The sequence below is a fragment of the Acinetobacter sp. YH12120 genome (genome assembly GCF_013418795.1).
In the GTDB taxonomy this organism is placed as follows: Bacteria; Pseudomonadota; Gammaproteobacteria; order Pseudomonadales; family Moraxellaceae; genus Acinetobacter; species Acinetobacter towneri.
The window spans coordinates 1-48,444 of record NZ_VPBI01000017.1 but is presented as its reverse complement, the minus strand read 5'-3'; the positions used below and the strand labels follow the sequence as shown (position 1 = coordinate 48,444).

Here is a 48,444-nt window from a genome sequence, read left to right as displayed (position 1 = left end):
CAAACTCTTCAGTTAAAATCATTTTGAAGCTTTAATCTAAACTTCCAAATCTGGCTCATCAATTTTCTGACTTAAATTTCGCTCAAATAAACTTCGAGTAATTTAAACCAATCAATCAATGAAATATCTTCGATCAATCAATCAGTAAAAATCCACACAAGTTGTTCTTCATAATCTCTTAATGATTTCCTGTTATTTCGTCAATAACAGCACCAATTCAATCAACACTGCGTTGGTGTGTTGCGTATTCTATACAGTTTTTGAATAGACGCAATATATTTTTTAGTTTTTTTTCAAAAAAAGCACCATCCGCCCAAATTTTAGACGCATTTCATATTTTTATCACACTTTTCTTATAATTTGTCTTTTTTTCGCACGTTACTGGATTGGTTTTTAAATAAATCCTTTTAAGGCGATAACAAAAAACAACCAGCTCAATGGAGCTGGTTGCAAATCAACATTAATTGGCTTGTTCTGCAAGCCATGACATGAATTTTTGTCGCTCTGCTTTAGTGGCTTGTTGCCACAATTGAATCAATTGTTGCTCTTTGCCCTGTGTTTGTTTTGCTGTAGGCAATGTTACTGAAGTGGTTTTCTCAGATGGCAACACTGCTGCCGCGGTATAAACTGCTGCTGGCTGATTGACCGCAGCACTATTTTGAGTGGTATCTACAGTTTTATTAAGCCAACTACCACCTAACCAACCAGTTGAGTTTGCTTTAGCACCTGTTTGTTGTACCAGCAACTGATTCTTTTGATTATATAAACCAACGCTTGGTTGATCTTTGAATTCTTTTGCAGCATCGAAGTCTTTAGGTGGATTTACCAAAGCGAGTCGATAGTTTTCGCCATCTTGAAGAATTGGGGTTTTGAGTGTAATGACGCCTGATTTTAAAATATCGTGCGCACCATTATGATGTTCAAAATATTGTTGATAACGCAAGTTAATGACATTTTCACCCGCATTGACTTTCACTTGCTGTGCAGAACTGAATAAACCTGAACGAATTTGTTGATCATTTACAGCGAGCAACTTAATTTCTTCAGGTACTGCAATAGTTACTGCTGAAAATGCTGAACTACAAGCCATCAATGCAATACTTGCTATGCCTAATTTAAATGCCATATTTCACTCTATATCATTTATTAAAGTTTGATTGCACTATGCAATGTATAAATGACAGTTTTATGACAATTCATGGGTTTAGGCATTTGCACATGAATAAGTAAGTTGTAAGGCACATCACTACCCCCAGAAACAAAAAAGTAGGATGAATCATCATCCTACTTTTTTGTCTGTGCAGTATGTGTTGCTAGAGCTTAGTTAAAGCTTTTGAAACGTGCTGCATCATCCATAAATGTTTTTTCACCAGCAGGTGCTTCAATTGAACCAAACACTAATTGTGCACGTAGTTTCCAGTTTGCAGGAATGTCATAAGTTTGCGCAACTTCTTCATCTACGATTGGATTGTAGTGCTGTAATGATGCACCCACATTGATTTCAGATAAAGCTGTCCACGCTGCGAATTGTGCAATCCCTGTCGAATGTTCTGACCATACTGGGAAGTTGTCTGCATATAGCGGGAATTGCTCTTGTAGACCTTTTACAACATCTTGATCTTCAAAAAATAAAGCTGTACCAAAACCTGCAATAAAGCTATTAATTTTTGCTTCAGTGTTTGCAAATGCTTCTGCAGGAACCATTTTATGTAAAGTTTCTAAAACGATGTTCCAAAATTGTGTATGCGATGCACCGTATAAAGTCACAACACGTGAAGTTTGCGAGTTAAATGCAGATGGGCTTAAACGAACTGCTTGTTTGATTGTACTTTCAATAGTTGCCTGATCTACAGAAACATTTTTACCAAGTGCATAGATTGAACGGCGTTTTTCTAATTGATTTAAAAATGACATTTTTAATTCCTCTGCAGAATTTTGTATAAATTAATTGATACAGCGATATTAAGCTTTTTATTCAGCATAAACATTACAAAAAATACGACAGTGTGTTTTATGTATAGAACGATTATAGTTATATAAAGTGACAAATGTATGTGACTGCATTTAGGGTCTGTTGACATTTCATAAATGGCTTGCGCTGTAGGCTAAAACTGAGCAGATCAGGCATGAAACGCAGGGAATAGCGAGACTATTGCCAAGTTTCATAACGCAATCTGAGAAAGTTTTAGCCACAGCCTGAGCAAAAACAAGCACTGCTTTGTTTGCAGCGCAAGGCGCAGCGAAGGACGAGCATATTTTTTGCTGCTATTGCGTTATGAGTCAGTCATTTAGAATGACTAAATTTCCTGCCTCATGCCTTATATCAGCTAAAAAATATGCGTAGTCGCAAACATAGACGAATTGTCAACAGACCCTATTACCTTTTATTCTATAGATACAGTCTATTGCAATATAAATATGCTGCGGTTCGCTCTTTGTAGCACATAATAATAAGCTGATTTGACCAATCTTCATCAAATGCTGTTATTTAAGCATAGACTTTAAATTGATTTTGATAGTGTGCATGACTCCGTTCGGTTACTTCTTCTTCAATTGATCCAAAAACGAGTTGTGAACGTAACAACCATGTATCTGGAATATCAAAATGCTCTGCCACAGCACGGTCTATGTTTGGATTATAATGCTGTAAAGATGCACCCACGCCTGAATCTGCCAATGCTGTCCACACTGCAAATTGCGCCATGCCTGAAGTTTGCTCCGACCAAATTGGAAATTCTGCAGCATTAAATGGAATTTTCTTTTGCAATTGACGAATCACTTGTTGATCTTCATAGAACAATACCGTGCCAAAAGCTGCTGCACATTGTTCGATTTTCATTTTAGTACCTGCAAAAACCTGCTCTGGTACAAACTGACGTTGTACTTCCTGTACTAAATTCCAAAATTTTTTATGTGATTCAGAAAATAAAATAACCACGCGCGTACTTTGTGAATGATGTGCCGATGGACAGCTACGCACAGCTTCCTGAATCAGCTCGGTCATATAAGTTTGGCTAAAATGAACGCGTTTTCCTAAAGCATAAATACTACGGCGCTTTTTTAATTGATCGATGAAAGTCAGTTCATTTGCGTCATAGTTCGGCTTTTTCTTAAGCTTAAAGTCTTTCGTGATATCTGCTGTAAGCACATGACCAATTTTATTTAACAGTGTCATTTTGACTTCCCCAAAAAACCAATCAAAATCAATCTAATATTTTTTCTTATTCTATATAGACGAAAGTGCTTTTATTCACATTCGTATTTTTAGCTGCTGCTTTTTACAACACTCAAACCCGCTAAAAACAACAAACTCCGCATTTTGCGAAGTTTGTGTGAAACTTACAGCATTTTACATTTTAGCTTTAAAACTTAATTCAAAACTTATTTTTCAGTTTCAAACAGTGCTGCAACAAATGCTTTGGCTGAGAATGGACGTAAATCATCAATTTTTTCACCCACACCAATAAAGCGAATTGGCACATGGCTACGGCTTGCAATGTTAAATAACACGCCGCCTTTTGCAGTGCCGTCCAGTTTAGTGATGGTGATGCCTGTTAAGCCAACAGCCTCATCAAACATTTCAACTTGGTTAATGGCATTTTGACCCGTGCCTGCATCCACAACCAACATCACTTCATGCGGTGCAGTCGCATCAATTTTTTGCATCACACGCTTAACTTTAGTCAATTCTTGCATCAGGTTGCTTTTGTTATGCAAACGTCCAGCAGTATCTGCAATTAACACATCAATGCCTTTGGCACGCGCACTTTCAAACGCATCGAAAATAACAGAAGCACTGTCTGCACCGTGACCTTGTGCAACAACGGCAACATCGTTACGCTCACCCCAAATCTGCAATTGTTCTGTCGCTGCAGCACGGAAAGTATCCCCTGCGGCCAACATGACTTTTTTACCTTCGCCTTGTAAGCGTTTCGCTAACTTGCCAATGGTTGTGGTTTTACCTACACCATTCACACCCACGACTAAAATCACATAAGGGGTTTTATTGGCATCAATATGTAAAGGTTTTACCCGTGGCGCAAGCAAAGCCACTAATTCTTCTTGCAAAGCCTTATATAAAGAATGTGAATAAATTAAGTCGCCACGCGCAGTACGCTCGGTCAAATTGGCAATAATGGTTTTCGTTGCATCTACACCAATATCTGCAACCAACAGTTGTTCTTCGACTTCTTCTAATAATTCATCATCAATTTCTTTACCGCCAATCAGAATATTCACCATGCCATCGGCAAAGTTTTTACGGGTTTTGGTTAACCCTTCTTTCATGCGACTAAAGAAACCACCTTTCGCAGGCGCATCCGTGTCTGATGATGTTTCTGCAGCATGTTCAGAGGTTTCTGCTTGTTGTAGAGGTGTTGTTTCAACAATCGGAATATTTACCGCTGGTAAATTCGGTAATGTGACATCATCATCTCCGATATCAGCATCAATCAAAAATTTATTTTGCCCATTAGATTGCTGTTGCATGCCGAATCCTTGAAAAGCATTGCGTTAAAAAATCGGATTCTAACATAAACCAATTGCTTTTACCTCGTATTCCAACCACATAGCCGCATACAAAAAAATACCTACAGCAATCCTTGCCTTTCCGCTTTAATTTCTGAAAGATAAGCCGATAACGATTGATCTCCACTTGCTTATGTTCCAATTTTCGATGAAGTCTGTTTGTGCGTTGCTTTGGGGTTTAACAGCTTCGATTAGCCATGCTGAAGTTTTAGCTGCGAATAACACTTTTGAAACCACACTCAACAATGGTTTAAAAGTCATTATCCGTGAAGACCATCGTTCTCCCATGGTGATGACTCAAATTTGGTACAAAGTGGGCAGTAGCGATGAGTCCGGAAATACACTTGGGATTTCGCACGTACTTGAACACATGATGTTTAAAGGTACAGCCAAGGTGCCGAATGATGAATTTACCCGTTTAAGTCGTATTTATGGTGGCAGTGTCAATGCAGCAACCTTTACCAATTACACGAATTATTATCAGCTCTATCCCAAAACTTATTTCCCACTGGCTTTAGAGTTGGAAGCCGACAGAATGAGTAATTTGTTACTTCGCCAACAAGACTTTGAGCCTGAAATTAAGGTGGTAATGGAAGAACGGCGGCAACGTACCGATGATAATCCACGGGCTTTGGCTTTTGAACGCTTTAAATGGATTGCCTACCCAACCAGTCATTATCGCCAACCCATTATTGGGCACATGAAAAACTTGCAAAGCATTCAGCTGCAAGATGTACAGGCGTGGTACAAAAAATGGTATCGCCCCAATAATGCTATTCTAGTGATTGTGGGCGATGTAGATCATCAAGCCGCATTGTTGCAAGTCCAAAAGTATTTTGGAGATATTCCGAAAGCACCTACGCCACCGCGCAATGATGTGTTGGAGTTTGAACAATTAGGTTATCGGCACATGGAATTGTCTGCGACTGTGCAAGTTCCTAATTTATATATGGCTTGGAATGTCGGTTCATTGGCAACAGCTAAAAATCCTCAAAATGCCTTCGCGCTCACTATCATCAAACAACTGTTAGACAGTGGAATTACTTCACGTTTAGAACAGCGCTTGGTCAGAAACAATAAGATTCTTAGCTCAGTCAGTGTCAGTTATGACCCGTATCAACGTGGGGATAGTTTGTTTAGTATTTCAGCATTGCCTGCAGCAGGTGTAACGTTAAGCGAAGCACAGGTCGCGATTCAAAACGAAGTGGATACGCTAAAACAGGATTTGGTCAATTCAAGTGAAATTGAGCGCGTGGTGACTCAATTTGTGGCCAATTGGATTTATAGTCAGGATGATTTGGCAGGACAAGCCCGAACCATTGGCAATTTGGAAGTCAATGGATTCAGTCACCGTTTAATCGATGTTTTACCACAACACTTCCAAGCGATTACTGCCCAGGATCTGCAACGTGTTGCGCAAAGTTACTTTAACAAAGACAGACTTAGCACCTTGTATTTATTACCTCAAAGCACAACACCTTAAACTGTGATTTTCATGAAAAAACATCTATTCAGCACGCTTATTTTAAGCACTAGTTTTAGCCTATGTTCTGCTGGCTTTGCGATGGAAACTGCCACCAGAGCAGCGCATGATTTTGCTGAAACAGATGTAAGTACGCCTTTACAATCTTTGAGCTTGCTGCACAGTTTAAATGCCGTAAATGAATTGGTCGATGTTCGCGCTCCACAGGTATATGAATTAAAAAATCATCGACACGTACGCACTTTATTTGTCGAAAATCCTGCTTTGCCAATGGTTGATATCCAACTGACTTTTAATGCAGGTTCTGCCCGCGATGCAGAAATTGAAAAAGGTTTATTTGGCGTTGCCAATATGGCAGCCCAACTGATTGATGAAGGCACCAAGCGTTATAAGGCAGAGGAAATTGCCGCAGCCTTTGAAACCACAGGCGCACGTTTTAGTACCACGGCGTACCGCGATATGTTTGTGGTACGGCTAAGAACACTGTCTGATCCGCAGAAAATGCAAACTGCCGTCAAAATGATGCTGGAAATACTGAAACATGCAACTTTTGAGCGTTCTAATATCCAGCGTGTGCAAAGCAATACACAAATTGGGCAAAAACAACTGCAAGAAAATCCAAGCCGTTTAATGAATATTCGCTTATATCGCGCAATTTACGGACAACATGCCTATTCAGAACCCATTACAGGCACCAATGGCAGCATCAAACGGATTCAACCAAAGCACTTACAACAATTTAGAGATCAGTTTCTGGTCGCGCAAAATATGAACATTGCCATTACAGGCAAATTAACCTTAAAAGAAGCAGAAAAACTTGCCAATACCATCAGCGCACATATTGCCCAAGGTGTTGCAGCAACAGCTTTGCCACAGCCTACACCTGCAACACGTTTCAACATCCAGCATATTCCCTACCGGTCACAACAGGCGCATGTCAGTATTGCACAACTTGCGACTACACGGGATGATCCTGACTATTTGGCTTTAGAAATTGCCAATAAAATGCTGGGCGGCAGCAGTTTCAATTCAATTTTGATGAAAGAATTACGAGTAAAACGTGGCTACACTTACGGTGTTAGCAGTTCGTTTCGTTTTACCCAAGCAGCGGGTTTGTTTAGCTTAGGCTATTCTACGCGCCAAGATCAGTTACTCGATAGTATTCAAGTCGCTCACCAGAGCTTAATTCAGTTTGTACAACAACCTATGAATTTAGAACAATTAAAAGAAACCAAAGCAGGTTTAATTCGTGCATTTCCGAATCAATACAGCAGCAATGCCAGTATTAATGCCCAGCTTGGGCACATCGGTTTTTATCGACTTCCTGCAAATTATTTAAGTGATTATGCAGAACGAGTGGAAAAAGTTACCGCTGAAGATGTGCAACGTGCAATTCGCAAACATTTGCATCCTGATCGTTTAACTTTAGTAATTGTGAGCGAACATTTAGATAAAGCCGCATTGGTAAAAATGCTGCAGGACAATTTACTCGCACCAACATCTTTAACACCGACACCGCACAATATGAATAACATGCCAACAGAAAAAATTACTCTTGCACCAAGGCAGGAAGTTGTTGAGCCCGATCTTGCTCCATTTGATGTGCCTGCATCAACTTTAAATAATGCACATAACGAATCGGACGTTGATTGAGTAAATGAACTGCCATGTCTTGGGTATTGGCATACATAGATTGTTGTGACAAACGCTCAACATTTTGAAATTGTTGCACCCCAACTGGGCGATAAAGCGCAACACTTGCTAAAGTTAAAATAATAAAAATGATACTCAGCACAACAATATTATAAATTTGCTCGAGTTTCAGTTGAGAAATAAATTGAATCGTTTTTTGAATTGCGTTGTGCATGACCTACCTCTAATCGCCTTAGTGTAGGATGCCCTTGTGAGATGTACAAGTTAAACAGCTCAATTTTACTGTATCGTCACAGTAAAAATTGAGCCTTTTTCTACAAATTCTACAAAGGATTTAGCTTTAGCCAATCGTGCCACGAATTACCGCAAAGTATAAAACCAATGCAATGACTGCAAGCACCAAGAAAATAGCAAATACACTGACACCGCCCTCTGCTTCGGCAGGATGCAGTTCATCTTCATCGGCAATACGGAGTAATTCACCATCATAATTACGATAAAACTCTATACGATCGCTTCGCTCTAAAGTTTTAGCAAAGTCAGCCACACGTTTACGTTGCGCCAAGCAGTATTCACCTAAATGAACATCTCGACGGAAAATTACCTCATCTAGTTTTTTACGGTGATGATGTGCCAACTCAATAATTTGAGAAGTCAATGGAGGTACATCAAAAGCACATCCGTCTACGGATCTTGTCATGTTGTTCTCCTTTTTTATCATGCTTAGAGCTTTAGTTTAATCAAAATTAAACTTGTTCAATGTTTAATCATGTAAACTTGAAATATGCTCATTAACCCCGATAATTATTTGACAATTCAATCAAATTGTAATATTAGTTTAACAATAAAGCGTTAAATTGATATGAAGCCTAAAAGGTAGGCTTAAATAAGTAATCATAATTACAATAAGGAGTTTAATATGATTCAAACGATCTCTCACCATGACTTAGAGCATGTTTATGCAAATGCAGTAAACACGATTCATTCACAAATGAACTTCCAAGACGCGGTAAAACAACTCGAAGAAGCTGCACGTGCAGGACATGGTAAAGCGGCAATGTTCTTAGCAGAACTGTATTATCAAGGTTTCCGCGTAGAACGTGATTCATTGAAAGCGCAATACTGGCAAAACATGGCCACCATGCAAGCATAATAAAACGTCACTTAGGTGGCGTTTTTTTTGACCCTTTTTTTAGATGCTCCAACCATAAATACATATTTGTTTACGATTTTAAGCAAAGCTTAAACGGTATATTCATCAATTCTTTTTACAATATAGCCAAATTTTACAACCTTGCTTGATTATGAATCAGATTAACCAACTCCACCCTTTACCAAAGGATTTTCTGCTTAAAGTTACACTATTAAAATCAATGATGTACTGCGGTGTACTTTGGGGTTTATTCCATCAAGGTTGGGCAATGAGTTCAGATCACGATGATTATATTTTCCCTTTTTGGTTAAATGCGGTACAAGCGCATAAATATGCTGCTAAACACTGGCCACAATATAGTCCTCGTAAAATTTCCGCGCAGGATTTTGAAACTTTTTTATTACCAACGCTCACCCGTTTAAATGTCACACCAACCTTGTTTGGTTCGTCAAGTCAAAAAATTAAACTGACCACTTCACAAATGAAGCATTTCTTTTTTAATGAACCTGCGTTAAATATTGCTTAAATAAAAACTGAATAGAATTGACGTAAAAATCAACAATCGTGACTCTAAAGTATTTGCAATTTTTACAATTCACGTTACTTTAAAAGTCAAACAATAAACAACAAATCAGGACACAGAATATGACCAAGGTAACTCACGTTTTACAAGATAAAGCACATCACGAAATTTACACAATTCGCCCAGAAGCAACGGTTTTAGAAGCAATTAGTTTAATGGCTGAAAAAGGCATTGGTGCGTTGGTGGTTACCGATCAAAACAATCATGTGGTTGGTATTCTGTCTGAGCGTGATTACACCCGTAAAGTTATTTTGATGGAACGAACTTCTAAAAGCACAACGGTTAGTGAAATTATGACTGCTAAAGTACTGACCGTGACCAAAAACACCAGTGTGAAAGAATGCTTAAACTTAATTACTGACCATCATTTACGTCACTTACCTGTACTTGAAGGTGAGCAGTTGGTAGGTTTAGTGTCGATTGGTGACTTGGTGAAAGCGACTATGGATGATCAACGCAAACTGATCGAGCAGTTACAACAATATATTGCAAGCTAAGTCACTGTTTTATAAAACCTGCAAAATATAAAGTAAAGATAAACAAAAAAACCGCCTAAACTTACACATTTAGGCGGTTTTTCATATTCAGTAGAATTAATTCAAACCTAATTTTTCTGCTACATAGTCTGAATCTTTATCACCACGACCTGAAAGATTAACCACAATTTTCACGTTTTTTGCCATTTTTGGTGCTTCACGTAATGCCCACGCCACCGCATGTGAGCTTTCCAAAGCAGGTACAATACCCTCTACACGTGACAACGTCATAAAGGCATCTAAACATTCTTGGTCAGTTGCCGTTGAATACTCCACGCGACCAATGTCTTTTAAGAAGCTATGCTGCGGCCCCACACCCGGATAATCCAAACCTGAAGCAATTGAATGTACTGGCAATGGCTCGCCTTGTTCATCTTCAAGCACATAACACGCCATACCGTGTAATTGACCCGGTTTACCCAAAGTTAAGGTTGCAGAGTGCTGATCTGTATCTAAACCATGACCTGCAGGTTCTACACCCACAAGCTTAACTTCTGGGTCATTTAAGAATGCGGTAAATGCACCCACTGCGTTTGAACCACCGCCCACACATGCCACGATATAATCTGGATTTACTCCAAAGCGTTCTTGGCTTTGCATTTTAATTTCATCACCTATAATAGATTGGAAATCACGCACCATTTTTGGAAATGGGTGTGGCCCAACCACAGAACCAATCGCATAAATAAAGTTTTTTGGGTCTTTTAAATATTCTTCAAAAGCGCTGTCCACTGCATCTTTTAAAGTGGCTGTACCGCGGGTCACTGAAATCAGGTTGGCACCTAGAATTTTCATTTTCACCACATTCGGGTGTTCTTTTTCAATATCCACCTGTCCCATGTGAATTTCACACGGAATTCCCACTAGCGCACATGCCGTCGCCAAGGCTACCCCGTGCTGTCCCGCACCAGTTTCTGCAATGACTTTGGTTTTACCCATATATTTGGCTAGTAATGCCTCGCCTAAACAGTGGTTAATTTTATGTGCACCAGTATGGTTTAAATCTTCACGCTTTAAATAAATTTGCGCACCACCTAACTGTTCAGATAAACGCTTGGCATGGAATAAAGGACTTGGACGGCCAACATAGTGAGCAAACAAATCTTTTAATTCATTCTGAAATTCTGCCGTTTTACGAATTTCCTCATAAGCAACGTTAATTTCATCCATGGCTTCTTTTAAATGTGGTGGAATAAACTGCCCGCCATATTGCCCGAAAAAACCGTCTTCATTCGGTAATGCGATGCCATTGATTTGATGATCCATATCGATCCCCTCAGATTGAAATTCACGTTGCCTATCGTGTCTGCACTTACTTAGTCTTCGCCTAACAATCACTCAAAAGTTGAGTGATATTGACGAAAATGACGATTAACGCGCCAAATATTTAGTCATATCTTCAATGCCTTTTAAAGTCATTGGATACATATGATGTTCAAAAATTTGTTTAATTAAACCAATGGTATGTGTGTAATGCCAATAGCCTTCCTGTTCAGGATTCAGCCATGCGGTTTTTTCAAAATGCTGACGCAGACGTTGTAACCAAACTTGCCCTGCCTCATCATTCATATATTCTACCGAACCACCAATCGAATTCAGCTCATAAGGTGCCATACTCGCATCACCGACCACAATTACCCGATAGTCGCGTCCATAGGTATTAAATAAATCCCACGTATTCATACGGGTACTGCTACGGCGTAAATTGTCTTTCCAAACATAGTCGTATAAACAGTTGTGGAAATAAAAATATTCGAGGGTTTTAAACTCAGTTTTGGCCGCACTAAACAGTTTTTCACATTGGGCGATGTGTGCATCCATCGAGCCACCCACATCAAACAACATCAACACTTTGACGCGATTACGACGTTCTGGCACCAATTGCACATCTAAAATGCCCTGTTTGGCAGTTTCTCGGATAGTGCCATCAATATCCAATTCTTCAGCTGCACCTTGACGGGCAAATTTACGCAAACGACGCAGTGCCAATTGCATTTGTCGTGTACCTAAAATCTGTTCATCGTCTAAATTTCGATACTGACGCTGCTCCCAGACTTTAACAGCTGAACGCTTACGTCCAGGCCCACCAATGCGTACACCTTCAGGATGATCACCAAAAGCACCAAACGGTGATGTACCGCCCGTACCAATCATACGGTTGCCACCCTGATGCTTTTTATGCTGCTCGCGTAAACGCTCTTCCAGCATTTTCATCAATTCTTCTAAAGAACCTGCTTTTTTCAGCTCTTCGCGTTGTTCTGGCGTGAGATGTTTTTCTAATAGTTCTAAGTCGAACCAGTCTTTAGGCAATTGATGAACTTGCTGCAGTAAATCATCTAAATCAAAAGTGGAAATGCCATCAAAATAATCTTTCATGGCACGGTCAAACTTGTCAAAAAAACGCTCATCTTTGACCATGACGGTTTTAACAAGTTGATAGAATTCATCTTGATCTGCAAAAACCAGACCCGATGCCACCGCCTGATTTAAGTCAATCAATTCACGTGTGGTGACAGGTACACCGTAACGTCGCAAGGTATAAAACAAGCGCACGAACATGGCGTTGTCCTCCCTTAACGGCGCGACATAAAGGCTAAACGCTCAAGCAATTGCACATCTTGTTCATTTTTGATTAATGCACCGTATAAAGGCGGAATGGCTTTGCTTTTATCGCTATTACGCAAAATATCTTCCGGCATGTCATCTGCCATCAATAGGCTTAACCAATCAATTAATTCAGACGTAGATGGTGGTTTTTTTAAGCCCGGAACTTGGCGCAATTTAAAGAAAACTTGTAAAGCTTCTGAAACCAATGTGCTTGAAATATTCGGGAAATGCACATCGATAATATCGCGCATGGTCGCTTCATCTGGGAAATCAATATAATGGAAGAAACAACGACGTAAAAAAGCGTCTGGCAGCTCTTTTTCATTATTTGATGTGATGATCACGATTGGACGTTGTGTTGCCGTAATGGTTTCGCCTGTTTCATAAACATAAAACGACATTTTATCGAGTTCATGTAGCAGGTCATTTGGGAATTCAATATCTGCCTTGTCAATTTCATCAATCAACAACACACAGCGTTCTTCGCTGGTAAATGCTTCCCACAATTTCCCGGGTTTAATATAGTTTTTAACGTCATACACACGGTCATCGCCCAGTTGGCTGTCACGCAAACGCGACACTGCATCATATTCATATAAACCTTGCTGCGCTTTGGTGGTCGATTTAATGTGCCATGTAATCAACTTTAAACCCAAACTTTTAGCAACTTGCTCTGCCAATAAGGTTTTACCTGTACCTGGCTCACCTTTCACCAAAAGCGGTTTTTGCAAAGCACGTGCGGCTTTCACCGCAAGTTTTAAACTATCAGTCGCAATGTACTGATCTGTACCCGAAAATTGTTGCGCATCAACAGACATGATTTTACCTTAATTGTTTTAGTTACAGTGGTGAGGTATTTTTCTTGGCTTTATAAGTCGTTTGTTTAAGACAGTATCTTGACCAGAAATAACCGATCAATAAGCCAAGACCGATCACAAATAAAATGGCAGATAAATTAGACCAAACCAATGGGGTTTCTTTGGTTAAAACACCAAAAAGAAGTCCAAAGATGGCTGGGGCAAGTGCTGCATTGCTGCCTTCTGATACTGTTGGGGTAAGTAAAATTGCAAACAGCACAATCCAAGTGATACCACCTAACGGATTGGGCAAGCGTTTGGCAATTTCGTACCAGCACCATAAAATAATGGCACTCCCCAACAAATAAACAGAAACAGCAATTGCAGTTTCAGGAATTGAATCCAATCCAGTCATCACACTATTCATTTCTCAACTCCTGAATAAAGCTTAAGCACCACGTAAACCTTCTGGTTCAACGGCATTTGGGTTAATTAAGCCTTCTGGTGGCACTTGAATAAAGAAGCCACGTGTTTGAATAGAATCCATGACATGCAAAACATTCACACGTGCCAACTTACGGCTTTCAGACAGTTGCAAATCCATTACAAATGTCGCACGACCAAATGCAACTCGCATTGGCTCAGGTAAAACCTCTAGCGGGTTAAACGCTTCTGCTTGATCTTCAGTTTGCTCAGGACGGGCGATGTATAAATACATCTCATCTTTTTTGCTCGATTTATAAATTGAACAGTGCATAAACAACAAAACTCTAAAAACTCAGGCAAAGGATACAACAAAAAAAACCGAGATACATTAACCATTATTAACGCATTGGTCTATGTTTACACTCAAACAAAGAATGGCGTGAAAATTCATCCATTTTCAGGTGAAAAACGGCTTTATTTAAAATGTGGATCGGTTTGATTTATTCAGCAACTTTCATCTGACCAGACAAATAACGCTCGTCGGCATGTAAAACTTCAATTAAAGGCTTGGTGAGTAATTCATAACGCCAACCTAACAAATAGTTAGGCAAATCTTGCTCATCGTTATGAAATACCACATGCTGATAAAGCGCATTGAGCCATTTTTTACGCAGCAAAACTTCTTTTGGAATTTGAGTTTCCTGTACGGCACGTTGAATCACCTGTTCTACATTTTCGCCCACTTCTTTTGAAGAATGACGAATTGGTCGCGCCATACGTAATGGCCATTGTGATTGATCAGGCAAATATTTAATTAAATCTAAAATAGTTTTGCCATGTTCACGCACAATATGCGCACGTAAATCTTTAATAGTACTGAGCTGGAACTGATTTTTAGGATTTTTCTCGACCAAGTCCAGCATAGTAGAATTACGCAAAATAAAACTACGTGGTTGGTTTAAGGCTTTTACCATTTGCTCACGCCAAACGGCCAATTGTTGCAATTGCATGAGTTGACGGCGTGAATGACGATAGTTGCCCACATCCTGATACAACAACTCTAAAGGTGTTTCTTCACCAATTTCCTGAGTTAAATTGCGGCAATCTTCTTGTGCAAAATCCAGTAAATAATTTTGTTTTAAGTCGGTTTGTACCTTATCTGCCAATTGCATTAGATACAGCACATCATTGGCAGCATAATTTAACTGCTCATCGGACAACGGACGTGCAAGCCAGTCTGAGCGAGTTTGCCCTTTATCAATATCGACATTGAGCATGGTTTTTAAAGCGTTTTGATAACTGACTTGTAAACCATGCCCTAAAAATGACATGCCAACTTGGGTATCAAACACGTTATCTAAGTTTTTTTGCTGCGCATAATGATAAATTAAATCAATATCTTCACCGCAGGCATGAAAAATATTTTGCTGCGCTTGAAACAGTTTTTCCCAAAATGCACTTAAATTTAAAGAAGTGCCATCTAACAAATAGACCTGATCATTCACATTAATTTGGAATACACCCAATTTTGGCCATAAAGTATCGACCTTAATAAATTCGGTGTCTAAACCATAAATGCTGTTTTGGCTCATTAATGCCAAGACATTTTCAAAGTCTTTTTGTTGGTGAATAAATTGGAACATAGCGAGCAGGTAAAACAGGATTCTCTAGGGGTTCATTTTAAACATTAAATAGCATTTAGCTATAAAAATATGTCCAGTATTTTCAATTTTTATCTTATTTCTAAGTCGATACAGTGAAAATTTAAATTTTTTATCGTTTTTTTATCTTAATTTGATTTTTTATTGGCTTTAAAGGCAAGTAATCATTTTTGTGGATGATTTATCAAATGACTATTCACATGAAATAAGCACCTAAATGCTTATTTCATTCGCATCCGATTATGCACCGCCTGACTTAAAGTATGACTATCGACATATTCAAGTTCACCACCTTGCGGCACACCTTGCGCAATACGGGTCATCTGCACAGGCAAATGTTTGGTTGCTTCTACCAAATAGTGTGCTGTCGCTTGACCTTCTACGGTTGCATTGGTCGCCAAAATGACTTCAGTAATGTTGCCATCACTTAAACGCTGAACCAAATACGGAATACCAATTTCGTCAGGCCCAATGCCATCTAATGGCGATAAATGCCCACCTAAAACATGGTATTTACCACGGAAGCTGCCGCTTTGCTCAATCGCCATGACATCGGCTGGAGATTCCACCACGCAAAGCAAGTGTGCATCACGATCATGTGAGGCGCAAATATTGCAGACTTCATCTTCCGTTAATGAGTGACAAATCGAACATTCATGAATATAGCTAGTGGCTTCGTTCAAAGCATGAGCCAAACCGACTGCACCTTCTCTATTTTTCATAATCAGGTGCAATGCCATGCGTTGAGCCGATTTTGGCCCAACACTTGGCAAAATGCGTAGCGCTTGTACCAGTTGATCAAAACGATCACTAAACATACGCCGTTCCTTAGAATAAACCTGCCAAGCCTGGTGGCAAGCCCATGCCTGAGTTTGCAGACTTCATTTTTTCTTCAGCAATTGCTTCAACTTGACGGGCAGCATCATTCATTGCAGCGGCAATCAAATCTTCAATCATGTCTGCATCGTCTTGCAATAATTCAGGATTGATTTCAATGCGTTTGACCACATTACGGCAAGTCATAGTCACTTTCACTAAACCACCACCCGCTTCTGCATGCACTTCAGTTTGCGCAAGTTCTTCTTTGGCTTTTTTAATGTTGTTTTCCACTTCTTTTTGCATGCGCTGCGCTTGCTGCATCAACATATTAATGTTCATAAAAATCTCCGAACAAATGATCTATTGAGGGTCTGTTGACAATTCGTCTATGTTTGCGACAACGCAAGCCATTTATGAAATGCCAACAGACCCTAGTTTTTAAATGAGGTCTAAACCGCGCTCGATGTCGCGAATAATATCATCAATATCTTCCAAGCCAACAGAAACACGAATTAAACCTTCGCTGATACCTGCTGCTTGTTTGGCTTCTGGGGTCATTCTGCCATGCGATGTTGTTGCAGGATGAGTAATGGTTGATTTTACATCGCCCAAATTACTGGTGATAGATAGGAAGCGTGTGTTGTCAATCACAGTCCACGCGCCTTCACGCTCGCCTTTCACCACAAAAGATACAACACCGCCAAAGCCAGACTGTTGCTTTTTCGCCAACTCATGCCCCGCGTGATGCGGCAAGCCTGCATAATACACTTTTTCAACTTTTGGATGTGCATCTAGCCACTCTGCAAGTTTTTGTGCGCTGGCACAATGCGCTTTCATACGCAGGCTTAATGTTTCCAAGCCTTTTAAGAAAATCCATGCATTAAACGGACTTAATGAATTGCCCAAGGTACGAATAACGCTGTTGATTTCTTCGACCAACTTGTCTTTACCAACAACCGCACCACCCAAAGCACGCCCCTGACCATCAATATATTTGGTTGATGAATAAATAATAAGGTCTGCACCAAATTTTAGTGGTTGTTGCAAAACGGGCGTACAGAAAGTGTTATCTACCGCAAATAACGCACCATGTGCATGTGCAATATCGGCAATCGCTTGCAAGTCACCCACCTGAGCCAATGGATTTGATGGTGTTTCAATAAATAACAAACGCGTATTTGGACGAATCGCTTGCTTCCAACTGTCTAAATCTTCTAAATCAACAAAAGTGACATCGACACCAAACTTCATCACGTATTTTTCAAATAGTGAAATGATCGAGCCAAATACAGCACGTGAACAGACTACATGATCACCCGCTTTAAGATAAGCCAAAGTGATCGCATGAACGGCCGCCATACCCGAACTTGTCGCAACCGCACGTTCTGCACCATCTAATACTGCCAAGCGTTTTTCAAAAGCCTGTACAGTTGGGTTGGTATAACGTGAATAGGTATTGCCTTCAATTTCACCTGAGAATTTTGCAGCTGCATCGGCAGCATTTTCACAAACAAATGATGAAGTCAGGAAAATTGGCTCACTGTGTTCGCCTTCAATTGTACGGTTGTGTCCGGTACGAATTGCCAAAGTATCTAATTGATATTCAATGTCGTCGTGTTGACTCATCTTTACTGCTCAGCCCTAAACTTAGTCCTAAGACCTGTTTGTTAAATAATTGCCAACATTTTGAGCGCCAAGCGCATTTAAGGTCAAGGTAAAATGTATAAATATCGCTTAGACTTCATTCAAATCGGCGCCACGTGTGATGGAACACCTCATGAATCAGCTACAAAGAAAATTTAATCCGCACCGAAAAAAGCTTAAAAACCTCAGCACTCGCTTATTTAAAAGCCGTGATTTGATCTTATCTCAGACCACGCCATACGACATCGTGGCACGTTATAAGTATGCGCAGATTCGCTATTACGCTTCGCCAGATAAGCAATATAAAGAGCCGCTGGTTTTTGTTGCGCCTTTAGCAATTACCATGTCGATTTATGACTTATATCCTTATCGCTCTTTAGTGAAACATTTTCAGCATAGCGGTTTTGATGTGTATTTGGTTGATTGGGGACAATTGACCTATCAACATTGTCATTTAAATTTTATGGCTTTTATTCAGGATGCAATCCCTAATTGTATTCAACTCATTTTACAACACGCCAAAGTCGAACAAATTTCACTACATGGTTGGAGTATGGCGGGTATTTTTGCCATGCTTTATACCGCCGACCAACAAACAACTCATATTAAAAACTTGATGGTTTTGGGTAGCCCTGTAGATAGCTATGCTTCGGGGCGGGTTGGTAAACTCTTTCAACTGACCAATCAACTGATTTCTAAATATCCCAAATTGCAACATGCCTTTTATTCAGGAAAAATTCCAAAGCATTTAATTCATACACCGGGTTTAATCAATGCGATTGGTTTTAAGATTTTAGACCCTAGAGCATGGCTGGAAAGCAATAAACAGATGCTGTCGAATCTGCACGACTTACAAACCTTGCATGAAAACGCAACTTTAGCCAATTTTTTAAATAATATGATTGATTATCCGGGTGGGATTAATCAGGACATGGTATTGAATGTATGGCTGCAAAACCCACTCAAACAAGGTCATATTCAACTCAAACAACATCAGATAGACCTTAAAAATATTCATTGTTCACTTTTGGTCGGTGCGGGTGATAGCGATCAAATTGTCACTGCTGAAGCTGCTCAACCTTTATGTGAATTGACAAGTAGTACCGATGTCACGTTTACTCTTATTCCAGGTGGACATTTGGGTTTAATGTCCAGTCAAAAAAGTGCCAATGAATTCTGGCCTAAACTGACCACTTGGTTAGAACAACGATCTAGCAAAATTGCATAAAGAGAGCAAAAACATGATTCAATCTGTTGCATTTATTGGCTTAGGCGCAATGGGCTACCGCATGGCAGCCCATTTACCTAAACATTTTGATACGGTCTATGTCTGGAATCGTAACTTTGCCAAAGCCGAGCAACATGCTGCTGAATATGGCACACAAGCGGTTGAATTGGCTCAAGCGGTGCAAGCAGATATTATTTTTTCTTGCTTGCCCACCAGTACCGAAGTTGAAAACCTGATTGCACAAGTTCAACTTAAAGCAGGTTCAGTCTGGGTCGATTGCACCAGTGGCGTACCCGAAAGTGCTAAAAAATTGGTACAACAACTTGAAACACAACAGATCGACTTTTTAGATGCACCTGTAAGCGGACAAACCATTGGTGCAGAAAATGCCACATTAACAGTCATGATTGGCGGTAAAGCTGCTGCTTTTGAAAAAGCCCTACCTGCAATTCAGGCTTTTGGTAAAGTGATTCAGCATGTGGGTGAACCTGGTGCTGGCTTTGCCGTAAAAGCGGTGAATAATATGTTAATGGCAGTGAGTTTGTGTGCTGCAGCTGAAGGTTTTACCACCTTAAAAGCACATGGCGTAAACTTAAATCAGGCCTTGCAATGCATAAATGCTTCAAGTGGTAAAAGCGCAGTAACGGAAATGATTTTGCCGCAGCGAGTACTGAATCGCGCTTTTCCAAATACTTTTGCACTCCCTTTACTGGCTAAAGACACAGGTATCGCATTAGATTTAGTCCATGAAGCAGCTTTGCCTGCACCTGTATTGGCTTTAACCCAAAGCCTGATTCAAGCAGCGAATTTAACCGCAGAAAAAGACAGTGATTTTTCCACTGCTGTGAAAATGTATGAATTATGGAGTAATATTACCCTAGAGTAAGAACTCGCCATTGAATATACAGCCATAAACCCAATAATGTGTATTAAGTGGCTAGTCACACCATCATTAAATAGAGGAAACTCTTATGAACAAGTTTAGCATTGCCGTATTTGCAAGCCTTGCAACTTTAATTGGGGCAAGTTCAACTACTTTTGCATCTGAACAAGAATGTCAGAAACTGAAAAATGACCACGATGTTATTTATGCATCTAAAGGGTTCTGCTTCAAAGACCCAGAAGCTAAAGCACGTTTTGGTAATGACAACTGCTATACAACCAAACCTAAGTTTTCTGAAAAAGAACAACAACGTCTTGACGCAATCAAAGAACGTCAAAAAGAACTGAACTGTAAATAACCGTTCTGAAATATCAAAGCTGAATTTAAGGAATCATAATGGCTTACGATGATCAAAATATTTTTGCAAGAATTCTACGTGGCGAACTTCCTGCAATTAAAGTGTATGAAGATGACCAAGTTCTTGCGTTTATGGACATCATGCCGCAAGCCGATGGTCACACTCTTGTGATTCCTAAAACGCCTGCGGTGACTTTACTGGACTTACCTGCAGATGCAGCAGCATATACCATTCAAATTGTGCAAAAAATTGCAAAAGCAATGCAGCAAGCTTTGGGTGTAGATGGTATCGTGTTAATGCAATTGTCAGGTACAAGCGCAGGTCAAACTGTCCCCCACGTGCATTTTCACTTAATTCCGACGTCGGTACATCAGCTTGGGAAACATGCTGCACAAATGGGCGACCAAGACAAAATTAAAGCCCAAGCGGAAAAAATTAAAGCAGCGCTTTAAATATTTCAAAAGTGTCATACAAAATGAATGGAGCAGCTGCTCCATTTTTTTGCATTCAGCTTTCTTCATTCATTTATATCACCATTTATGACACTAAGATGTCTTTCCCTTTGCAATTAAGTTATTTATTTCACATATTTTTCTATAAATAAAAATGTAATCATTAAAAAAATGCGAATAAAAGTAAGTTTTTGATCTAATTTGTTCTTTTTAATAATTTTGAAATATCTCCTTAATATTACTGTCGCATTTGTAAGGAATACTTAGCACCAATAGAGAACAGCAGTAGATCTACCCTACTTCTGAACAATGTTTAGGACTAAAAACAATAGTCTGTATTGGAGCTACACATGAAAAAAACGCTTTGCGCATTAGCAGTTGGGGCAACCTTCTTAACACCAGCATTAGCTATGGCTGCTGATGTTAAAGTTTATGGTCGTGCACACGTATCTTTAGACTATCTTGATGATGGTAAAGACTATAACGAAGTTGGTCTTTCTTCTAACTCATCACGTTTAGGCTTCAAAGCTGAACAAAAATTAGAAAACGGCATGACTGTTTTTGGTCAAGTTGAACAAGAAGTTAACTTTGCTAGCGGTAGCCAAGATGGTAAAAGCGTAGACTTTGCTACTCGTGATACTTTCGTAGGTTTAAAAGGTGACTTTGGTCAAGTACGTGCAGGTCGTTTTGACAGCCCATTTAAAGTTGCTCGTGGTCCAGTGAACTTCTTTGGTGATATGGTTGGTGACATTCGTAACGTAACACGTGTTAGTGATAATAAGTTTGATGAACGAAATGAAAATACCGTTGAATATAAATCTCCTAAATTCGGTGGTGGTTTTAACGTACTTGCAGCTTTATCATTACATCCAAGCACTTCAATTCCCAAAGATGCAACGACCGGAGAAGGTCAGGACGACAATAAAGCTTACGATCTGGCTTTAACTTATAAAGAAGGTCCTGTTGACTTTGCAGCTGCTTATGAACGCTATGAAGAAAACTCTGCAATTGGCTCGGGTGAGCGTGATGGATTCCGTATCGCAGCAGCATACAAAATCACACCAGAACTAAACTTAGGTGGTTTATACCAATATCTTACACACGACTTGGAAGGTACTGCAACCAAATATGCTGATGCACAAGTATTTGGTGTAGCGGCAGACTATAAAGTAGCACCAAAGACTTATGTACGTGGTCAGGTATTCCACCGTGACGTTGATACCGAAGATGCAAACTCTACACTTTTAGCAGTTGGCGTGGAACATCGTTTAGACAAGGCTGTACGTGTATACGCAAACCTTGCAACCATGTTAAATGATAAAAATGCTGATCTTACTCCTTGGAAAGAAGGTCGTAGCTTTGGTAACTCCGTAAAAGGTGCTAAAGACGAAAACTCAACAGCTCTTTCTTTAGGTTTCCGTTACGACTTCTAAGTCTGAACCAAACTTAAAACATAAAAACACGCTTCGGCGTGTTTTTTGCATACTTAAAAAACCAAATAAAAACTAAGCCAACAAACTTGCTGGCTTAGTTTATTCAAGTCAGTTTTGCAAAGCTGAATTTTTCAATATTAACGCTTTAAAAATCCAGACACTAAATTCATCACTTGTTGAATATCATCATTGGCTTCTTGTTTGCTAGTTTGCTCACCTTGTGGTGTCAATGAATCAATAATTTGCGGCAATACTGTAGAAATCGCATTATAAATATCTTGCTTTGGCGCCTGAGTTTGCTGTGCGACCTGCTCTACATCGGCATCATCAAATAAACTTTGTACTTGTTCAGTACCTACATGCGCATTTTCACCTGGGCCTGTAGACACCCAATCATCCACCTGACTGGTTAAGCCTTGTCCTTTGAGTTTATCCAAAGCACCTTGCAAGCCACCCTGTTTTTGAATCCATGCCAACACCAAAGGCAAAACTGCAATCAATAAACTTTGTGTACCTGAAGCACCTGTAGCAGAACGCTGTTGTTGCCCACCTAACTGACCTAGTACCGAACCAAGAATGCCACCCAAGCCGCCTTGCGCAGATTGTTGGTTATTACCACCAAGTTGCCCCAAAACCGAACCTAAAATACCACCCAATCCACCTTGAGATTGATTAGATTGCTGATTCGCGCCCAATGCCTGCTTTGCTAAAATTTCAACAATATTGCTTAAATTGGTCATTTTATTTTCCTCATAATGCCCTTATGACAGCATACGAAGTTTTGACTGAATTGCGCACTTGAAATTGTTAAATTTTACAATATTCTAAATTTGTTAAGCAGTTATCATTATTAGGTTTTTATGAGTTTAATGCACCACTTACCAACGGAATTTATCCCAATTTTCAGGGTTTGCCCAAAACTTAGAATTAAACCAATCAGGCACGTGCTTATAAGTCAAAATATTAAATTGCCATAAGCACAAATGATGCTGCTCAAAGCGATGTTCAATCAATTGCGTAAAACCAAGCGCTCTAAGCAATTGCTCATCTTCATGCGCAGCAATCACCACAATACGCTTTGCCAATAAGTCACGGAGCTTCACCAAAATTTGTGATGTGTGTTGTGGTGTCTGCGCAGCAAAATCGGCAGCATCTAAAAATACAACTGCCAAATCAAAACGTTGGGTAAAAGGCAGATTTAAAAATACCAATGCGCTAAAATACTGCCATTGGATAGTTGGCTGCTCATCAGCCGCTTGATTGTTATACTTCGGGCTTGCTTCAATATTTTGCCCTATACACAATGCAGTAGAAATTGGCTGTTGTTGAGATAAATCATCAATTAATGCTTGAATTAAACGCATTTCAGCCATCACTGCATTCCTTCATTTTCGAGAGAGTATTCTTATGGAACTACAAGGCATTTGCCATAAAATGCACGCAGGTCTTAAGGACCATAGTGTAACTGATGAACAGGTACACAAGGCAAATGTTGAATATAAATTTATTCTAGACCGTGCAGAAATTGACCTGCCTTTTCAGCTTGGGCAAGAACTTGAACTGGAATGGACGGGCAATATTTATTGTGTTTCTTGTGGTGTGAAAACACCAAAATCCTATTCGCAAGGACATTGTTTCAAGTGTTTTAAAACCAAAGCATCTTGCGATATGTGCATCATGAAGCCTGAGACCTGTCACTATCATTTAGGTACCTGTCGTGAAGATAGTTTTGCTCAAGAAGTCTGCTTTCAACCGCACATCGTATATTTAGCCAACTCAAGTGCTTTAAAAGTGGGAATCACCCGTTTAGGTCAAATGCCAACACGTTGGTTAGATCAGGGCGCAACCCAAGCCTTACCAATTATGAAAGTCGGCTCACGTCGTTTATCTGGGCATTTAGAAGTTATGTTTGGTACACAAGTCGCAGATAAAACCGACTGGCGCAAACTACTCAAAGGCGAAGCAGAGCCTCTAAACCTGATTGAAGTGCGGGAACAACTAATTGAAGAATTTGCACCTAAAATTCAGACCATTCGTGATGAGTTTAGTCAAAACCTTGAATTCAACGAAACGGTAGAGCTTTTAGATCAGGAACTTCCGCGTGAATTTGTGTACCCTGTAGAACAGTATCCTGAGAAAATTAAATCACATAACTTAGATAAAACCCCAATCATTCGCGGCAAACTGCAAGGAATTAAAGGGCAATACTTAATCTTGGATACAGGTGTCATCAACATTCGTAAATACACAGGTTATGAGCTAAAAATTCGCGCTGAATAAATCTTGAAACTGCTTGTCTAATCATTTTAAATGCACAAAAAAACCAGCAAATTTGCTGGTTTTTTTGTAGATGTTCATCACTTATTTGATTTTCGCTTTCGATTTCAAATATTGCGTATAGTCATCTAGCTCTTGTTGAGCACGTAATTGTTGATACAACTGCGCTAACTCTTTCAGTTGCTCAGGCGTTAAAGCATTCGATGTAGTATCGTTTACATTTGATACAGCTACCACCACCAATTCATTTGGTATAGATGCTGTTGTTACTGACCACATACCATCTTTAGGCGCAAGCACACTAAATGCAGCACGTTCAATTTCACGCTTTAACAAACCATCTGCACGGGTGAATGTGCCTGCATTTTCAAAACGGATTTGGTTTTTCGCCAAAACGGTCGCTGCAGGTTGAGTTTTAAAGGCATCCAACGCAGCTTGAATATCTTTTTTCGCTGCATCAAAGGCTTTTTTCTCAATCAGTTTAGCTTTTACGCGGGGTGTTGCTTCTTCTAAAGTTTGCACACCTGCGGCATGGTAATTACGCACTTTCACCCATACCACATCGCCATTGGCTAAAGTAATGTTACTCGATGCGTTGCGATCGCCATTTTTCACATCATCATTAAACAATTTAACTTTGACAGATGGCTGGCTTAAAACAGGATGCTGCGCCGCCAAAGTTAAACCATTAACAGATTCGACTTTGGCCGTTTTCACTTCTTCTGCCACAACATCTAAAGCATCACTACTCACCACCAATTCATTTAAGCTGTTGATGGTATCGGTATACGCATTTTCAGTTTTGGCTTTTTGCAACTCTGCCATTAAACGTGCTTTTTGAGTTTCAAACGCAGGGACTTGAACTGTAGCACCTTCTGTTTGAATCACATGATAGCCATATTGAGTTTTAATCGGCTGTGATACTTCACCAGATTTTAAGCTACCCACGGCTTTGTCAAAGGCATCGCCAAATACGCCTGCTTCATAACCTGCAACCTCACCACCTTTGGCTTTAGACTCAGGATCATCCGAATACTTTTGTGCAGCTGCAGTAAAGCTTGTACCTTGCTTAATTTCAGCTGCGGCTTGCTCTGCAAGTTTTTTAGCTGCGGCATCATCACGCGCATCGGTGGTGATTAAAATATGTTTCACTGTCGGTACAGCAGCACCTTTTTGAGTTTCGACAAACTTTTGATAAGCCTGTTGTAACTCTGCGTCAGTGACAGCCGTATTTGCAGGTGCAATATTGGCTGGAGTCACCACAATGTAATCGACATCAACGCTAGCAACCTGTTTAAAGGCATTGGCGTGCTGTTCATAATACGCAGCAATCTCTTGTGCATTTGTGGTGATGTTTTTCTTGTAGTCATCTAACTTAATGCTAGATAAATGCAAAGTACGTTGCTGGGTTTGTAAATTGGCAATTTGCTGAATATCAGACGGGCTAACTAAAGCATAATCGGTAAAGCTAGCACTCAGCATTTTTAGCGCATGGTCTTGGCGTAAATTTGCCACAAGCGCCTGATTGGTCATGCCTACAGATTGCAGATAGTTCGCATACAAGCTTTCAGAAAACTTGCCATCTTGTTGGAAATTCGGTTGCTGTGCAATCATTTGTTCAATTTGTGCATCGCTCAAAGAAATCCCTAATTTCTCAGCTTGTTGTAATAACAAGGTACGTGCAACCAACGTATCTTTGGCTTTGTTTTGAATATAATTTTGATTCAATAGTGTTTCATCACCATTGGTATAGGCCAAGTATTGTTCTTTCAAGGAATTGGTCAGATTATCTAATTCTCGTTTTGAAATTTGCTGACCATTGACTGTTTGTGCAGTGTCTTCAGACTGACCTCCACTAAAATATCCTTCAATACCTACAAGTGCTAAAGGGGTCAAGAACAAGACGAGCAAAACTTTGCCCAACCAACCCTTAATAACTTTACGAAAAGATTCCATAAGTATTCCAATATTTTATTTGTGCGAGATTTTAACTGAAAACCCTCAACGAATGAATGCGTTGAAGCCGTTTATTGACATTATTAATAAAAAACGCGCCAATTGGCGCGCTTTCTTGGCATTTTAAAAGATTATGCTACTGAATCTTTTAAACCTTTACCCGCTTTAAAGCTTGGTACTTTGCTTGCTTTAATTTCAAGTGTAGCACCTGTTTGTGGGTTACGACCTGTGCGAGCAGCACGCTCTTTCACATTAAATGTACCAAAACCAACGAGGGTTACAGTATCACCCGCTTTAAGCGCTTCAGTAATAGAAGCAATTGTTGCGTCTAAGGCCTTACCTGCATCAGTCTTAGACAACCCCCCTTTCTCTGCAATTGCATCGATTAATTCTGATTTATTCATGAAAATTACGTCCTCTTAATATCGTTTATTTAAGGTCCAGAGATTTAATTTAAATTACCGTAACGCCTTTATAGCAATGCTTTGAGGGTAAAAGCAATACTCCCTGCACGCTTTTATGCAAAATAAATGGTAAAACGATGGAACTATTAGCCTCTATTCAGTTTTGCCCTAAAATACCCGATGTATAATAAAGCAACATACTTTAAGCCCCCTTTGCACAGAATTACTTTTTCGCAACATCTTCTTTTAATTGTTTACTTTCTTCAATCAACGCATCGACTTTGGCATGTAATTGCAGTACCAATTGCTCCAAATGTTGTAGGTCTTTTGCTGTCACCAAGCCAATTCTATTTAAAGAATGATTGACGCTATGGTCAATTAAACGCTCAACTTTATCTTTAGTATCAATGACCGACTCTTTGGCTTTTTCAGACACTTTTTCAACTGTTTGATCGGCAATTTCTGTAGTTTTAGATTCTAATTCCTCACCCACCTTGACCAGAGAGTCAAACAATTTATTGCCTTCTTCTTCTGCGCGTGAAAATGCACCTAAACCTGCTAGCCAAATTTGCTTGGTATATTTACGAAAATCGAGTGATGATTTACGTCCTGAGCGTAATTTATCTTTATTTTTCAATGTGGTTTCTGATTCAAGCAAATGCTCTTCTACGCTATCCCTCGTTTTTTCCATGAACCTCTCTCCTGCTTATTTTATGCGCACATAAATGTAATAAACCTACAAAATGCTTTCATAATAGCAAATTAAATACTTGATCGTTTTGCTAAACTGTTCTACAAAGCAAGATTATTCGCTGCGCTTCTTAGAATGTATTCTCAACGAAGCGCAAAACAAGGAATTCAACTTTAGATTTAGGGACTTGATTTTATGAGTGATTCGCAACAAAGACAAAGTAATCCAAATTTGTTGCTGACCATGCTCATGATTGTGCTGGAAACAATTTTTAGCTTTATTCTAAAACATGATCGTGTGGTCGCTTTGCAGGCTAAAAAGTTTGTCGACCAGAAAATCACCATTAAAATTAATAGCTATATTCCTTATTTCGACATTTACGTGGAATTCAATCCAAACGGCATCTTATTTGACAGCAAAGCACCTGAACAAGCTGTCGATTTAGATGTGCGCACCACCCTCATAGATTTATTTAAAATCTTTATTTTAGGTAATCGTCGCAGTATTAAACACATGCGTATAGATGGTGACATTACCCTTAAAGATGAGTTTCGTGATCTAATTTTGCATTTTAGTGCACCCAAAGTTTTAGCTGACTGGAAACAATGGCTGAAAGAAGCACCGCAAGAACAAGAAGTGATTGGTTCTAAAAAGCGCATTGCCCCACTTTTAGACAAAATTGATGAACAACGCTCTAAGATCAACACCCTACAAGTTGAGCTTAAACAGCATAAAAACCGTATTCGTCGGATTGAACGTCGTCAAAAGCGCATTAACATCGTCTTTGGTGTAATAACAGTACTATTAATTACGTTATTAGTGTATAATTTATGGATCGTTTAAACGCATTAAAATATCAAGAAAAACAGCGTAAATCCTCGCGCACAATATCACAATAAAATACTTGACTAATTTAGTCGGGATTCATAGAATACCCATATCTAGTCTAATCATGTGTATCGAATCATGCGCTTAACAACTCGCGGTCGCTACGCAGTGACTGCTCTACTTGATTTAGCTTTGCAGCCAACTGAACAAACGATCACGCTTGCTGAAATTGCAGCCCGTCAAACTATTTCTGTTGCTTATCTTGAGCAGTTATTCGCAAAACTTAAGCGCCACGGCTTAGTGTCTAGTGTTCGCGGTGCTAACGGTGGTTACCATTTAGCACGTAGTGCAAATGAAATCACTGTGCTAGAAATCATTGAAGCCGTAAACGAAACTGTTGATGCAACGCGTTGCGACCATAAAGGCAACTGTCAAAATGGTGCAATGTGCTTGACTCACGACTTATGGCAGGAACTCTCCCATCATATTGCCGACTATCTCGCTAAAATCTCACTTGCTGATTTAGTTGCGCGTGACAACGTACAAACTGTTGCCATTCGCCAGAACACAGCACCGTTTGATTCAGCTCTGTTATCGGTTACAGGTATTTGACATGAAACGTCCAATTTATCTTGACTACGCAGCAACCACTCCTGTAGATCCTCAAGTTGCAGAACGCATGATGGAGTGCCTGACTTTTGATGGGACTTTCGGTAATGCCGCTTCTCGTTCGCACGCTTATGGCTGGCAAGCAGAAGAAAAAGTTGAATATGCACGTGAACAAGTTGCGAACTTGATCAAAGCAGACCCACGTGAAATCGTGTGGACTTCTGGTGCAACAGAATCAGATAACCTTGCACTAAAAGGCGTAGCACAATTCTATTCGTCTAAAGGCAAACACATTATTACCTCTAAAATTGAACACAAAGCCATTTTAGATACCTGCCGTGAGCTTGAATCTGAAGGTTTTGAAATCACGTACTTAGAGCCACAACCACAAACAGGTTTAATTACACCTGAAATGGTTGAAGCGGCAATTCGTCCAGACACAATTTTAGTGTCGTTGATGATGGTCAATAACGAAATTGGTACGATTACCGATGTCGCTGCAATTGGCGAAATCACCCGTGCCAAAAAAATCTTCTTCCACGTTGATGCTGCGCAAGCTGCAGGTAAGGTAGAAATTGATTTATCTACCTTAAAAGTAGACTTAATGAGCTTCTCTGCACACAAAATCTATGGCCCTAAAGGTATTGGTGCGCTATTTGTACGCCGCAGTCCACGCGTACGCTTAAAAGCACAAATGCATGGTGGCGGTCATGAGCGTGGCATGCGTTCAGGCACACTTGCAACCCACCAAATTGTAGGTATGGGCGAAGCATTTGAACTTGCAGGCAAAAACTTGGCTTCTGAACAAGCCCGTTTACGTGTATTGCGCGACAAACTTTGGAATGGCTTGAACACCATGGAACAAGTTTTCCTGAATGGTCACCCAACACTAAACGTAGCCAACTATTTAAACGTCAGCTTCAACTTTGTTGAAGGTGAATCTTTAATGATGTCTCTTAAAGATGCTGCGGTATCTTCAGGTTCTGCGTGTACTTCAGCGACTTTAGAGCCATCTTATGTATTACGTGCACTAGGTCTTTCAGACGAACTTGCACACAGCTCAATTCGTTTCAGTTTTGGTAAATACACCACTGAAGAAGATATTGATCATGTCCTAACTGTGACTAAAGCTGCTGTTGAAAAGTTACGTGAACTTTCACCGCTTTGGGATATGTATAAAGAAGGGATTGACCTTTCTAAAGTAGAATGGACTGAACACTAATTCATCCCAAATCTAATGGCTTTGACAGGAAGCCATTAGATTGATAAAGGTAATTTCACCCCCATATTTATATTAAGGCTGACCCCGAGGTTTGGAGAAGCGACATGGCTTATAGCGATAAAGTAATTGATCATTACGAAAACCCTCGTAATGTTGGCGTTTTAGACAAAAATGCTGAAAACGTTGGTACAGGTATGGTGGGCGCACCTGCATGTGGCGATGTAATGCGTCTGCAAATTCAAGTGAATGACGAAGGCGTGATTGAAGAAGCACGTTTCAAAACTTATGGTTGTGGTTCTGCCATTGCTTCAAGTTCTTTGGTTACTGAGTGGCTTAAAGGTAAAACTTTAGATGAAGCACAAGCGATCAAGAACATTGATATTGCTACCGAACTTGCCCTTCCACCAGTGAAAGTACACTGCTCTGTATTGGCAGAAGATGCAATTAAAGCTGCTGTAGAAGACTATCGCAGCAAAAAGACCAAAGCTTAATTTGCTAAGTTTTGTGGAAAAACAAACGGAGTTTTCATGATCAATTTAACTGAAAATGCTGCAACTCATATCAGCAATTACTTAAAGAATCGCGGTAAGGGTCAAGGTATTCGCGTTGGTGTGAAAACTTCAGGCTGTTCTGGTTTGGCTTATGTACTCGAATTTGTAGATGAAGTCGATACGCACGACCAAATGTTTGAACAGTTTGGTGTTAAAGTTTTCGTTGATCCGAAAAGCCTAGTTTACCTAGATGGCATGGAAATGGACTATGTCAAAAATGGTTTAAACGAAGGTTTCGAGTTTAACAACCCCAATAAAAAAGGTGAATGTGGCTGCGGTGAATCGTTCACGGTATAACGCCACCTCCCTCTTTTTAGCTTAAAACAGTGTACAATACACTGTTTTAATTGCATTTATGCAGCCAATTTTGCACACTAATCGCGGATTCCATCTCCCATGAATCATTTTGAGTTGTTTAATCTTCCTGTTGCACTCGATATTGATTTCGCTACTTTAAAAGCTGAATTTTTAAAGCTACAGCAGCAATATCACCCCGACAAAGCCGAAGACAAAGATCAAGCCTTGATTAAATCTAGTAAAATTAATCAGGCGTTTAAACAACTCTCTGCGGTAGACAGTCGTGCTGCATATTTACTCTCATTGAAAAAGCAAGATTATCATCTCGATCAATCCATCCATGACTTTGAATTTTTACAAGATGCCTTGGAAATTCGTGAGCAATTGGATGATGCCAACTGTGCCGATGACTTACAGTCATTAAAGGTTGAAGTACAACAATGGGTTGATGGCTTAGTCCGTGAATTTAAAATTGACTATGCCGAAGAAGATTGGGCAGAAGCGCGTGACACTGTGCGTAAATTACGCTTTTTCATGAAAGTTATGGCTGACCTAGACAAAGCTGAAGATCGTTTCCTTGATGATGACAGTTTTGATTTAGACGATGATTTTTAATTTTAGTTTGTATTTTAATATTTAACGGGCAAAGGATTTTACATAATGGCGCTCTTGCAAATTGCAGAACCAGGTCAATCAAGTGCACCGCATGAACATCGCATTGCGATTGGCATTGACTTAGGCACCACTCATTCATTGGTTGCCACAGTTCTTTCTGGTAAAGCCAAAGTCTTGCATGATGAGCAAGGTCGCGTGCTACTGCCTTCTATCGTCCATTATGCAGAGCAAAATACACATTATGGCAATGCTGCTGCGCCATTTATTACTACAGACCCTAAAAACACGATTGTTTCAGTCAAGCGTTTTATGGGTCGTTCTAAAGCGGACATTAAATTTCAACATCCATACACGTTAGTGGGTGAAGACAATCAAATGCCTGCTTTTGAAACAGCTCAAGGCCGTAAAACACCTGTTGAAATTTCGGCAGAATTACTTAAACAACTCAAAGACCGCGCAGAAGCCAGCTTACAAAACCCTGTAAATGGTGCAGTGATTACTGTTCCTGCTTATTTTGATGAAGCTCAACGCCAAGCCACACGTGACGCTGCCGAGCTTGCAGGTTTAAAAGTATTACGTTTATTGAATGAACCGACTGCAGCAGCGGTTGCCTACGGTTTAGATCAAGACACCAACTTGGCTCAAGACCGTAACTATGTGATTTACGACTTGGGCGGTGGTACGTTTGACGTTTCTATTTTACGTTTCTCTCAAGGTGTTTTTGAAGTTTTAGCCACAGGCGGCCACACTGCTTTAGGTGGTGATGACTTAGATCGTCTGATTGTAAAATGGGCAAAAAAACAGCTGAATATTGAAAGTTTAGATGATGCAGAATATGCACACTTTATTGTGTCTGCACGTAAAGCCAAAGAAGCGCTCAGCAATGCAGAAAGTGTTGAATTAAAACTGTTAGAGCACACGCTGCAATTAGACCGCGCAAACTTTGAAAGTATTATTCAGGTTGCTTTAGATAAAACCATTAGTGTATGCAAACGTGTATTACGCGATGCCAAACTTGACCTAGATGACATTCAAAATGTAGTTTTAGTTGGTGGTTCAACACGTTCTTATGCCGTGCAAAAAGCTGTTCGTGAAGTATTTAATCAAGAACCATTATGCACAATTAACCCAGATGAAGTGGTTGCAATTGGTGCATCAATTACCGCCAATCAACTAATTGGTAACAGCAAAGATGGTTCGTTGCTATTAGACGTTACCCCACTGTCTTTGGGTTTAGAAACCATGGGCGGTTTGGTGGAACGCTTAATTTCACGCAATACTGCAATTCCTGTAGCACGTCGCCAAGAATTTACCACTTATCAAGATGGCCAAACTGCCATGTTGATTCATGTGGTACAAGGTGAGCGTGATTTGGTAGAACATTGTCGTAGCTTAGGTCGTTTTGTGCTACACGGTATTCCACCAATGACTGCAGGTCAGGCACGCATTGAAGTTACGTTCCAAGTCGATGCTGATGGCTTGCTCAGTGTTTCTGCTAAAGAAACCACTTCTGGTGTGACTGCAAATATCGACATCAAGCCATCTTATGGTTTATCTGAAGCAGATACCGAGCGTTTGCTGCTAGATGGTTTCAAATATGCAGAAGAAGACAAGCAATTGCGTCATTTGCATGAAACCAAAGTTGAAGCACAACGTGAACTTGAAGCTTTACAACAAGCCTTAAAAGTAGATGTACAACTATTAAGCCCAGAACAATTAGAAGCTTTAAATACTGCCAAAGCGCAGTTGGAAGCCGAATTGACTGGACAAGACATTAAAGCCATTGAACATGCTGTTGAACAGCTTAAAATACACAGTGATGCTTTTGCTGCAATTCGTATGAATCAACATATTGATGCAGCACTTAAAGGCACTAAACTCGACGACTGGTCAAACTCAAACTAATTTAAGGTAAAGATTATGCCACGTATTAAAGTACTTCCACATGCGCAATTCTGCCCAGAAGGTGCTGAGTTTGAAGTCGAACAAAATGCCAACTTATGCGAAAGCTTACTTGAAAATGGCATTAAAATTGAACATGCTTGCGATATGTCTTGTGCATGTACCACTTGCCACGTTGTTGTTCGTAAAGGCTTTGACAGCCTAGAAGAAATGGATGATGTTGAAGCTGACTTATTAGACCGTGCTTGGGGTTTAGAGCCTGATTCACGCTTATCTTGTCAGGTTAAAGTGGTCAATGAAGACTTGGAAGTCGAAATTCCAAAATACACCATTAACCATGCTTCAGAAAATCATTAATCATAAAATGATGCTAATTCTAAAAAACTGCGCTACGGCGCAGTTTTTTTATTGCACAACTTTAGATTTAAAATTTTTGAGGATTTAAAAGTTAAACGAGATCTACATTATAAGAAAAATTTTAGTGTTTTTCAGGAATATGAGTTTTGGCAATTTCTTCAACAGGTGGATGTTCAATCACTTCATCTTCAAGATTAAGTTTTACAATGCCCTGTGAGTTGGTCAGCTTTTGCTGCGTTTGAATTCTTTTAATCATTTTTTCTAATACGGTAATTAGCTCAGGATATTCAAAATTCTGCACTTCATCCAAATTAAGCAACAAATGAAAACCTTTATATTCGTAGTCAAACCAACGCTGATAATCCGACTTGCTGGCCGCATATTTTTCCATCACTTGCCAAGTTTTTACAGGACCTTGAATCCCCTTTAAAAAGATCGGTGCTTTCGGAGCACACAAATAATCATTTTTAATCAGTTTATAAGTGTCATCTGAAAGTAAAATTTCATCAACTTCGGCCGCACTTTGCAAACGCGCAGCTAAGTTAGCATCACGCCCAACAATGGTATATGCCATCCGATGTGCTGCACCGTAGTTCCCAACGTGGCAATATCCTGTACTGATACCCATACGAATATGTAAAGGCGGATAGCCCATTTTGACCCAACGTTCGCGTAACAATTTCATTTGCTGACGCATCGCAATAGCCATCTCTACACAAGTTTTAGCATCTTGTTCAACACCTTGCGTATTTGGATCACCAAAGAAAATTAAAATCGCATCACCCATAAACTTATCCACCGTCGCTTCATATTGCTTGGCAATTTCGGTCATGTGGCTTAAATAATCATTGAGCAGGAATGCTAAATCATCTGGAATTAGTGTTTCAGAAAGTTCAGTAAAGCCTTGAATATCAGAAAAGAAAATCGTCATTTTTTTACGTTTATATTCAATTTTCGCTTCCGACTCACCTTTCATAATCGATTGCCACAACTGCAAAGGTGCATAGCGACTAAGCTGATTCGCAAATTCCATATAGCGGTTCATTTGTGTGTAGTAATGGTCTTTCTTTGCCGTGGTATAGCGGATACGACGTGCCTGATAGGCACTGCCCATGCCAAAGTAAAAGATCATACATAAAAAGGCTAAAATCGTAAGTTCGGTACTGCTTTGTTCAAAATATTCGTTAAAACCAAAAATAAAAATATTACAAAAATAAAAAACTGTGACCGCCAATAAGGATGCCAATGCCACCAAAAAGAAAGAAACTTTAATATAAATGGCGGTATATAGCAGCGCAAATAAAGCGGCAAAAGTAAGTACCAAATTCAGATGTACCGCAGACAAACATACTGCGACTACCACAATATCAATAATAAACAGGATATTACGCTTGGCTTGATGACTATATTTATATTGCAGCCAACGCGAAAATTTAGGAATTATCAGTAATAAAAAAGTAAGAAAAAACGGAAGGTAAATTTGATAATTGGTATCGGCGTAGGTGTAGTGATAGACCACCATAATCAGGGATAAACTTGCATACCCGACTAAACGATGCAGAAATTCGAATTGTTTGGGATCTCTTTCCATCCAATTGTACATGAACACCGCGGCCTACTCCGATCTAGGATTAAAAAGCCACGCATCCTGCGTGGCAATTCATTTCAATTAATCCATTCGCCAGTCAAATGGCATATCGCCTTGACCACGCAGAGCAAGCATCAAGGTTTGACGCATGTGAGCCAAAACTTCATTGCTGTATGGTACAGCTGGCGTACCCCAAACTGGTTTAGGCCAAGCCACATCATTTTGATAACGCACGACATGATGAAAATGCAATTGTGGAACCATATTACCTAAAGCCGCCACATTCATTTTATCGGCACGGAATACACGTGATAATTGGCTAGATAACCAGCTAGATTCACGTAAAAATTGTTCTTGGTCTGCCTGGCTTAATTCGTATAGTTCTGTAACCCCTGGCACACGTGGAATTAGAATTAACCAAGGGAATTGCATATCATTCATTAAACGACATGTTGACAGAGGAAAGTCGCCTACAAAAAAAGTATCTTGAGCAAGTTGTGGATGCAAACTAAACATATCTTTATAAATGACGCAAATTGTAATGATGGGTAATACTATCACATCCCTAGTGAACTGAGTATGATTCCCATCATGTTTCGATGTAAATAAAGTGCAATTTTAACCAAATTCATCATGAATAATATTCATTATAGAATCAGTGGTTTCTTAGAAAATATTCATAAATTTACCGATATGATATTTGGATCAATTTGCATTTTTAAACTCAGCTGTGCAAAGTTTTTAGCAGGCTGTTTAATAGATCGGCAATAAATTGAATCCGCTTTTCAGCTTCCTCCAACATCACCATCACTTTTAAACGCTGTCCACCATCCATACGGAAATAGGTCGGATGTTTTTGCATCATTTGAATGATGCTCATGGCTTGCACAGGTGTATCTGGTGAAAATTCGATATGACCGCCATTTGTACCAATATCAATTTTAGTGATGCCCAACTGCTCTGCTTTTAAACGCAGTTGGTGCACAGCAAACAATTGTTTCACTGCTTGTGGCGGAATACCAAAACGGTCAATCAATTCCATACGAATATGATCAAGCTTTTCTTGAGTATCGGTATTACTAATGCGTTTGTAGAACAATAAGCGCTGATGCACATCGCCCAAATAATCATCTGGAATTAAAGCAGGCATGTGCAGGTTGATTTCCGCAGTTAAAGACAATGGCGCATCGAAGTTAGGAGTTTTACCCTTTTGAATGGCTTTGGTGGCTTTTTCCAGCATTTCCATATACAGGCTATAACCAATAGCTTGCATTGAACCGCTTTGTTGCTCACCCAGTAATTCGCCCGCACCACGAATTTCCAAGTCTTCGGTTGCCAGCATAAAACCTGCACCCAAAGTTGAGGCACGCTGAATCGCATCCAAGCGTTTTTCAGCATCGCCTTTTAAGCCCTTAATGGAAGGTACCAGCAAATACGCATAAGCTTGGTGATGCGAACGTCCAACACGACCACGTAGTTGGTGCAACTGCGCCAATCCGAGTTTATCTGCACGTTCAATTAAAATGGTATTGGCATTTGGAACATCAATCCCTGTTTCAATAATGGTTGAGCAAACCAACACGTTATATTCTTTATGATAAAACTGCTGCATGACTTGCTCTAATTCACGCTCGCGCATTTGCCCATGCGCAACTGCAACCCGCGCTTCTGGTACCAATTCACGAATGGTTTCAGCACTACGCTCAATGGTTTCCACTTCATTATGCAGGAAATACACCTGACCACCACGTAACAATTCACGTAAAATGGCTTCTTTCACCGTATCGCCTGTATGCTCTTGCACAAAGGTTTTGACCGCTAAACGGCGTGCAGGTGGTGTGGCAATAATGGATAAATCGCGCATACCGCTAAATGCCATATTTAAGGTACGTGGAATTGGCGTTGCGGTTAAAGTCAGCATATCCACATCGGCGCGCAGCGCTTTAATACGTTCTTTGTCACGCACCCCAAAACGATGTTCTTCATCGACAATCATTAAACCCAACTGCTTGAACTGAATATTTTCTTGCAGAATTTTGTGCGTCCCAATCACAATATCGACTTTGCCTTCAGCTAAATCTTCAATGGTTTTTTGATGAGATTTGCTTGAACCAAAACGCGATAAGACTTCAATACGCACAGGCCAGTCGGCAAAACGGTCTTTAAAAGATTCATAATGCTGTTGTGCCAACAATGTGGTCGGAACCAATACCGCGACTTGTTTATTATTCTGTACCGCGACAAATGCAGCCCGCATGGCGACTTCGGTTTTACCAAAACCAACATCACCACAGACCAAACGATCCATTGGTTTTGCCAGTTGCATGTCATGTAAAGTCGCTTCAATTGCATTGGCTTGGTCTAGGGTTTCTTCATAAGCAAAGCCACTGGCAAATTGCATATAAAGACTATGATCCAACTCAAAAGCAAAACCCGGTTTAGATTGACGACGTGCCTGAATATGCAGTAATTCTGCTGCCACATCGTGAATTTGTTCCAACGCTTTGCGTTTGGCTTTATTCCATGCATCTGTGCCTAATTTATGCAAAGGCGCAAGGTCTGGATCACCACCGCTATAACGGCTGATTAAATGCAAATTGGTAACAGGTACATACACTTTTGCAGCATCGGCATAATCAAGTTGTAAAAACTCATGCTCTTGCTCATCAATATTTAAAGTAATTAAACCTGCATAACGCCCTACGCCATAATCAATATGTACCACAGGTGCACCAATGCTTAACTCGGTCAAACTGCGAATTAAAAACTCTTCAGAAACTTCCTGCTGACGTTTACGACGGCGCTGCACCACACGATGTTCATACAACTGATTTTCTGAGATTACACTCAATTGATCTTGAATGACCAAGCCGCGATCTAAAGGTGCATTGGTAATCGCAATGGCTTGTAAAGACTGCTGAAATGCCTCAAAACTCTCCACTTGTGGAATTTCACCCAAAGCGGCACGCAACGCATCTTTTAAGGTTTCACGACGACCTGCACTTTCTGCCACCAATAAAACAGGATGATTGGCCGCATCAATATATTGCTTAACGGCATGAAAGGGTTGTTCTTGTTTAGGATCAACCGCCAAACGTGGTGGTACAAGTGTGCTTAAGTTCACTACACCTGCTTTTTGCTCAAAAGCTTCGGGCGATGCAATCACACGTCCAAATTGATTCAGTTGTTCTAATAATTGATTTGGTTGTAGGAATAATTGCTCAGGCGGCAAAATCGGCTGGTCGATGTTATGACGTCTGTCCTCATAACGATACAGCACATCTTTCCAAAATTGAGTTAAACAGTCATCCACCGCCTTATCTGTAATGACAATGCAATGCTTTGGTAAGTATGAAAGTAATGTATTTTGACCTTCAAGCTGTGCTTGAGTGAAGAATAACGGAAAATAAAACTCTAAACCAGGCGATGCAATGCCTTCTAACACATCCTGATACACAGGGTTCTTTTTCGGGTTTGCCGTTGGGAAACTTTCTGCATAGCGGTCACGGAAAATCGCACGACCTTCTTTTAATGGAAATTCTTTGGCGGGTAAAACCGTAAAATTCTGCAAACTTTGGGTGGTACGCTGCGTTTCTGGATCAAAAAACTTTAAGGTTTCAACTTCATCATCAAATAAATCAATACGGATGGGTGCTTCCTGTCCCGAAGCATAAATATCCATAATACTGCCACGCACAGCAAACTCACCATGATCATAGACTGTATCGACCAGATGATAGCCTGCTTGTACCAAACGCTGTTTTTGTTGTTCCAAAGCAAACTTTTGCCCAACACGAATATCGAAATGCTCGCCTAACACCCATGAGGTTGGTGCAACACGTTGTGCCAAAGTGGTTGCCGAAACCAACAATACACCTTGCTGCGGCATATTGGATAAAATCGCCAAACGCTCCGACACAATATCTTGATGCGGTGACAAGCGGTCATAAGGCAAAATTTCCCAATCGGGGAAAATAGTCGGTTTTACCCCGTAAAATTCTAATTCGCTTTCTAACTGCGCCAAATGTTGTTGATTGCGCGCGACAATCACAAATAAATGCTGATTCTGCTGACCAATTTCTTTAAATAATAATGCTGCGGCAGAACCTTGTAGATTACCAATCCAGCGTTTTTCGCCAGCTTTCAGTTGTGCTAAATTGAGTTGGGAAATTTCGTGTTGGAACATGTATATAGCTTTAGGGTCTAAACAACATGAGGCTTATACTAGCACGATGAATTGACGGTTTTACGTAATTTTTTTCATCCACCATTACAGCGTATTTAATTGCAAAATTTTATAAAACAGCGAGCTTTAAAGTTTGATACACACACCTCTTTACTTTTGATCACGTAAAAACTGTCGATAATAATCATTCAATTTTTTAACAATCGCTTTAAATTCCAGTAAGTTTTCTTCGGTATTACCAAGCATTGTGTTAAAACGCTGTTGCGCAATTTCCAGATCAATTTTTTCATTGATAATCATAGCTGTAGAATACAGCTGTGCCAAATCATCAAACTGCTGCATACGGCGGTTGGATAAATAATTTAAACGCTCTGCCAAAACATCGTTAAGCAAAATACCATCGACAATATAGCCTTGTTCCGCATCCCATTGAATATTCTGTGCTTCTAAATAGGCAATTTCTTCGAGATTGGCTTTATTTTTAAACAACCCTGTAAGTTTGCTGAACATTTTGAACCTATAAATTGGCGAAATCAAAGTGAATGCTGCAGAGTTTAAATGCTTCACTAAAATAGATGCAACTGATCAGGGTGATTTATGCTCCCCTGATGTTATAAGTCAGTGTTTCAACCCCACTTTGCTTAGGCTATTTATAATGATGCATATTTTGCATCCTGCCAAATGCAAAAAAGCATCTTGAAGATGCTTTTATAACAATCGAAAAATGACTTAAAGCTTATTTGCCATAAGTTTGCTGTAAATACTTCACAATCTTGGCCGATTCAAAAAGCTGAGTCTGGGTATTTGGATCGATTAAAAATGGGACTTGAATATTATCACCCATAACTTTTAATACCTGCTCACGCTTACCACCTGCCAGTGGCACATATTTACCCGGTTTTAAACGTAATTTTGCCAAGCCTTGATCTTGCCAACGCTCTTTGGCTACATTATGAAATTTGAATGGCAACTCCAGTTCAGTCAATACACCACGTACTACACGTGTATAAGGACTTCCCTCAAAACCCCACAGTTCAATCAGTTGTTCAGGTGCAGCGCGCTCTACAATTTTCTGGTTAATCCACACACCACGTGCACCATTCAATAACGTGCCTGCAAGTGCAACATAAGGAATTTTAGGAAAATGCGCGTATTTTTTTGGCGTTTTTCCACTTTTGCCATAATGTTTGAATAAATGATGAATGATCTGCTGTGATTCATAGAGCTGATCACCTGTATTTTCATCAATTAAAAATGGAAACTGAGTTTTACCACCCAGTTGTTTCACCAAAGGTCGATATTTTGTGCCTCCTTTGGGGCATGGATAAACCTCATAATCCAAATTTAACAAGGTCATGACTTCGCGTACACGACGGCAAAATGGTGAACCTTCAAACTCATATAACTTTAAGGCTTTTTCGGGTTGCTTAGGAAATGCTGTCCCATTCACTCCACGTCCACCTTCGGTGAGCATAGATGCCACTGCCTGAATGACTTTAATTTGATGATGCACCATTTTGTTTTCCTTGTGATGTGCTCAGCAATTTGATGACTGCGCCATCAAACCGCTTATAAATCGACCAACTTTTCTTTTGCCACAATAATACCGTTGTTATCAGCATAGACATAATCGCCCGAATTAAAAGTGACTTGTCCGAAATGCAAACTCACATCCACTTCACCCACGCCTTTGCGGTTACTTTTTTGTGGAATTGAAGCCAAAGCATGTACGCCTAAATCAAGTGCTGCAATTGCATCGACATCACGTACACAGCCGTAAATGATCACGCCATTCCAGTGATTTTTCACTGCGGATTCAGCAATCAAGTCACCCATTAAGGCACAGCGCATAGATGCCCCACCATCTACCACCAAAACTTTGCCTGTGCCATCGGTTGCCAATAACTCTTTTACACGTGAGTTATCTTCAAAGCATTTTACAGTCACAATTTGACCACCAAAAGTTTTACGTGCACCGTAACTTTTGAAAAATTTACCATCCAAAGATGGAATCACCACTTGAAGGTCATGTTCTGGATGGTCATCTAATAAGTCACAAGTTACGAATGGTACTGTAGACACGTTGTTCCCCTTTTACTTGGTTTTTTGTATTTGTAAATTATCATAAATTTGAAATTTATGAATTTGCGATTGCGCTGCCTCGACCATAGTATGAGCCACTTGCGTAGCACTTACTGGCTTATATGTAAAATGATCGGGAATAAATCGTGATATTTTAAGATACAGCTTTTGTCCTAAATCTTCTAAACGCCGTTGTTCGTTGCGCTCACCCAATAATAAAGATGGACGCAAAATTGATACTTTGTCTAAATCCAAACTTTCAATATATTGTTCTAGCTCACCTTTGACACGATTATAAAATACGGCTGATTTGGCTTCTGCTCCCAAAGCACTGACCAATATGTAATGCGTACCCTTCGCCTGCAATAATTCGGCAAAATGTGCATTGATGGTATAGTCCACAGCATAAAATCCCTGCTTTGAGCCTGCCTTTTTTAAGGTTGTGCCTAAACAACTGAATGCATGACTATAACCGCTCACATCTTCATCATTGAGCAATAAAAAGTCTTCGAGGAGTAACGTCTGGACTTTTTCTAAGCGATTTAATTCCGAGCAAGGTCTACGCAAAACAACGGTGATATTTTTACATTCAGGCAGCTGATTAAGCTGTTTGACCAATTGCTGCCCAACTAAACCATTCCCACCAATTACAATTGCATTTTGAATAGAATTTGTCATTTTTTAAACAATCTCTGAGGCTTAAAGCTAATCTACCTGTTTCTTTCTGATTTTTCTGCAGCTAAAATGTTGTCAAAGCATGTCAAGACTTGACTTAACTGTCTAGTTTCATCAAAATATGGCACTTGTTTACGGGCTGGTGATAATTCTTCTGATGTTGGTTTTCGGAAGTAATTGCAGCCCGCCCAGACCAATCTATTTCAAGGAGTGCACGAGTGGCAAACTCTGCTCAAGCTAGAAAACGTGCTCGTCAAAACGTTAAAGCACGTAAACACAACGCAAGCTTACGTTCTATGGTTCGTACTTATTTAAAACGCACAATCGCTGCTATTGCTGCAGGTGATTATGCGGTTGCTACTGAAGCTTACAAAAAAGCTGTTCCAGTAATTGACCGTATGGCTGATAAAGGCATCATCCATAAGAACAAAGCAGCTCGTCATAAGAGCCGTTTAAACGCTCAAGTTAAAGCTTTAGCTTCTAACTAAGTGTTAAACAAAAGAAGCCCGTTAAGGGCTTTTTTTGTGCCTGCTGTTTCGATAATTTATCAAATTAAGCAATCTTTAGTTTCTGCACGCCAATTACATCACTTCAAATACACCTGCCACCATAAAATAAAAAACACCTCCTGAACTGGTCAAAAGGTGTTTTAAATTAATGAAGATGAATAATTCAGACGAAGAATTATTTCAGCATCAGTCGTAAATTTTGTGGACTTAAATAAGCCAGTTGCAAACTGTTATTAGCCTTTAATTGCGTCCATTGCTGATTCGCACCACCTGTGCAACCATAACGAATTAAACGCGCGCGGTTTTCTTTTAGGTAGCCATGCTCTAAATCAAAGCACTGATTCCCCTGACGAATCGTTCCCGAAGCTGTGTGCATTTCCCAGACCTGACTGTCTTTAGATGTACTGCAGCTTGCAAGTGAGACCACATTGCCGTTGTTGGTTAAGCACTGATCCATTTCTGCTTTGCTGTGAATACGCCCCAAACCATCATAAATCCACTGCTCAGTTGCATCGCCTGTACAGCCACTTGCTCCACTAATGTAAGCATTTTTCTGACCACTCGCCAAAGTTTCAACTTTCAAACAGTTATTTCTGTTTTTCATTAGTGTTGCTTCAGCCACAATATTTTCATTGCCTAAACCCAATCGCTCCACAAAATTATGCAATGCTGTTTCCGCTTCAGGCTTAGTCTTTTCTAAATCGGCACGATAAACATTCATCCAGCGGTTTAAACGATAAATCGTATTTTGCTGTTGTTCATAACGCTGTAATTGTTGCTGTGCAGTTGCACTTAGCTCTTGACGATAATCTGCATAAGAATCATACAATAGTTGTGCAGCAGGTTTTAAAGCCACCACAGCTTGACTGGCTTGCGCTTCCAACTGCTTCTGAAAATCAGGCATTTCAACTTTTCTTAAAGCTTCATAGCCATGTGTACGACCAATTTTTACCGCAGGTTGAATACTATCGCTATATTGCGGAATATTCAGTGTCGATAATAACTTCTCGGCATGATTGGCTTTTTTACAGTATAAATTCACCTGTTTTGGCTGCTCAGCAAGTGCTAAATTGACATGCAGTTTATTGGCATTGCTGGTCATACGGTTAGGTGCCAATGCCACGTTCTGATTACGATTGGCATATTGAACATCTAACCAACATGCGGCATTTTCAGCAGCACGATTTACCCCAGGTAAATTATAAACATTACCCCAGTTACTGCGTGCAGCAGGATACAACACACCTTGCTGAGTTTCAGGATCATATCCGCCAATAATAGTAATTACAGGCACACCAAATAAGCGCGGTTTTAAATAGTAACCATCGGCACTGTTGTACCAAACCTGATTGGAGCTTGGTACTTTTGGATAAACCACTTCCATTTGGCGTGTGTCTTTATTCCAAATTTTATAACCACTTGGTGAGCTTTCATCCCAAACATGTCGCGCCCCAAAGTGGGGTTGAATCCGAATATGGGTACTGTAACCCGTGTAATGGGTATAACGCGAAATGCTACTGTTGGTTGCACCACCTGACATCGCATCCCAACTATAAGCATATTGTTTCAGGAAGTTAGGCACACCATTTTTGCCATCACCCAAGTTTCGAGTATGCCACGCTAAGTTACCGCGCATTTTATTACGATACGCAATATAGCCCCAACCGCTGTCTGCATGGTGTGCAGCCCAGAACATATTTTCACCTTGTGAACCCGGATAATGCCCTAGACCATAATGATGTCCAATTTCATGGCTGAACTCGTTGCCCACAGAATCATACAGGGTCAACATACCATTACCGCCACTTAAACCATGCGTTTGATCACCATTTGTATATTTACCTCGTGCATGATGGGCAATTACAGTTTGTGTAAGTTGTGGCTGTTGCTGACTTTGCATAGAGGCACTGGTCACACCCCAGTTGGCTAAGTTAATTCCCACACTAAAGGTCGATTTTGCAGTATTTTCCCGCATGTCCCCCGAATAGACACCACCTTCACCCGCACTTTGGGTATCGTAAATCGTGCCGTTGGCGACCATCACTCGATCTAGCTGAATGTCATCATATTTTGCCACGGTCATTTGTGCCGCAGGAATGGTTTGGAAATAATCGGTACCCGCTTTTTCAGGCTCTAATAACATATAATGCCCGCCCGATTTCGGTGGTGCAGTTAGTAGACCGATACGAATATTATTGAGTACCAATTCACCCGGTGCGGCAAAATCAATTTTTTCTGCTTCGAGTGCACCAGTACGGTTTTTAGAATCGACCAAACGCAGCTTTAAACCGGGACGTACTTCATCCCAATTTAATTTAGCCGACCACGCACGCTTACTATACAACACCTCAGCACGACCATCTTGATTGCTCTGGTCTGAAGCAGGAATCTGGGTTGGATCAAGTAAAGCAACACGACGTAACAAGCGTTCATTTTGATACACTTCAAGCTGCAAAGTGTCGATATTGTCCATGCCCTGATTTGGTGTAACCAATAATAATGCTTCTTTTTCTGCGGTCAAACGTGGCATTTTTTTCGCCTCGTTACCATTCGGATCAACCACATGCCCTTGAGCAAATTGAATCATTGCCTGAAAATCACCTTCTAAATCATTACGCACTTCACGTGATTCAGAATTGGCGTTGTAATCATAAAACCCAAGTGCCGATTGATTGATGACATCTTGTGTAGGTTCAGGGTAAGGATTAGCCACATTACCCACAGGTGGTTGCTGAGGAATTTCCAATGGTGTTGGATTTTCTTGATTTGAATTCCCAGCGGCCTCCCCATCGCCACCACCACCACATGCAGCAAGCATGGATGATAATATACATACACTTAATAGACTAAGCGAAAACCGAGTCACACTTTTCATTATTTATTCCACCCCAATGTCAATTTATGACAAAAAATATAAAAATAAATACATATTTTTCAATGGCTTGTATTTTTATATTAAATAGATGTATAAAATTATGCAATTCTCAAGTTTCATATCGCTTTATATTTTCAACACAATTTTATTAATTTTTCTTTATAAAAATCAGCGAATTTTTAAAGCAGCACACAGATTGATAGACAATATTTGATCGAGTTTGCGCTCACAACTGCATAAAATGAAGGAAAAAAAGAGAATAAAATTTGAATTATTTTTTTTAATTTCTGACAGACGGTATTCTATCGTACTGAATGGATAGCACTAGAATATGCGTTCAATTTTCTGCTTAAACTTTCTGACGAAATTGCGAGATATCTAAAGTGTGAATCTGACCGCGCCAAATCCATTTTAGCTTGGATTCTAAAAACTCATCACCTTCAAACCAAACGAATAAACCTTCCATCATGTCTGGCCAATCGGCTTGCGTGACTTCATTACGTCCAGAAATCACCGCGATAATTGCAGCTAAAATCGTATCATGACTCACAGCCAAACTCAGTCCGTATTGGTTGGTTGGATGGGTGTTATAAATCAGCTCAAGGACATCCACGACACCATGAATCGGATGTTTCATGCCGGGCAAGGCATTATTCACAAAACTATTAATAAAGCCTAAAGCACCCTGTTTCTGAAAATATGGGCCTGCCTGTTTGATATCAAGTACAAAGCTTCCTGGTTCCACCAATAAACCTTGTTCTATAATTTCAATGTGATGGGTATTGGGTTCGAGGGTAATGCCATCTGCCCCACGAATCATTAAAGCAGCCGTATCGACACAACGCTGAATAGGACTTGAAATACAGTGTTGAATCACCCGATCTGTATTTCCAACCAAGTAGCCTCCCCATGCTTCGGCTAAATCGCGACCTTGTTCGGTCAATTGTAAATTATAGCCAGCCAAACCCTGACCAACGACAATTTCACGAATAGAATGACGGGTAAACAAAGTCACAGGCGTCTGAGCATCAGGCAATAAATCAATTGCTTTAAGCATACTTGCAGGGAGTAGTTCTAATGCCATGATCTAGCCAAAATTTTAACTTGGTTGCTTGACACTATACCATGTTCAGCACTTTGCTCAATCTGACTTCGCCATAAGTCCAAGTGCTTGTAAGGCAATCTGTTTCATCTGCGTATTTTTATAGGCGATAAAACCACCATTTAACAATGTATCGCGCTGATTATATAAAAATGCCCGCCCCTGAAAATCGACCAATCCACCACCTATTCGTTCCAATAAACATTGTCCTGCACTGGTGTCCCACTCAGAAGTCGGATGAAAACGTGGGTAAATATCGACACGATCTTCCAAAATCATGCAGAATTTATAAGCACTACCTGCTTTTAGTTCTTCAAAATTGGTCAACTGCGCCAAGCTTTTTAAATAGTCTGCATAGTGTGATTTTTTTTGACTACTGTGGCTTAATCCAATTTTTAGAACTGAAGATGTTACCGTGGGTTCAGACTGATAGAGATACCATTGCTGAGTTAAAATATGATATTTCAATGGCATACCCTGTTCAGGACAAAAATAAATAGTTTGCTCGCCTGGTACTGCAAGTACTGCAAAAGTTGTTTGCACACCACAAATTAAACTTAAATTAATGGTAAATTCAGGACGTTGATGTAAAAACTCTTTCGTGCCATCTAAAGGATCAAGCAACCAAAATTGCTGCCATTGCTGACGTTGGTCTTGCTCACCTTCTTCGGACAACACAGGTAAATTGGAGATTTTTGCCAAAGCCTGCATTAAATAATAATTGACTCGATAATCGGCTTGCGTAACAGGAGAATCATCGGTTTTCTTTTCTACATCAAAAGCAGCACCTGAACAATAATCTTGAAATTCCTGATTTAAAATTTCACACGCCTGCTGCACGATTGGCAATAACTGTAAAATTAAAGTATGCGTTGGCGCCTTTGTTTTTATAAACATAACTATCCTTTTTAGACTGTATCTAAAGGTCTAATTTTTCATTACTTTCATAAAAACATTGTAATAAAATTTACGGCTGATGCGTAGATAAAATTTAGTGGCTAGATATGCTAAATCAAGACTTTATGTGTCAAAGCAATTCATTTTTACTTGAGTTTTTTATTTATTGAGTGCTTAGTTAATTAATCTTTAAATGGATTGGATAATCTTTTTTTAAACATCGATAAAGTGAGTGCACCACTAACCAATAATAAAATACCCACAATCACCAAATAAGTTTCACCACCAAAAAAACCAATAATAATTGCAGCAATACCCAATAAACCCAAAATAGTGGTAATAGCAATTCCTAAAATAACCCCAGTTACGGATAAGCCAAAGATTTAATCACATGAATTTTAGGCTTATTCTTTTGGCAAAGTTGATACGCACATAGTGAAGAAAATACGCTTGCTAAAAAACCAGCAATCGAACGATGTTTACTCGTAACTAAGTGATATTTTTCTTTCAATAATCCTATCAATGTTTCAATTTTTTTACGTTGTCGTAGATGAAATTCATCAGAAAATGGCAATAAG

At 39.9% G+C, this 48,444-nt stretch carries 51 protein-coding genes and 1 pseudogene; 20 read left to right on the top strand and 32 right to left on the bottom strand.

Annotated features, from left to right (window positions below):
- Positions 1 to 460 precede the first annotated feature (460 nt).
- The 4 genes from FTU58_RS10980 to ftsY form a co-directional block, all read right to left on the bottom strand.
- The gene (locus tag FTU58_RS10980) at positions 461 to 1,126 is read right to left on the bottom strand and encodes a DUF2057 domain-containing protein (protein WP_004976580.1); all 666 of its coding nucleotides are present in this window, start codon (positions 1,124 to 1,126) and stop codon (positions 461 to 463) included.
- 194 nt (positions 1,127 to 1,320) lie between these two features.
- Complete coding sequence (locus tag FTU58_RS10975; RefSeq protein WP_004976581.1) at positions 1,321 to 1,914, bottom strand: nitroreductase family protein; 594 nt, start codon at positions 1,912 to 1,914, stop codon at positions 1,321 to 1,323.
- 574 nt (positions 1,915 to 2,488) lie between these two features.
- Positions 2,489 to 3,175, bottom strand: a complete 687-nt coding sequence (locus FTU58_RS10970) for a nitroreductase family protein (RefSeq protein WP_096901452.1) — start codon at positions 3,173 to 3,175, stop codon at positions 2,489 to 2,491.
- Positions 3,176 to 3,381: 206 nt separating this feature from the next.
- The gene (ftsY, locus tag FTU58_RS10965) at positions 3,382 to 4,488 is read right to left on the bottom strand and encodes a signal recognition particle-docking protein FtsY (protein WP_004976589.1); all 1,107 of its coding nucleotides are present in this window, start codon (positions 4,486 to 4,488) and stop codon (positions 3,382 to 3,384) included.
- Positions 4,489 to 4,675: 187 nt separating this feature from the next.
- Here ftsY and FTU58_RS10960 point away from each other — a divergent pair, with 187 nt between their 5' ends.
- On the top strand, positions 4,676 to 6,010 hold the full coding sequence (locus FTU58_RS10960) for a pitrilysin family protein (RefSeq protein WP_225530726.1): 1,335 nt from the start codon (positions 4,676 to 4,678) through the stop codon (positions 6,008 to 6,010).
- Between the two features lie 12 nt (positions 6,011 to 6,022).
- The gene (locus FTU58_RS10955; RefSeq protein WP_131261451.1) at positions 6,023 to 7,663 is read left to right on the top strand and encodes a pitrilysin family protein; all 1,641 of its coding nucleotides are present in this window, start codon (positions 6,023 to 6,025) and stop codon (positions 7,661 to 7,663) included.
- Here FTU58_RS10955 and FTU58_RS10950 read toward each other — a convergent pair.
- Both FTU58_RS10950 and FTU58_RS10945 read right to left on the bottom strand, forming a co-directional pair.
- Positions 7,560 to 7,877, bottom strand: coding sequence for a hypothetical protein (locus FTU58_RS10950; protein WP_004976594.1), 318 nt, complete (start codon positions 7,875 to 7,877; stop codon positions 7,560 to 7,562). The genes FTU58_RS10955 and FTU58_RS10950 overlap by 104 nt on opposite strands.
- 126 nt (positions 7,878 to 8,003) lie before the next feature.
- Positions 8,004 to 8,363: a hypothetical protein gene (locus FTU58_RS10945; protein ID WP_004976597.1), complete on the bottom strand. Its 360-nt coding sequence runs from the start codon at positions 8,361 to 8,363 to the stop codon at positions 8,004 to 8,006.
- Positions 8,364 to 8,582: 219 nt separating this feature from the next.
- On the opposite strand from FTU58_RS10945, the gene FTU58_RS10940 reads away from it, so the two are divergent.
- The 3 genes from FTU58_RS10940 (at position 8,583) to FTU58_RS10930 (ending at position 9,896) form a co-directional block, all read left to right on the top strand.
- On the top strand, positions 8,583 to 8,816 hold the full coding sequence (locus tag FTU58_RS10940) for a hypothetical protein (RefSeq protein WP_004976599.1): 234 nt from the start codon (positions 8,583 to 8,585) through the stop codon (positions 8,814 to 8,816).
- 151 nt (positions 8,817 to 8,967) lie between these two features.
- Positions 8,968 to 9,342: a DUF2750 domain-containing protein gene (locus FTU58_RS10935; protein ID WP_004976601.1), complete on the top strand. Its 375-nt coding sequence runs from the start codon at positions 8,968 to 8,970 to the stop codon at positions 9,340 to 9,342.
- Positions 9,343 to 9,461: 119 nt separating this feature from the next.
- Positions 9,462 to 9,896, top strand: coding sequence for a CBS domain-containing protein (locus tag FTU58_RS10930; protein WP_004976604.1), 435 nt, complete (start codon positions 9,462 to 9,464; stop codon positions 9,894 to 9,896).
- Between the two features lie 96 nt (positions 9,897 to 9,992).
- On the opposite strand, the gene trpB is transcribed toward FTU58_RS10930, so the two are convergent.
- The 9 genes from trpB to FTU58_RS10885 all read right to left on the bottom strand — a co-directional run bounded on the left by trpB (position 9,993) and on the right by FTU58_RS10885 (position 17,871).
- On the bottom strand, positions 9,993 to 11,201 hold the full coding sequence (gene trpB, locus FTU58_RS10925; RefSeq protein WP_180062427.1) for a tryptophan synthase subunit beta: 1,209 nt from the start codon (positions 11,199 to 11,201) through the stop codon (positions 9,993 to 9,995).
- A gap of 105 nt (positions 11,202 to 11,306) precedes the next feature.
- Positions 11,307 to 12,494 carry a VWA domain-containing protein gene (locus tag FTU58_RS10920; protein WP_179990181.1) on the bottom strand — a complete coding sequence of 396 codons (1,188 nt, stop codon included), beginning with the start codon at positions 12,492 to 12,494 and terminating at the stop codon, positions 11,307 to 11,309.
- A 14-nt stretch (positions 12,495 to 12,508) separates the two neighbouring features.
- A complete protein-coding gene (locus FTU58_RS10915) occupies positions 12,509 to 13,360 on the bottom strand; it encodes a MoxR family ATPase (protein ID WP_004976610.1) in 852 nt (283 codons plus the stop codon).
- A gap of 22 nt (positions 13,361 to 13,382) precedes the next feature.
- Positions 13,383 to 13,766: a hypothetical protein gene (locus FTU58_RS10910; protein ID WP_096901448.1), complete on the bottom strand. Its 384-nt coding sequence runs from the start codon at positions 13,764 to 13,766 to the stop codon at positions 13,383 to 13,385.
- A 21-nt stretch (positions 13,767 to 13,787) separates the two neighbouring features.
- Positions 13,788 to 14,096: a YcgL domain-containing protein gene (locus tag FTU58_RS10905; protein WP_004976615.1), complete on the bottom strand. Its 309-nt coding sequence runs from the start codon at positions 14,094 to 14,096 to the stop codon at positions 13,788 to 13,790.
- Between the two features lie 169 nt (positions 14,097 to 14,265).
- On the bottom strand, positions 14,266 to 15,408 hold the full coding sequence (locus tag FTU58_RS10900) for an HRDC domain-containing protein (RefSeq protein ID WP_096901447.1): 1,143 nt from the start codon (positions 15,406 to 15,408) through the stop codon (positions 14,266 to 14,268).
- A 239-nt stretch (positions 15,409 to 15,647) separates the two neighbouring features.
- Entirely contained in the window at positions 15,648 to 16,244 is a 597-nt protein-coding gene (recR, locus tag FTU58_RS10895) for a recombination mediator RecR (protein WP_019837914.1), read from the bottom strand.
- Positions 16,245 to 16,254: 10 nt separating this feature from the next.
- The gene (locus FTU58_RS10890; RefSeq protein ID WP_167845987.1) at positions 16,255 to 16,584 is read right to left on the bottom strand and encodes a YbaB/EbfC family nucleoid-associated protein; all 330 of its coding nucleotides are present in this window, start codon (positions 16,582 to 16,584) and stop codon (positions 16,255 to 16,257) included.
- Between the two features lie 99 nt (positions 16,585 to 16,683).
- A complete protein-coding gene (locus FTU58_RS10885) occupies positions 16,684 to 17,871 on the bottom strand; it encodes an O-succinylhomoserine sulfhydrylase (protein ID WP_167845986.1) in 1,188 nt (395 codons plus the stop codon).
- Positions 17,872 to 18,022: 151 nt separating this feature from the next.
- Between FTU58_RS10885 and FTU58_RS10880 the strand changes: the two genes are divergently transcribed.
- The 5 genes from FTU58_RS10880 to FTU58_RS10860 all read left to right on the top strand — a co-directional run bounded on the left by FTU58_RS10880 (position 18,023) and on the right by FTU58_RS10860 (position 22,243).
- Positions 18,023 to 19,117 (top strand): alpha/beta fold hydrolase, encoded by a 1,095-nt coding sequence (locus FTU58_RS10880; protein WP_131261453.1) that lies wholly within the window; start codon positions 18,023 to 18,025, stop codon positions 19,115 to 19,117.
- Between the two features lie 13 nt (positions 19,118 to 19,130).
- Positions 19,131 to 20,003, top strand: coding sequence for an NAD(P)-dependent oxidoreductase (locus tag FTU58_RS10875; protein WP_180062426.1), 873 nt, complete (start codon positions 19,131 to 19,133; stop codon positions 20,001 to 20,003).
- An 85-nt stretch (positions 20,004 to 20,088) separates the two neighbouring features.
- Positions 20,089 to 20,358, top strand: a complete 270-nt coding sequence (locus tag FTU58_RS10870) for a YARHG domain-containing protein (protein WP_004976631.1) — start codon at positions 20,089 to 20,091, stop codon at positions 20,356 to 20,358.
- A gap of 38 nt (positions 20,359 to 20,396) precedes the next feature.
- A complete protein-coding gene (locus FTU58_RS10865; RefSeq protein ID WP_004976632.1) occupies positions 20,397 to 20,810 on the top strand; it encodes an HIT family protein in 414 nt (137 codons plus the stop codon).
- Positions 20,811 to 21,160: 350 nt separating this feature from the next.
- On the top strand, positions 21,161 to 22,243 hold the full coding sequence (locus FTU58_RS10860; RefSeq protein WP_004976633.1) for a porin: 1,083 nt from the start codon (positions 21,161 to 21,163) through the stop codon (positions 22,241 to 22,243).
- A 137-nt stretch (positions 22,244 to 22,380) separates the two neighbouring features.
- On the opposite strand, the gene FTU58_RS10855 is transcribed toward FTU58_RS10860, so the two are convergent.
- Both FTU58_RS10855 and FTU58_RS10850 read right to left on the bottom strand, forming a co-directional pair.
- Entirely contained in the window at positions 22,381 to 22,983 is a 603-nt protein-coding gene (locus tag FTU58_RS10855) for a YidB family protein (RefSeq protein WP_180062425.1), read from the bottom strand.
- A 138-nt stretch (positions 22,984 to 23,121) separates the two neighbouring features.
- Positions 23,122 to 23,616, bottom strand: coding sequence for a DUF6231 family protein (locus FTU58_RS10850; protein WP_180062424.1), 495 nt, complete (start codon positions 23,614 to 23,616; stop codon positions 23,122 to 23,124).
- A 34-nt stretch (positions 23,617 to 23,650) separates the two neighbouring features.
- On the opposite strand from FTU58_RS10850, the gene FTU58_RS10845 reads away from it, so the two are divergent.
- Positions 23,651 to 24,523 (top strand): DUF2797 domain-containing protein, encoded by an 873-nt coding sequence (locus FTU58_RS10845; protein WP_180062423.1) that lies wholly within the window; start codon positions 23,651 to 23,653, stop codon positions 24,521 to 24,523.
- Positions 24,524 to 24,604: 81 nt separating this feature from the next.
- Here FTU58_RS10845 and FTU58_RS10840 read toward each other — a convergent pair whose 3' ends face one another.
- From FTU58_RS10840 to FTU58_RS10830, 3 genes are all read right to left on the bottom strand, one after another.
- Positions 24,605 to 26,476, bottom strand: coding sequence for a SurA N-terminal domain-containing protein (locus tag FTU58_RS10840; RefSeq protein WP_131261456.1), 1,872 nt, complete (start codon positions 26,474 to 26,476; stop codon positions 24,605 to 24,607).
- Positions 26,477 to 26,607: 131 nt separating this feature from the next.
- Complete coding sequence (locus tag FTU58_RS10835; protein ID WP_004976639.1) at positions 26,608 to 26,880, bottom strand: HU family DNA-binding protein; 273 nt, start codon at positions 26,878 to 26,880, stop codon at positions 26,608 to 26,610.
- A 223-nt stretch (positions 26,881 to 27,103) separates the two neighbouring features.
- Positions 27,104 to 27,571 (bottom strand): phasin family protein, encoded by a 468-nt coding sequence (locus FTU58_RS10830; protein ID WP_179990814.1) that lies wholly within the window; start codon positions 27,569 to 27,571, stop codon positions 27,104 to 27,106.
- A 195-nt stretch (positions 27,572 to 27,766) separates the two neighbouring features.
- On the opposite strand from FTU58_RS10830, the gene FTU58_RS10825 reads away from it, so the two are divergent.
- The 8 genes from FTU58_RS10825 to fdx all read left to right on the top strand — a co-directional run bounded on the left by FTU58_RS10825 (position 27,767) and on the right by fdx (position 33,952).
- Entirely contained in the window at positions 27,767 to 28,414 is a 648-nt protein-coding gene (locus tag FTU58_RS10825) for a hypothetical protein (RefSeq protein WP_180062422.1), read from the top strand.
- Between the two features lie 123 nt (positions 28,415 to 28,537).
- Positions 28,538 to 29,011, top strand: a complete 474-nt coding sequence (locus tag FTU58_RS10820; RefSeq protein WP_004976645.1) for an Rrf2 family transcriptional regulator — start codon at positions 28,538 to 28,540, stop codon at positions 29,009 to 29,011.
- 1 nt (position 29,012) lies between these two features.
- Entirely contained in the window at positions 29,013 to 30,230 is a 1,218-nt protein-coding gene (locus FTU58_RS10815; RefSeq protein WP_004976647.1) for an IscS subfamily cysteine desulfurase, read from the top strand.
- Positions 30,231 to 30,334: 104 nt separating this feature from the next.
- On the top strand, positions 30,335 to 30,721 hold the full coding sequence (iscU, locus tag FTU58_RS10810; RefSeq protein WP_004976649.1) for a Fe-S cluster assembly scaffold IscU: 387 nt from the start codon (positions 30,335 to 30,337) through the stop codon (positions 30,719 to 30,721).
- 36 nt (positions 30,722 to 30,757) lie between these two features.
- On the top strand, positions 30,758 to 31,078 hold the full coding sequence (gene iscA / locus FTU58_RS10805; RefSeq protein WP_004976650.1) for an iron-sulfur cluster assembly protein IscA: 321 nt from the start codon (positions 30,758 to 30,760) through the stop codon (positions 31,076 to 31,078).
- A 99-nt stretch (positions 31,079 to 31,177) separates the two neighbouring features.
- Positions 31,178 to 31,693, top strand: a complete 516-nt coding sequence (gene hscB, locus FTU58_RS10800) for a Fe-S protein assembly co-chaperone HscB (protein WP_004976652.1) — start codon at positions 31,178 to 31,180, stop codon at positions 31,691 to 31,693.
- Between the two features lie 45 nt (positions 31,694 to 31,738).
- Entirely contained in the window at positions 31,739 to 33,598 is a 1,860-nt protein-coding gene (hscA, locus tag FTU58_RS10795; RefSeq protein ID WP_180062421.1) for a Fe-S protein assembly chaperone HscA, read from the top strand.
- A 15-nt stretch (positions 33,599 to 33,613) separates the two neighbouring features.
- On the top strand, positions 33,614 to 33,952 hold the full coding sequence (gene fdx, locus FTU58_RS10790; protein ID WP_004976656.1) for an ISC system 2Fe-2S type ferredoxin: 339 nt from the start codon (positions 33,614 to 33,616) through the stop codon (positions 33,950 to 33,952).
- A gap of 121 nt (positions 33,953 to 34,073) precedes the next feature.
- Here fdx and FTU58_RS10785 read toward each other — a convergent pair whose 3' ends face one another.
- From FTU58_RS10785 to FTU58_RS10755, 7 genes are all read right to left on the bottom strand, one after another.
- On the bottom strand, positions 34,074 to 35,555 hold the full coding sequence (locus FTU58_RS10785; RefSeq protein WP_004976658.1) for an adenylate/guanylate cyclase domain-containing protein: 1,482 nt from the start codon (positions 35,553 to 35,555) through the stop codon (positions 34,074 to 34,076).
- A 66-nt stretch (positions 35,556 to 35,621) separates the two neighbouring features.
- The gene (locus FTU58_RS10780; protein ID WP_004976660.1) at positions 35,622 to 36,056 is read right to left on the bottom strand and encodes an HIT domain-containing protein; all 435 of its coding nucleotides are present in this window, start codon (positions 36,054 to 36,056) and stop codon (positions 35,622 to 35,624) included.
- A gap of 208 nt (positions 36,057 to 36,264) precedes the next feature.
- Entirely contained in the window at positions 36,265 to 39,726 is a 3,462-nt protein-coding gene (gene mfd, locus FTU58_RS10775) for a transcription-repair coupling factor (RefSeq protein ID WP_154320768.1), read from the bottom strand.
- A 150-nt stretch (positions 39,727 to 39,876) separates the two neighbouring features.
- Positions 39,877 to 40,236 (bottom strand): hypothetical protein, encoded by a 360-nt coding sequence (locus FTU58_RS10770; protein WP_004976663.1) that lies wholly within the window; start codon positions 40,234 to 40,236, stop codon positions 39,877 to 39,879.
- A 226-nt stretch (positions 40,237 to 40,462) separates the two neighbouring features.
- Positions 40,463 to 41,242, bottom strand: coding sequence for a glutathione S-transferase N-terminal domain-containing protein (locus tag FTU58_RS10765; RefSeq protein WP_004976665.1), 780 nt, complete (start codon positions 41,240 to 41,242; stop codon positions 40,463 to 40,465).
- A 53-nt stretch (positions 41,243 to 41,295) separates the two neighbouring features.
- Positions 41,296 to 41,808, bottom strand: coding sequence for a ribonuclease E activity regulator RraA (gene rraA, locus FTU58_RS10760; RefSeq protein ID WP_004976667.1), 513 nt, complete (start codon positions 41,806 to 41,808; stop codon positions 41,296 to 41,298).
- A gap of 12 nt (positions 41,809 to 41,820) precedes the next feature.
- The gene (locus FTU58_RS10755) at positions 41,821 to 42,486 is read right to left on the bottom strand and encodes an NAD(P)H-binding protein (RefSeq protein ID WP_004976668.1); all 666 of its coding nucleotides are present in this window, start codon (positions 42,484 to 42,486) and stop codon (positions 41,821 to 41,823) included.
- Positions 42,487 to 42,701: 215 nt separating this feature from the next.
- Here FTU58_RS10755 and rpsT point away from each other — a divergent pair, with 215 nt between their 5' ends.
- The gene (gene rpsT, locus FTU58_RS10750) at positions 42,702 to 42,971 is read left to right on the top strand and encodes a 30S ribosomal protein S20 (protein WP_004976669.1); all 270 of its coding nucleotides are present in this window, start codon (positions 42,702 to 42,704) and stop codon (positions 42,969 to 42,971) included.
- Positions 42,972 to 43,167: 196 nt separating this feature from the next.
- Here rpsT and FTU58_RS10745 read toward each other — a convergent pair whose 3' ends face one another.
- From FTU58_RS10745 to FTU58_RS10725, 5 genes and pseudogenes are all read right to left on the bottom strand, one after another.
- Positions 43,168 to 45,810, bottom strand: a complete 2,643-nt coding sequence (locus FTU58_RS10745) for a M66 family metalloprotease (protein ID WP_257222360.1) — start codon at positions 45,808 to 45,810, stop codon at positions 43,168 to 43,170.
- A 406-nt stretch (positions 45,811 to 46,216) separates the two neighbouring features.
- A complete protein-coding gene (locus FTU58_RS10740) occupies positions 46,217 to 46,951 on the bottom strand; it encodes a histidine phosphatase family protein (protein ID WP_004976677.1) in 735 nt (244 codons plus the stop codon).
- A 57-nt stretch (positions 46,952 to 47,008) separates the two neighbouring features.
- Positions 47,009 to 47,866 carry a 3'(2'),5'-bisphosphate nucleotidase CysQ gene (locus FTU58_RS10735; RefSeq protein WP_131261461.1) on the bottom strand — a complete coding sequence of 286 codons (858 nt, stop codon included), beginning with the start codon at positions 47,864 to 47,866 and terminating at the stop codon, positions 47,009 to 47,011.
- Positions 47,867 to 48,048: 182 nt separating this feature from the next.
- Entirely contained in the window at positions 48,049 to 48,186 is a 138-nt protein-coding gene (locus FTU58_RS10730; RefSeq protein WP_180062419.1) for a hypothetical protein, read from the bottom strand.
- Between the two features lie 44 nt (positions 48,187 to 48,230).
- Positions 48,231 to 48,444, bottom strand: a pseudogene (locus tag FTU58_RS10725) (IS982 family transposase); the annotation flags it as partial.

What these genes read in the sequence shown, in the direction of transcription:
- FTU58_RS10980 (WP_004976580.1), bottom strand. Translation starts at nt 1,126, where the DNA reads ATGGCATTTAAATTAGGCATAGCAAGTATTGCATTGATGGCTTGTAGT.
- FTU58_RS10975 (WP_004976581.1), bottom strand. Translation starts at nt 1,914, where the DNA reads ATGTCATTTTTAAATCAATTAGAAAAACGCCGTTCAATCTATGCACTT.
- FTU58_RS10970 (WP_096901452.1), bottom strand. Translation starts at nt 3,175, where the DNA reads ATGACACTGTTAAATAAAATTGGTCATGTGCTTACAGCAGATATCACG.
- ftsY (WP_004976589.1), bottom strand. Translation starts at nt 4,488, where the DNA reads ATGCAACAGCAATCTAATGGGCAAAATAAATTTTTGATTGATGCTGAT.
- FTU58_RS10960 (WP_225530726.1), top strand. Translation starts at nt 4,676, where the DNA reads ATGAAGTCTGTTTGTGCGTTGCTTTGGGGTTTAACAGCTTCGATTAGC.
- FTU58_RS10955 (WP_131261451.1), top strand. Translation starts at nt 6,023, where the DNA reads ATGAAAAAACATCTATTCAGCACGCTTATTTTAAGCACTAGTTTTAGC.
- FTU58_RS10950 (WP_004976594.1), bottom strand. Translation starts at nt 7,877, where the DNA reads ATGCACAACGCAATTCAAAAAACGATTCAATTTATTTCTCAACTGAAA.
- FTU58_RS10945 (WP_004976597.1), bottom strand. Translation starts at nt 8,363, where the DNA reads ATGACAAGATCCGTAGACGGATGTGCTTTTGATGTACCTCCATTGACT.
- FTU58_RS10940 (WP_004976599.1), top strand. Translation starts at nt 8,583, where the DNA reads ATGATTCAAACGATCTCTCACCATGACTTAGAGCATGTTTATGCAAAT.
- FTU58_RS10935 (WP_004976601.1), top strand. Translation starts at nt 8,968, where the DNA reads ATGAATCAGATTAACCAACTCCACCCTTTACCAAAGGATTTTCTGCTT.
- FTU58_RS10930 (WP_004976604.1), top strand. Translation starts at nt 9,462, where the DNA reads ATGACCAAGGTAACTCACGTTTTACAAGATAAAGCACATCACGAAATT.
- trpB (WP_180062427.1), bottom strand. Translation starts at nt 11,201, where the DNA reads ATGGATCATCAAATCAATGGCATCGCATTACCGAATGAAGACGGTTTT.
- FTU58_RS10920 (WP_179990181.1), bottom strand. Translation starts at nt 12,494, where the DNA reads ATGTTCGTGCGCTTGTTTTATACCTTGCGACGTTACGGTGTACCTGTC.
- FTU58_RS10915 (WP_004976610.1), bottom strand. Translation starts at nt 13,360, where the DNA reads ATGTCTGTTGATGCGCAACAATTTTCGGGTACAGATCAGTACATTGCG.
- FTU58_RS10910 (WP_096901448.1), bottom strand. Translation starts at nt 13,766, where the DNA reads ATGAATAGTGTGATGACTGGATTGGATTCAATTCCTGAAACTGCAATT.
- FTU58_RS10905 (WP_004976615.1), bottom strand. Translation starts at nt 14,096, where the DNA reads ATGCACTGTTCAATTTATAAATCGAGCAAAAAAGATGAGATGTATTTA.
- FTU58_RS10900 (WP_096901447.1), bottom strand. Translation starts at nt 15,408, where the DNA reads ATGTTCCAATTTATTCACCAACAAAAAGACTTTGAAAATGTCTTGGCA.
- recR (WP_019837914.1), bottom strand. Translation starts at nt 16,244, where the DNA reads ATGTTTAGTGATCGTTTTGATCAACTGGTACAAGCGCTACGCATTTTG.
- FTU58_RS10890 (WP_167845987.1), bottom strand. Translation starts at nt 16,584, where the DNA reads ATGAACATTAATATGTTGATGCAGCAAGCGCAGCGCATGCAAAAAGAA.
- FTU58_RS10885 (WP_167845986.1), bottom strand. Translation starts at nt 17,871, where the DNA reads ATGAGTCAACACGACGACATTGAATATCAATTAGATACTTTGGCAATT.
- FTU58_RS10880 (WP_131261453.1), top strand. Translation starts at nt 18,023, where the DNA reads ATGAATCAGCTACAAAGAAAATTTAATCCGCACCGAAAAAAGCTTAAA.
- FTU58_RS10875 (WP_180062426.1), top strand. Translation starts at nt 19,131, where the DNA reads ATGATTCAATCTGTTGCATTTATTGGCTTAGGCGCAATGGGCTACCGC.
- FTU58_RS10870 (WP_004976631.1), top strand. Translation starts at nt 20,089, where the DNA reads ATGAACAAGTTTAGCATTGCCGTATTTGCAAGCCTTGCAACTTTAATT.
- FTU58_RS10865 (WP_004976632.1), top strand. Translation starts at nt 20,397, where the DNA reads ATGGCTTACGATGATCAAAATATTTTTGCAAGAATTCTACGTGGCGAA.
- FTU58_RS10860 (WP_004976633.1), top strand. Translation starts at nt 21,161, where the DNA reads ATGAAAAAAACGCTTTGCGCATTAGCAGTTGGGGCAACCTTCTTAACA.
- FTU58_RS10855 (WP_180062425.1), bottom strand. Translation starts at nt 22,983, where the DNA reads ATGACCAATTTAAGCAATATTGTTGAAATTTTAGCAAAGCAGGCATTG.
- FTU58_RS10850 (WP_180062424.1), bottom strand. Translation starts at nt 23,616, where the DNA reads ATGGCTGAAATGCGTTTAATTCAAGCATTAATTGATGATTTATCTCAA.
- FTU58_RS10845 (WP_180062423.1), top strand. Translation starts at nt 23,651, where the DNA reads ATGGAACTACAAGGCATTTGCCATAAAATGCACGCAGGTCTTAAGGAC.
- FTU58_RS10840 (WP_131261456.1), bottom strand. Translation starts at nt 26,476, where the DNA reads ATGGAATCTTTTCGTAAAGTTATTAAGGGTTGGTTGGGCAAAGTTTTG.
- FTU58_RS10835 (WP_004976639.1), bottom strand. Translation starts at nt 26,880, where the DNA reads ATGAATAAATCAGAATTAATCGATGCAATTGCAGAGAAAGGGGGGTTG.
- FTU58_RS10830 (WP_179990814.1), bottom strand. Translation starts at nt 27,571, where the DNA reads ATGGAAAAAACGAGGGATAGCGTAGAAGAGCATTTGCTTGAATCAGAA.
- FTU58_RS10825 (WP_180062422.1), top strand. Translation starts at nt 27,767, where the DNA reads ATGAGTGATTCGCAACAAAGACAAAGTAATCCAAATTTGTTGCTGACC.
- FTU58_RS10820 (WP_004976645.1), top strand. Translation starts at nt 28,538, where the DNA reads ATGCGCTTAACAACTCGCGGTCGCTACGCAGTGACTGCTCTACTTGAT.
- FTU58_RS10815 (WP_004976647.1), top strand. Translation starts at nt 29,013, where the DNA reads ATGAAACGTCCAATTTATCTTGACTACGCAGCAACCACTCCTGTAGAT.
- iscU (WP_004976649.1), top strand. Translation starts at nt 30,335, where the DNA reads ATGGCTTATAGCGATAAAGTAATTGATCATTACGAAAACCCTCGTAAT.
- iscA (WP_004976650.1), top strand. Translation starts at nt 30,758, where the DNA reads ATGATCAATTTAACTGAAAATGCTGCAACTCATATCAGCAATTACTTA.
- hscB (WP_004976652.1), top strand. Translation starts at nt 31,178, where the DNA reads ATGAATCATTTTGAGTTGTTTAATCTTCCTGTTGCACTCGATATTGAT.
- hscA (WP_180062421.1), top strand. Translation starts at nt 31,739, where the DNA reads ATGGCGCTCTTGCAAATTGCAGAACCAGGTCAATCAAGTGCACCGCAT.
- fdx (WP_004976656.1), top strand. Translation starts at nt 33,614, where the DNA reads ATGCCACGTATTAAAGTACTTCCACATGCGCAATTCTGCCCAGAAGGT.
- FTU58_RS10785 (WP_004976658.1), bottom strand. Translation starts at nt 35,555, where the DNA reads ATGTACAATTGGATGGAAAGAGATCCCAAACAATTCGAATTTCTGCAT.
- FTU58_RS10780 (WP_004976660.1), bottom strand. Translation starts at nt 36,056, where the DNA reads ATGTTTAGTTTGCATCCACAACTTGCTCAAGATACTTTTTTTGTAGGC.
- mfd (WP_154320768.1), bottom strand. Translation starts at nt 39,726, where the DNA reads ATGTTCCAACACGAAATTTCCCAACTCAATTTAGCACAACTGAAAGCT.
- FTU58_RS10770 (WP_004976663.1), bottom strand. Translation starts at nt 40,236, where the DNA reads ATGTTCAGCAAACTTACAGGGTTGTTTAAAAATAAAGCCAATCTCGAA.
- FTU58_RS10765 (WP_004976665.1), bottom strand. Translation starts at nt 41,242, where the DNA reads ATGGTGCATCATCAAATTAAAGTCATTCAGGCAGTGGCATCTATGCTC.
- FTU58_RS10755 (WP_004976668.1), bottom strand. Translation starts at nt 42,486, where the DNA reads ATGACAAATTCTATTCAAAATGCAATTGTAATTGGTGGGAATGGTTTA.
- FTU58_RS10745 (WP_257222360.1), bottom strand. Translation starts at nt 45,810, where the DNA reads ATGCTTGCTGCATGTGGTGGTGGTGGCGATGGGGAGGCCGCTGGGAAT.
- FTU58_RS10740 (WP_004976677.1), bottom strand. Translation starts at nt 46,951, where the DNA reads ATGGCATTAGAACTACTCCCTGCAAGTATGCTTAAAGCAATTGATTTA.
- FTU58_RS10735 (WP_131261461.1), bottom strand. Translation starts at nt 47,866, where the DNA reads ATGTTTATAAAAACAAAGGCGCCAACGCATACTTTAATTTTACAGTTA.